General features: G+C 71.1%; 51 protein-coding genes and 1 tRNA gene. 31 read left to right on the plus strand and 21 right to left on the minus strand.

The window, feature by feature from the left end; translation table 11 throughout:
* Together K3N28_RS19965 and K3N28_RS19970 are read right to left on the minus strand one after the other, a co-directional pair.
* The coding region (locus tag K3N28_RS19965; protein ID WP_228094522.1) for a carbohydrate-binding protein at window positions 1-575 on the minus strand (575 nt) is incomplete at its 3' end.
* A 279-nt stretch (window positions 576-854) separates the two neighbouring features.
* The gene (locus K3N28_RS19970; RefSeq protein ID WP_228094523.1) at window positions 855-1613 is read right to left on the minus strand and encodes a helix-turn-helix transcriptional regulator; all 759 of its coding nucleotides are present in this window, start codon (window positions 1611-1613) and stop codon (window positions 855-857) included.
* A gap of 75 nt (window positions 1614-1688) precedes the next feature.
* On the opposite strand from K3N28_RS19970, the gene K3N28_RS19975 reads away from it, so the two are divergent.
* Window positions 1689-2846: an MFS transporter gene (locus K3N28_RS19975; RefSeq protein ID WP_228094524.1), complete on the plus strand. Its 1158-nt coding sequence runs from the start codon at window positions 1689-1691 to the stop codon at window positions 2844-2846.
* 9 nt (window positions 2847-2855) lie between these two features.
* Here the strand turns inward: K3N28_RS19975 and K3N28_RS19980 are convergent, their stop codons facing one another.
* On the minus strand, window positions 2856-3893 hold the full coding sequence (locus K3N28_RS19980; protein ID WP_228094525.1) for a LacI family DNA-binding transcriptional regulator: 1038 nt from the start codon (window positions 3891-3893) through the stop codon (window positions 2856-2858).
* Between the two features lie 445 nt (window positions 3894-4338).
* On the opposite strand from K3N28_RS19980, the gene K3N28_RS19985 reads away from it, so the two are divergent.
* The 6 genes from K3N28_RS19985 (at window position 4339) to K3N28_RS20010 (ending at window position 9261) form a co-directional block, all read left to right on the plus strand.
* Window positions 4339-5157, plus strand: a complete 819-nt coding sequence (locus K3N28_RS19985; protein WP_228094526.1) for an SGNH/GDSL hydrolase family protein — start codon at window positions 4339-4341, stop codon at window positions 5155-5157.
* A 141-nt stretch (window positions 5158-5298) separates the two neighbouring features.
* Complete coding sequence (locus K3N28_RS19990; RefSeq protein ID WP_228094527.1) at window positions 5299-6120, plus strand: SGNH/GDSL hydrolase family protein; 822 nt, start codon at window positions 5299-5301, stop codon at window positions 6118-6120.
* A 67-nt stretch (window positions 6121-6187) separates the two neighbouring features.
* Entirely contained in the window at window positions 6188-6595 is a 408-nt protein-coding gene (locus tag K3N28_RS19995; protein WP_228094528.1) for a YchJ family protein, read from the plus strand.
* Window positions 6596-6704: 109 nt separating this feature from the next.
* Entirely contained in the window at window positions 6705-7298 is a 594-nt protein-coding gene (locus K3N28_RS20000) for a TetR/AcrR family transcriptional regulator (RefSeq protein ID WP_228094529.1), read from the plus strand.
* Between the two features lie 112 nt (window positions 7299-7410).
* Entirely contained in the window at window positions 7411-7947 is a 537-nt protein-coding gene (locus tag K3N28_RS20005; RefSeq protein WP_228094530.1) for a hypothetical protein, read from the plus strand.
* A gap of 303 nt (window positions 7948-8250) precedes the next feature.
* A complete protein-coding gene (locus K3N28_RS20010) occupies window positions 8251-9261 on the plus strand; it encodes a TerC family protein (protein ID WP_255640298.1) in 1011 nt (336 codons plus the stop codon).
* Window positions 9262-9298: 37 nt separating this feature from the next.
* On the opposite strand, the gene K3N28_RS20015 is transcribed toward K3N28_RS20010, so the two are convergent.
* Entirely contained in the window at window positions 9299-10402 is a 1104-nt protein-coding gene (locus K3N28_RS20015; RefSeq protein ID WP_228094532.1) for a sugar MFS transporter, read from the minus strand.
* 192 nt (window positions 10403-10594) lie between these two features.
* On the opposite strand from K3N28_RS20015, the gene K3N28_RS20020 reads away from it, so the two are divergent.
* Entirely contained in the window at window positions 10595-11794 is a 1200-nt protein-coding gene (locus K3N28_RS20020) for an ROK family protein (protein ID WP_228094533.1), read from the plus strand.
* Between the two features lie 134 nt (window positions 11795-11928).
* Window positions 11929-12678 (plus strand): hypothetical protein, encoded by a 750-nt coding sequence (locus K3N28_RS20025; RefSeq protein WP_228094534.1) that lies wholly within the window; start codon window positions 11929-11931, stop codon window positions 12676-12678.
* Window positions 12679-12749: 71 nt separating this feature from the next.
* Here the strand turns inward: K3N28_RS20025 and K3N28_RS20030 are convergent, their stop codons facing one another.
* The 6 genes from K3N28_RS20030 to K3N28_RS20055 form a co-directional block, all read right to left on the minus strand.
* On the minus strand, window positions 12750-13982 hold the full coding sequence (locus K3N28_RS20030) for an MFS transporter (RefSeq protein WP_228094535.1): 1233 nt from the start codon (window positions 13980-13982) through the stop codon (window positions 12750-12752).
* A gap of 209 nt (window positions 13983-14191) precedes the next feature.
* The gene (locus K3N28_RS20035) at window positions 14192-15919 is read right to left on the minus strand and encodes an RICIN domain-containing protein (protein ID WP_228094536.1); all 1728 of its coding nucleotides are present in this window, start codon (window positions 15917-15919) and stop codon (window positions 14192-14194) included.
* A 359-nt stretch (window positions 15920-16278) separates the two neighbouring features.
* Complete coding sequence (locus tag K3N28_RS20040) at window positions 16279-16836, minus strand: hemerythrin domain-containing protein (RefSeq protein WP_228094537.1); 558 nt, start codon at window positions 16834-16836, stop codon at window positions 16279-16281.
* A gap of 153 nt (window positions 16837-16989) precedes the next feature.
* Window positions 16990-17060, minus strand: a tRNA-Gly gene (locus K3N28_RS20045).
* 41 nt (window positions 17061-17101) lie between these two features.
* Entirely contained in the window at window positions 17102-17713 is a 612-nt protein-coding gene (locus K3N28_RS20050) for a hypothetical protein (protein WP_228094538.1), read from the minus strand.
* Window positions 17714-17799: 86 nt separating this feature from the next.
* A complete protein-coding gene (locus tag K3N28_RS20055; protein WP_228094539.1) occupies window positions 17800-18468 on the minus strand; it encodes a ThuA domain-containing protein in 669 nt (222 codons plus the stop codon).
* Between the two features lie 253 nt (window positions 18469-18721).
* On the opposite strand from K3N28_RS20055, the gene tig reads away from it, so the two are divergent.
* Complete coding sequence (gene tig, locus K3N28_RS20060) at window positions 18722-20116, plus strand: trigger factor (protein WP_228094540.1); 1395 nt, start codon at window positions 18722-18724, stop codon at window positions 20114-20116.
* Window positions 20117-20225: 109 nt separating this feature from the next.
* Here tig and K3N28_RS20065 read toward each other — a convergent pair whose 3' ends face one another.
* Genes K3N28_RS20065 through K3N28_RS20080 form a run of 4 tightly spaced genes read right to left on the minus strand, consistent with a single transcriptional unit; the run spans window position 20226 to window position 25016 of the window.
* A complete protein-coding gene (locus tag K3N28_RS20065) occupies window positions 20226-21923 on the minus strand; it encodes a hypothetical protein (RefSeq protein WP_228094541.1) in 1698 nt (565 codons plus the stop codon).
* Window positions 21904-22815 carry a carbohydrate ABC transporter permease gene (locus K3N28_RS20070; protein ID WP_228094542.1) on the minus strand — a complete coding sequence of 304 codons (912 nt, stop codon included), beginning with the start codon at window positions 22813-22815 and terminating at the stop codon, window positions 21904-21906. Before K3N28_RS20070 ends, K3N28_RS20065 begins: the two co-directional genes overlap by 20 nt.
* Entirely contained in the window at window positions 22812-23741 is a 930-nt protein-coding gene (locus K3N28_RS20075) for a carbohydrate ABC transporter permease (protein ID WP_228094543.1), read from the minus strand. Before K3N28_RS20075 ends, K3N28_RS20070 begins: the two co-directional genes overlap by 4 nt.
* 3 nt (window positions 23742-23744) lie before the next feature.
* A complete protein-coding gene (locus K3N28_RS20080) occupies window positions 23745-25016 on the minus strand; it encodes an ABC transporter substrate-binding protein (RefSeq protein ID WP_228094544.1) in 1272 nt (423 codons plus the stop codon).
* Window positions 25017-25524: 508 nt separating this feature from the next.
* Here K3N28_RS20080 and K3N28_RS20085 point away from each other — a divergent pair.
* From K3N28_RS20085 to clpX, 3 genes are all read left to right on the plus strand, one after another.
* Window positions 25525-26091, plus strand: a complete 567-nt coding sequence (locus K3N28_RS20085; protein ID WP_228094629.1) for an ATP-dependent Clp protease proteolytic subunit — start codon at window positions 25525-25527, stop codon at window positions 26089-26091.
* Between the two features lie 19 nt (window positions 26092-26110).
* On the plus strand, window positions 26111-26773 hold the full coding sequence (locus K3N28_RS20090) for an ATP-dependent Clp protease proteolytic subunit (RefSeq protein ID WP_304608745.1): 663 nt from the start codon (window positions 26111-26113) through the stop codon (window positions 26771-26773).
* Between the two features lie 364 nt (window positions 26774-27137).
* Window positions 27138-28436 carry an ATP-dependent Clp protease ATP-binding subunit ClpX gene (gene clpX, locus K3N28_RS20095; RefSeq protein ID WP_228094545.1) on the plus strand — a complete coding sequence of 433 codons (1299 nt, stop codon included), beginning with the start codon at window positions 27138-27140 and terminating at the stop codon, window positions 28434-28436.
* On the opposite strand, the gene K3N28_RS20100 is transcribed toward clpX, so the two are convergent.
* Window positions 28437-28760 carry a PLD nuclease N-terminal domain-containing protein gene (locus K3N28_RS20100; RefSeq protein ID WP_228094546.1) on the minus strand — a complete coding sequence of 108 codons (324 nt, stop codon included), beginning with the start codon at window positions 28758-28760 and terminating at the stop codon, window positions 28437-28439.
* A 180-nt stretch (window positions 28761-28940) separates the two neighbouring features.
* Between K3N28_RS20100 and K3N28_RS20105 the strand changes: the two genes are divergently transcribed.
* The 3 genes from K3N28_RS20105 to K3N28_RS20115 all read left to right on the plus strand — a co-directional run bounded on the left by K3N28_RS20105 (window position 28941) and on the right by K3N28_RS20115 (window position 31518).
* Complete coding sequence (locus K3N28_RS20105) at window positions 28941-29717, plus strand: electron transfer flavoprotein subunit beta/FixA family protein (protein WP_228094547.1); 777 nt, start codon at window positions 28941-28943, stop codon at window positions 29715-29717.
* Window positions 29718-29726: 9 nt separating this feature from the next.
* The gene (locus K3N28_RS20110) at window positions 29727-30656 is read left to right on the plus strand and encodes an electron transfer flavoprotein subunit alpha/FixB family protein (RefSeq protein WP_228094548.1); all 930 of its coding nucleotides are present in this window, start codon (window positions 29727-29729) and stop codon (window positions 30654-30656) included.
* Between the two features lie 250 nt (window positions 30657-30906).
* Complete coding sequence (locus tag K3N28_RS20115) at window positions 30907-31518, plus strand: biotin transporter BioY (RefSeq protein WP_228094549.1); 612 nt, start codon at window positions 30907-30909, stop codon at window positions 31516-31518.
* Between the two features lie 53 nt (window positions 31519-31571).
* Here the strand turns inward: K3N28_RS20115 and K3N28_RS20120 are convergent, their stop codons facing one another.
* Window positions 31572-32483, minus strand: coding sequence for a hypothetical protein (locus K3N28_RS20120; protein WP_228094550.1), 912 nt, complete (start codon window positions 32481-32483; stop codon window positions 31572-31574).
* A gap of 262 nt (window positions 32484-32745) precedes the next feature.
* Here K3N28_RS20120 and K3N28_RS20125 point away from each other — a divergent pair, with 262 nt between their 5' ends.
* From K3N28_RS20125 to K3N28_RS20135, 3 genes are read left to right on the plus strand one after another with little or no spacing between them, the layout of a single operon-like run.
* Window positions 32746-33903, plus strand: coding sequence for a cysteine desulfurase family protein (locus tag K3N28_RS20125; RefSeq protein ID WP_228094551.1), 1158 nt, complete (start codon window positions 32746-32748; stop codon window positions 33901-33903).
* 54 nt (window positions 33904-33957) lie between these two features.
* Window positions 33958-35058: a tRNA 2-thiouridine(34) synthase MnmA gene (mnmA, locus tag K3N28_RS20130; protein ID WP_374209842.1), complete on the plus strand. Its 1101-nt coding sequence runs from the start codon at window positions 33958-33960 to the stop codon at window positions 35056-35058.
* On the plus strand, window positions 35051-36061 hold the full coding sequence (locus K3N28_RS20135) for a methionine synthase (protein ID WP_228094553.1): 1011 nt from the start codon (window positions 35051-35053) through the stop codon (window positions 36059-36061). The genes mnmA and K3N28_RS20135 overlap by 8 nt, the downstream gene beginning before the upstream one ends.
* A gap of 9 nt (window positions 36062-36070) precedes the next feature.
* Here the strand turns inward: K3N28_RS20135 and K3N28_RS20140 are convergent, their stop codons facing one another.
* Window positions 36071-36712 carry a sulfotransferase family protein gene (locus K3N28_RS20140; RefSeq protein ID WP_228094554.1) on the minus strand — a complete coding sequence of 214 codons (642 nt, stop codon included), beginning with the start codon at window positions 36710-36712 and terminating at the stop codon, window positions 36071-36073.
* Between the two features lie 176 nt (window positions 36713-36888).
* Window positions 36889-39243 (minus strand): DUF4173 domain-containing protein, encoded by a 2355-nt coding sequence (locus K3N28_RS20145; protein ID WP_228094555.1) that lies wholly within the window; start codon window positions 39241-39243, stop codon window positions 36889-36891.
* A gap of 177 nt (window positions 39244-39420) precedes the next feature.
* On the opposite strand from K3N28_RS20145, the gene K3N28_RS20150 reads away from it, so the two are divergent.
* Entirely contained in the window at window positions 39421-40161 is a 741-nt protein-coding gene (locus K3N28_RS20150; RefSeq protein ID WP_228094631.1) for a VIT family protein, read from the plus strand.
* A 109-nt stretch (window positions 40162-40270) separates the two neighbouring features.
* On the plus strand, window positions 40271-40456 hold the full coding sequence (locus K3N28_RS20155; protein ID WP_228094556.1) for a DUF1918 domain-containing protein: 186 nt from the start codon (window positions 40271-40273) through the stop codon (window positions 40454-40456).
* Between the two features lie 25 nt (window positions 40457-40481).
* Here K3N28_RS20155 and K3N28_RS20160 read toward each other — a convergent pair whose 3' ends face one another.
* Window positions 40482-41102 (minus strand): TetR/AcrR family transcriptional regulator, encoded by a 621-nt coding sequence (locus K3N28_RS20160; protein WP_228094557.1) that lies wholly within the window; start codon window positions 41100-41102, stop codon window positions 40482-40484.
* Window positions 41103-41414: 312 nt separating this feature from the next.
* Window positions 41415-42851: an alkaline phosphatase PhoX gene (locus K3N28_RS20165; RefSeq protein ID WP_228094558.1), complete on the minus strand. Its 1437-nt coding sequence runs from the start codon at window positions 42849-42851 to the stop codon at window positions 41415-41417.
* A gap of 182 nt (window positions 42852-43033) precedes the next feature.
* Here K3N28_RS20165 and ligA point away from each other — a divergent pair, with 182 nt between their 5' ends.
* The 4 genes from ligA (at window position 43034) to K3N28_RS20185 (ending at window position 49294) form a co-directional block, all read left to right on the plus strand.
* Window positions 43034-45271 carry an NAD-dependent DNA ligase LigA gene (gene ligA / locus K3N28_RS20170; RefSeq protein WP_374209843.1) on the plus strand — a complete coding sequence of 746 codons (2238 nt, stop codon included), beginning with the start codon at window positions 43034-43036 and terminating at the stop codon, window positions 45269-45271.
* 336 nt (window positions 45272-45607) lie between these two features.
* Complete coding sequence (locus K3N28_RS20175) at window positions 45608-47635, plus strand: bifunctional diguanylate cyclase/phosphodiesterase (protein WP_228094560.1); 2028 nt, start codon at window positions 45608-45610, stop codon at window positions 47633-47635.
* 105 nt (window positions 47636-47740) lie between these two features.
* Complete coding sequence (locus K3N28_RS20180; protein WP_228094561.1) at window positions 47741-48712, plus strand: sigma-70 family RNA polymerase sigma factor; 972 nt, start codon at window positions 47741-47743, stop codon at window positions 48710-48712.
* 120 nt (window positions 48713-48832) lie between these two features.
* Window positions 48833-49294: a VOC family protein gene (locus K3N28_RS20185; protein WP_228094562.1), complete on the plus strand. Its 462-nt coding sequence runs from the start codon at window positions 48833-48835 to the stop codon at window positions 49292-49294.
* 181 nt (window positions 49295-49475) lie between these two features.
* Here the strand turns inward: K3N28_RS20185 and K3N28_RS20190 are convergent, their stop codons facing one another.
* Window positions 49476-49892 (minus strand): VOC family protein, encoded by a 417-nt coding sequence (locus K3N28_RS20190; protein WP_228094563.1) that lies wholly within the window; start codon window positions 49890-49892, stop codon window positions 49476-49478.
* 293 nt (window positions 49893-50185) lie between these two features.
* Between K3N28_RS20190 and K3N28_RS20195 the strand changes: the two genes are divergently transcribed.
* The 6 genes from K3N28_RS20195 to K3N28_RS20220 all read left to right on the plus strand — a co-directional run bounded on the left by K3N28_RS20195 (window position 50186) and on the right by K3N28_RS20220 (window position 56667).
* On the plus strand, window positions 50186-50545 hold the full coding sequence (locus K3N28_RS20195) for a DUF485 domain-containing protein (protein ID WP_228094564.1): 360 nt from the start codon (window positions 50186-50188) through the stop codon (window positions 50543-50545).
* Complete coding sequence (locus tag K3N28_RS20200; RefSeq protein ID WP_228094565.1) at window positions 50542-52221, plus strand: cation acetate symporter; 1680 nt, start codon at window positions 50542-50544, stop codon at window positions 52219-52221. The genes K3N28_RS20195 and K3N28_RS20200 overlap by 4 nt, the downstream gene beginning before the upstream one ends.
* Before the next feature lie 179 nt (window positions 52222-52400).
* Window positions 52401-53378 carry a sensor histidine kinase gene (locus K3N28_RS20205; protein WP_374209844.1) on the plus strand — a complete coding sequence of 326 codons (978 nt, stop codon included), beginning with the start codon at window positions 52401-52403 and terminating at the stop codon, window positions 53376-53378.
* A gap of 151 nt (window positions 53379-53529) precedes the next feature.
* A complete protein-coding gene (locus K3N28_RS20210; RefSeq protein ID WP_228094567.1) occupies window positions 53530-54279 on the plus strand; it encodes a LytTR family DNA-binding domain-containing protein in 750 nt (249 codons plus the stop codon).
* A gap of 412 nt (window positions 54280-54691) precedes the next feature.
* Window positions 54692-55144, plus strand: coding sequence for a hypothetical protein (locus K3N28_RS20215; RefSeq protein ID WP_228094568.1), 453 nt, complete (start codon window positions 54692-54694; stop codon window positions 55142-55144).
* The gene (locus K3N28_RS20220) at window positions 55141-56667 is read left to right on the plus strand and encodes a cation acetate symporter (protein ID WP_374209845.1); all 1527 of its coding nucleotides are present in this window, start codon (window positions 55141-55143) and stop codon (window positions 56665-56667) included. Before K3N28_RS20215 ends, K3N28_RS20220 begins: the two co-directional genes overlap by 4 nt.
* Window positions 56668-56698: the final 31 nt, after the last annotated feature.

Below are 56698 nucleotides of genomic sequence, written 5' to 3' on the forward strand. Positions count from 1 at the left end.
CTCGCAGGCACCACGGTGACGCCGCGCGTCAGCGCCTCGACCTCGTACCGGCCGTCGCCCGACTGGGGCGGGATGTCGTCGGTGACCTCGACGTAGTCGATGTTCGGCAGACCGGCGGCGGCGGTCGCGGCCAGGCGGATCGTGTTGCTGCCGGCGTTGAGCGGCACGCTGACGGTCTTGGTCGACCAGGTGTTCCACGCGCCGGTGGCGTTGAACGCGCTGGCCGAGTGCACTGTGGAGCCGTTGACGACGATGTTCGCCGGTCGGGAGTCGGTGGCGCCGTGGGCGTACCGGATCGCCACGGTGGCCGTTCCCGCGCCGGCGGCGTTCACGGTGAACTGAGCTGTGGCACCGGTCGCGTTGTCGGAGTTGCAGAACCCGCTGCCGGAATACCCGGAGTGGTTCGATTCGATCGCGCCGTCGCAGGTCGCCGGGGCGTTCTCCGCCTCGTACCTGGCGGTGGCGGCGTCGGCGTCGGTCATCGCCAGCATCGTCGCCGCGGCGGCCACCAGGCCGATCACCCCCAGTGCGGGGGCTCGGAGGCGTTTCGCCCGTAGAGAGGTTGCCGTGTTCATGTTCGCTCCATGTCAGCTGTGTGAGGGAGCTCCCGCGTGCGACGGCGTCGGCGCCGCATGCCGGGAAGCCGCGCGAGGCCGTCGCGAAGGGAGTCAGGATGTGGTGCTTTTCGGGTCGCGTCCGGAGACGCGCGGCGGCACGGGGGAGAGGCGGGCGGTCGGCGCGGCGTGCCGGGTCACCGCGGTCGACCGGCTTCGGAGATATCGAAATATCGAATTGAATCGATATAATGACGAGTCCTCAGGATAGCCGGTGAGCGCTTGCTCCGCAATGGGGGCCTACATGCGAAGGTCCGGCTCCCGCCGCAGGTACTCGCCCGGCGTCACCCCGAACGAGTCGCGGAACGCGCCGATGAACGCGCTCGGGCTCGCGTACCCGCAGGCCCCCGCGATACGCGTGACCTGGTGTCCTTCCGCCAGCAGCACCAGCGCGTGGTGCAGCCGGAACTGCCCGCGCCACTGCGCGAACGTCATCCCCGCGTGCTCCCGGAAGAGCCGGCTCAAGGTCCGCTCCGAAGCCCCCACGGCCGCCCCGAGCTGCGCCAGCGTGCGCCGATCGGCCGGATCGTCCTCCAGCAGCGCCACCACCTCGCGCAGCCGCGGGTCCGGCAGCGCCGGCAGGAACCGCTGCGGCGCCTCCACCTGGCGCAGCAGGTCGAGCACGACCTGCTCCAGGCGCCTGCGCGTCCCCGCCTCCAGCGCCGCGTCGTCCGTCAGGCACGTGACGGCCTCCCGCAGCAGCGGCGTGAACGCCAGCACCGACGGATGGTCGATGTACGGCCCCGGCCCGTCGGTCGCGAACAGGATCGCCCGCATCTCGGTCGTCCCGCACGCGCGATGCGCATGTTCGGTCCCGGCGGGGATCCACACCCCCTGCGACGGCGGCACCACCCACACACCGGAGGCCGTGAACACCCGCAGCACCCCGCGCCGCGGGTAGATCAGCTGGTGGCCGTCGTGCCGGTGCCGCCCGATCCGCTCCAGGTGCGAGAGCATCCGGATCGGCGAGCTCGGAATCACTTGGCCGTCAATCGACATAACTCGGCAGAATACCGTTAGCCGGAGCCCCGAGCCACTCGGAATCCTTGGACACCACGGACAAGGAGCACCGACATGACCCACACCGCCGCCCCGCCCGCCCCCGTGCGGCAGCCCTCCCCGCTGCGCCGCATGTGGCTGTGGGGCACCGCCCACGCCGTCGACGACATGTACCAGGGGCTCGTGCCCGCGTGCGTGCCGTACTTCGTGCTCGACCGCGGCTACGGCTACGTCGCCGCCACGGGCCTCACCCTCGCCGCCGCGCTCGGCAGCTCGATCCCGCAGCCGTTCATCGGCGTCGCCGTCGACCGCCGCCGCCTCGACTGGTTCGCCCCCGCGGGCGTCGCCCTCGCGGGCATCGGTCTCGGGCTCGCGGGCCTCGCCGGGCCGTACCCGCTGGTCCTCGCGCTGATCTTCCTCTCAGGACTCGGCGTCGCCATGTTCCACCCCGCCGCCGGCAAGGGCGCCCGCGAGGCCGCCGGGGACAGCGCCGCCGCGATGAGCGTCTTCGCCGCCGGCGGCAGCGTCGGCTTCTTCCTCGCCCCGGTCCTCGCCACCCCGGCCCTCATGGCGATGGGCGTCGGCGCCACGGCGCTGTTCATCCCGCCCGCGGTGCTCATCGCATTCGTCATGCTGCGCACGCACACCCGTTCCACCGCCGCCCCGCCGAAGCCCCGCACCGGCGCCGACCGCTGGGGTCCCTTCGCGGTCCTCACCGCGATCGAAGTCGTCCGCTCGATCCTGTGGGTCGGCGTCATCACCTTCATCGAGCTCTACTGGATCCGGCACCTCGGCGCGGGACACGCGGTCGCGGGGATCGCGCTGGCCGGTTTCATGCTCGGGTCCGTGATCGGGACGCTCCTCGGCGGACGCCTCGCCGACCGCTTCGGGGCCGTGCGCACCACCCGGATCGGCGGGGTCCTCATCATCCCGCTGCTCGTCCTGCTGCGCGTCGTCCCCGGCGAGTACGTCCCGCTCGTCCTCGCGCTCGCCGTGGGCATCGCGATCAACATCCCGTTCGCGGTCCTGGTGAAGCTCGCCCAGGACTACCTGCCGACCCGGCCCGGCACCGCCGCGGGCGTCACCCTCGGCCTGGCGATGAGCGCGGGCGGCCTGTTCGCCCCCGCGTTCGGGTTGATCGCCGAACGGCACGGTCCTGAAGGCGTGTTCACGGTGCTCTGCGCCGTGCCGCTGGCCGCGGTGGTGCTGGGGGCCTTCCTGAAGCGGCCTTGAGCCGGGCGGTCATCGCCGCGGCGGCGCGGTCGACTCCCGGACGACGAGGCTCGTCGCGAGCTGCACGTGGTGCGAGTCGGGGACCTTGCCCGCCGCCAGGTCGAGCAGCGTGCGGACGGCGACCCGGCCCATCTGCCGCAGCGGCTGCTTGACGGTGGTGAGCGGCGGCTCGACCCACATCGCGTTGTAGGTGTCGTCGAAGCCGACCACGCTGAGGTCCCCGGGGACCTCCAGACCCCGCTGCCGCGCGGTCCTGATGACGCCCACCGCGATGGCGTCGCTCGCGGCGAAGACCGCGGTCGGCGGGTCGGCCAGGTCGAGCATCGTCGCGGTGAGCGCCGCGCCCGTCTCGGCGGTGAACCGGCCCGATCCAGTCAGCGCCGGGTCCAGCTCGATCCCCGCCGATTCGAGCGCCTCCCGGTATCCGTGCAGGCGCTCGCGCGCGGGCAGTGACTGCGACGGCCCGCCCGCGAAGCCGATCCTGGTGTGCCCCAGGTCGAGCAGGTGCCGCGTGGCCTGGACGCCGCCGGCCCAGTTGGTCGCCCCGAGGCTGGTGACGCGCTCGTCGAGCGGGTTCGCCGGGTCGATGACCACCAGCGGCAGGCCCAGCTGCTCGCACGCGTCCATCTCCTCGCTGGTGAGCTGCGCGGTGACCACGACCAGTCCCGCGGCCCCCTGCGCGTGGATCTCCTTGACGCGGTCGGCCCCGAGCGGGTCGTACTGCCCCGAGTTCTCGGACTCCAGGGAGCTGGTGACCACCTCGACGCCCAGTTCGCGGCCGCCGCTGATGAGTCCATCGAGGACGTACACGGCGTACATGTTGAGGATCGTGTCGAAGACGACGTGGACGGACTGGGGCGCAGGCGTTTCGCGAGGCCCGGTGGTCGGCACGTACCCGAGTTCGGCGATGGCTTCGCGGACGAGCCGCCGGGTCTCCTCGGCCACGCCGGGGCGCCCGTTGAGCACCTTGGAGGCGGTGGCCTTCGAGACGCCCGCGCGCTCGGCCACTTCGGTCAGCGTCGCGCGGTGGCGGTCCGGCTTGCTCATCTGCTTCACCTCTCGGTCAGGGGTGGCATCATTCTAACCAGAGTCAGGAAACAGTTTCAATCCGCGCCGCCGATATTCGTTCACGCTCCGGGTCTCATGGGGATCATCGTCTTGACCTGCTCGTGACGGCAGGGATCAGTTCGAAACTCCATGAAACAACAGAGAAAATCTTTCTACTGCCGTGGGTCGCTCCTCCCGCTCGTCGGGTGTTCGCCCCCGGCGGGCCCCGAGCGACCGCCCCCGATCGCCGGGCACAGCGAACCGCGGCCGATGATCGGACGACGCCCTGGCGAACAGTAGCCGAACGACCGATCGTCACGCACCGCTCCCATTGTGACACAAGGGACTTGCCTGCCTATAATGACGCGGTCCTCCGGCGGGCGGACCGATGATGCTCCCACCGGAGCGGACCGTCCGCGGGCCCTGTCGACAACAAGGAGACCCTGTGTCCCTCAAGGAAGGCAAGACGCGCCGCGTCCTCGCCCGCGTGGCCGCCGTCGCCGCGGCCGCCGGCCTCGGCGTCACCGCCCTGGCCGGTTCCGCCTCGGCCGACATCACGATCCAGCAGTACGTGGCGCTCGGCGACTCCTACGCCTCCGGCGTCGGCGCCGGCGACTACCTCGCCGACGACGGCTGCTACCGCTCCGCCAACGCCTACCCGCGCGAGGCCGCCGCGGCGCTCGGCGAGCGCCTCTGGTTCGAGGCCTGTTCGGGCGCACGGGTCGAAGACGTGATCGCGAACCAGCTCGACCACCTCTACCGGGTCAACACCGAGCACGTCACCATCGGCGTCGGCGGCAACGACGCCGGGTTCTCGTCGGTCCTCGGCGCCTGCGCCGGGACCGACACCGCCCTGTGCGAGGCCGCGATCGCCAACGCGCGCGACATCATCACCACCTCGCTCCCGGACGAGCTGGACGACCTCTACACCCGAGTGAGGAACCGCGCCTTCTCCGCCGAGATCGTCGTCGTCGGCAACCCGCGCCTGTTCAACGAGACCAGCTGCTCGGGCACCCTGGCGATCACCCCCGCCGAGCAGGCGCTCCTGAACGACACCGCCGACCTCCTCGCCGAGACCACCGCGGCGGTCGCCGCCGACCACGGCTTCGACTTCGCCGACCCGCGTGAGGCCTTCACCGGTCACGAGGTCTGCTCCGCCGACCCGTGGATCCTCGGCTACGTCGGGACCCTGGAGTCCTTCCACCCGAACGCCGCCGGGCAGGCCGCCTACGCCGACGTCGTCATTCCCCACCTCGACTACTAGGCCGTCACCGAACCCGGCCCGCGTGAGCACCCCTCACGCGGGCCGGTTCCGTTCCCCGCGAATTGGACGGCCCCGCATACAATGCCGTGACCCTCTGGGGACGGGCCTCCCGGGCCGGTCCCCGCCACGACAAGGAGACCTATGTCCGCACACACCCGCAAACGCGGCGTCGTCGTCCGCGCCCTCGCGGCCGCCGCGGCCGCCGGCATCGGCGCCGCGATGCTCGCCGGACCCGCCTCGGCCGGTCCCACCACCTGGCAACCGCAGTACGTGGCCCTCGGCGACTCGTACGTCTCGGGCGTCGGCGCCGGCGACTACCTCGCCGACGACGGCTGCTACCGCTCCGCCAACGCCTACCCGGTGCTCGCCGCCGAGGCGGTCGGCGCGAAGCTCTCGTTCGACGCGTGCTCCGGCGCTCGCGTCGAGGACGTGGTCGCGAACCAGCTCGACAACCTGTCCTGGCGCACGCGCGAGGTCACGATCGGCGTCGGCGGCAACGACGCCGGGTTCTCGTCGGTCCTCGGCGCCTGCGCCGGGACCGACACCGCCCTGTGCGAAGGGGCGATCGCGAACGCGCAGGCGGTCATCACCGACTCGCTCCCGGCCGAACTCGACGACCTCTACACGCAGGTCGAGGACCGGGCGTGGTTCGCCGACGTCACCGTCGTCGGCAACCCGCGCCTGTTCAACGAGACCAGCTGCTCCGGCACCCTGGCGATCACGCCCGCGGAGCAGGCGCTGCTGAACGAGACGGCCGACCTCCTCGCGGAGACGACCGCCGAGGTCGCCGCGGACCACGGCTTCGACTTCGCCGACGTCCGCGACGCCTTCGTGGGCCACGAGGTCTGCTCCTCGGACCCGTGGATCCTCGGTTACGTCGGCACACTGGAGTCGTTCCACGCGAACGCCGCCGGTTACGCCGCCTACGCCGAGGTCGTCACCCCCTACCTCGAACGCTGCTAGTTCGGATCGCACCGGCCCGCGGGGGACACCCTGCGGGCCGGTTTCGCGTCTCCGGGACAATCCCGGCATGTCCAGACGCTCACGCAAGGCCCGCGCGACGACCTGCCCATGCGGCTCCGGCGCCGCCTTCACCGCGTGCTGCGGTCCCCTCCACGCCGGGACCGCGAAAGCCGCCACCGCCGAAACCCTGATGCGCTCGCGCTACAGCGCCTTCGCGCTCGGCGACGAGGCCCACCTCCTGCGCACCTGGCATCCGGCGACTCGCCCGGACCGGCTCGACCTCGACGGCGACCGCACCTGGACCGGTCTGGAGATCCTCGAGACCACCGGCGGCTCCCCCCTCCACACCCAGGGCACCGTCCGCTTCCGCGCGAGTTACACCGACGGCGACGGGCCCGGCGCCCAGACCGAGGACAGCGCGTTCGAACGCGTCGGCGCCGACTGGTACTACGTCGACGCGCTCGACTTCGCATGAACGCGACCCTTCACCCAGCGCAAATCATCGAATACTTGTCGATTCATTGACACGTGTCTAACCTCGTCAGGTGAGTCTCGAGCCACCGACACCCGCCAAAGACCGCCGGGTGCGACGAACCCGCGCCGCCCTGCTGAGCGCCGCTGTGACGCTCGTCAGCGCGCGCGGCACCGCGAACGTCCCGGTCTCCGACATCGCCGACGCCGCCGGAGTGAGCCGCCAGCTCGTATACCTCCACTTCGGCGACCGCGACAGCCTCCTGCTGGAGGCCGCCCTCGACCTCACCCGGCGCGAACTCGCCGAACCCTGGAAGCAGGCCCCCGCGAACGCCGCGGTCCGGGACCACGCGCTGGCGGTCGCCCGCCACTTCGCCGACCACCGCGACTTCTACCGCGCGATGTTCAACAGCGCCAGCGCCTTCGCGCTCAGCCGGGCCGTCAGCCGCCTGCTCTCCCCGCTGCGCCGCCACTCCCTTGAGGCCCGCTTCGGGGAGCTGCTGTCGCCGCGGCTCGCCGAGGACCTGGGAGCGTTCATCAACGGCGGCAGCGCCGCGCTCGTCCACGCCTGGGTCACCGAGACGGACGGACCGCTCGACCCCGAGGCGATGGCCGATCGCCTCCTGGCCGTGGGCCAGGTCCTGAGGGCGGCCCTCGAAGCGCTGGAACGCCCGGCCGACATCCCGACGCAGCCCACCGGCGACTGACGACGGCTCCACGCCGCCGGGCGGCACCGGCCCATGGCCGTCCGAGCTGTGTTCACCGGCCACTCCCGCCGCATCGGTACGATGAGGAGCGAGGGCACATGTAGGAGCGCAGATGGACGAAGCCGGACTCAAGTCGATCGCCATGCTCCTGCGCCAGCGCAACGAGATCGACGCCCGCATCGCCGACATCGTCGGCAGGCCCGTCGCCCACGGCCACCTCTCCGACTGGATCGCCGCGCAGATCTTCGACATCGAGCTCGAACCGGCCGCCAACAGGGCGATCGACGGCTGGTTCCGCAGCGGACCGCTCGCCGGGCGGACGGTCAACATCAAGCACTACACCCGCAATGAGGGCCTGCTCGACATGAGCGACACCGACGACCTCGACTACTACCTCGTCATGACCGGCCCGCGCCGCGGCGCCGCCCGATCCGGCGGCCACCGGCCCTGGACCATCGACCACGTCCACCTCTTCGACGCCCTGGCCCTGGCGGACACCCTCCGCAACTCCATGCGCCGCATCGGCGTCGCCACCAGCGTCCGCGCCGAGTACTGGAAGGCCGCCGAGATCCACCCCGATCCCGTGCAGCCGCTCCTGCGGCTCACCGCCGGTCAGATCGCGGCCCTCGACGGATTCAGGTCCGCATAGCCGCGAAGCGCGGGGTTCCCGTGGGAGCGTTCGGGAGCCTATGATGAATGCGCGCAATACAGGGAGCTATGGAGCATTCGCCCATGCGCGTCTTCAGCCGACTCCTCGCCGCTCGCGCCATGCTCGCCCGCCTCGTGACCGGTTCGCCGATTCGCCTTGCGCCCGGACCCGGCCGTGCTTTGGTCGAGGTCTCGCTTTGAGGGGGAGTCGTGACTGACGGAAACGGAGCCCGTTAGTATGCGGAGCAACTGAGGGTGATGTCAGCCCTGCAGTCTCGGTGATGGCAATCTGACGGAGGAAGCGTTGCTGGATATCACTCCACTCACATGGGCCGTGACCATCGGTCTCATCGTCGTGCTGCTCGCGGTGGACCTGTTCATGTCGGCGATCCGCCCGCACCACGTCGGGTTCAAGGAGGCCACCGCCTGGTCCGTGTTCTACATCGCCGTGGCGATCGTGTTCGGCATCTGGTTCGGCATGCAGTACGGGAACACGGCCGGAACCGAGTACTTCGCGGGCTACATCATCGAGAAGAGCCTGTCGGTCGACAACCTCTTCGTCTTCGTCATCATCATGAGCACGTTCGCGGTGCCGGACTTCCACCAGCACAAGGTCCTCACCTTCGGCATCGTGCTCGCGCTCATCATGCGCGCGATCTTCATCGCCCTCGGCGCGGCGCTCATCAGCACCTTCTCGTTCATGTTCCTGGTCTTCGGGCTGCTGCTCGTCTACACGGCGATCCAGCTGTTCCGCCACCGCAACGAGGACCCCGACATCGAGTCGAACGTCATGGTGCGCGGCGCGCGGCGCTTCCTGCCCGTCAGCGCCGACTACATCGGCGGGCGGCTCTTCGCGAAGGAGGGCGGCCGCCGCGTCGTCACCCCGCTGTTCATCGTCCTCATCGCCATCGGCAGCGTCGACCTGCTGTTCGCGCTCGACTCGATCCCCGCGGTCTTCGGCGTCACCCAGGAGGCGTACATCGTCTTCACCGCCAACGCCTTCGCGCTCCTGGGCCTGCGCGCCCTGTTCTTCCTCGTGAAGGGTCTGCTCGACCGGCTCGTGTACCTCTCCGCCGGTCTCGCGATCATCCTGCTGTTCATCGGCTTCAAGCTGCTCCTGCACTGGGCCCACGTCGACATCGACACCTCGATCCCCGAGATCCCGACGCCGCTCAGCCTCGGCGTGGTCATCGGCGTCCTCATCGTGGTCACGGTCGCGAGTCTCATCAAGACCCGCGTCAGCCCGGAGGCGAAGGCTCACGCCGGGGCGCTCACGGCCACCAAGTCCAAGCAGAAGGACGAGACGCCGCAGTAACCGCAGCGAGGCCCCGGAATCCTCCGGGGCCTCCGCGCTATCGGCGGCGCGCCAAGAGCAGGAGCACCAGGATCAGCGGGATCGGCAGCAGGAACGCCTCCCGCAGCCCGATCTGCGTGTCCAGCCAGCCGAGCGCGGCGGGCGCCGACAGGATCGCCGTGCCCGACGCGAGCGACCCGATCGACGCCGAATGCCGGTCGGACAGGTTGGGGACCGACACGAGCCGTCCCAGCATGATCGGGTACAGCGGCGCGATGCCCACGCTCGCGACCACGATCCCCGCGGTCACCGCGGACGCGTCCTGCCCCAGATAGACGATCGCCGTCCCGGCCATCGTCAGGCCCCCCGCCGCCTGCACCGCCCACGGCCGGTCCACGAACCGCGGCCCGACCAATCGGCCCACCGCCATGCCGACGCCGAAGCCGGCGCCCAGCGCCGACGCCGTCCCGAGCGGCACCCCCGTGTCGACCAGCCTCGCGACGCCCCACACCACGAAGCAGAACTCGCACGCCACGCTCAGCACGATCCCGAGCCAGCCCACCGTCGCCGGTCCGACCGGGATCCGGATCCGCACCGCCGGGCCGTCTCCCGGGCCGCGCACCGTGCGGTGCACGACCGCCGCCAGCAGCACCGGAACCGGCAGGAGGATCGCCCACCGACCCGGCATGCCCAGCGTCTCCAACGCCCCGAACGCCAGCGGCGCGCACACCCCCGAGGCGCTCGCGACCCCGACCGCCACCACGATCCGCTTCGCCGCCCCGGGCCCGCGCAGCAGCGACGGCGTCGCGAGCGCGATCGCCGCGCAGCCCAGGCCGACCAGGATCGATCCGGTTCCGGCCGGCGCCAGGTGCGGCGACAGCGCCATGCCGACCGCGCCGAGGGCGATCATGGCGCACGCGGCGCGCAGCACCCGGCCCGCGCCCGTGCGAAGGACCGCGGGGCCCGTGACCGCCGTGAGGACCAGGCCCGCGCCGAACGTCATGGTGAGCCAGACCAGTTCGCCGCGCGGCCGGTCGAGCTCGACCGAGATGCCCGCGAGGTACGGCCCGAAGCTCGCCACGAGGTAGCCGAGGCCGGCCTGCGCGAGGCCGACCACCCGGAGCACGCCGCGATCCGTGGTCTCCTGCGTCTCAACGGCCATCGGGCACCCGGCGGCTCTCCGTCGTCATGCCCGCGAACCGACCGGGATCGGCGAGTCGGACGTCCGCGTCGGAATCGACCGATGTGCCGTCCGTGTCCGGTAGGACGGCTTCGGGGTTGCTGTAGCTTCGCATGAAGCCCTCCGGGGTAGAAATAAACTCGTAAGCCGAGGATAATTCGTGGAGGACTCCGCTTGCAACCTGAAACCCCTGCTTCGCCCGACGACTCGACCGACCGGCCCGCGAAGGTCGGCCGGGCCGAGGCCGCCCGCTGGAGCGGCGCCCTCGACCTGCTGAAACTCGTACGCGCCCGTCCCGGCATCACGCGCGCCGAAGCCGCCCGCGCCCTGCACGTCGGCAGCGGCACCGCCACCGAGATCTCCGCCCGGCTCCGCGCCCTCGACCTGATCGCCGAACGCCCAGCGCCGCCGTCCGGGCGCGGCCGGCCGACTTCCACCCTGCACGCCCATCCGGACGGCCCCCTGGCCGCCGTGGTCGACCTCCGGCACGCGGACTGGCGCGTGGCCGTCGCCGACCTTGAAGGCTCCCTTGCGGACACGGCCACCGGACGGCACGCTGCGAAGGCTCCCGAGCGGGTGTTCGCCGACATCCGGGAGGCCGTGCGCGCGCTGGCCGAGCGGCACGGCGGCCGAGTGCGGGCCGTCTCGATCGCCACGGCGGGCACGGTCCGGCGCAGCACGATCGTCCAGGCGAGCGTCCTGGGCTGGCGCGACGTCGAGGTCGAACCGCTGCTTCCCGGTGTGCCGCAGGCCCTCGGCAACGACGCGACCTTGGCCGGCCTGGCCGAAGCCCGCCTCTCGCATCCGGGGAAGACCGTCCTGTACCTGACGATCGAAGTCGGCATCGGCGGGATCTTCGTCGACGAGGGACGAGCGGTCACCGGCGCGACCGGCGCGGGCGGCGAGTTCGGGCACCTGCCCTTCGGCGACTTGGCCGTTCCCTGCCCCTGCGGTGCGCGCGGCTGCTGGGACGTGGCCGTGGACGGCCGCGCGGCGGCGCGTCTGCTCGGCGAACCGGAACCGGAGGACCCGCGCACCTATCTCATGGAGGCGCTCGTCGACCCCGACGCGCGAGCGGCCGTCGAGGAGTGCGCCGAAGTCCTCGGCCGCGGTGCCGCAGGCATGGTCAACGCCCTCGACCCTGAGGTGGTCTCCCTCGGGGGACTCGCACCGGAACTGCGCCGCGCAGCGCCCGCGTCCTTTGCGGAGGCGTTCGGAACGGGCCTGATGGGGTTCCACCGAGAATCGCCGCCGCCGCTGCTGGCCTCGGCGCTCGGCCCGGACGCGCCGCTGCTCGGCGCGGCCGAGGCCGCGTTCGACATGATCCTGACCGAGAACGGCGTCGCCGCTTGGACTGAGGAGCGCGTCTCTTAGAAGGAACGGCTGCCTGCCCGCGCCGCTTCCATTGCGGCGGTCGAGAACACGACCAGCGGCCCCTTCGCGGTCGAGCGGGGGCGGCTCGAAGACTGTCCTCAAAGCAGTGACGGACGCGAGTACCGTCGGTGAGTATGACCGAAGCCGCTCCCATGTCCTTCGAAGAGTTCACCCGCGAGGCTCGGGCCGACCCCGCCGTCGTCGGGCTCGTCCTCATCGGCTCCCAGGCCCACGACGGCCTCGTCACCGAACATTCGGACCACGACCTCTGGGTGGTCCTCGCCGACGGCGCCACCAGCGACCTGCAACGCCTCCACGGCCACCGGGACGCCCAGCTCGACCTGGTGGTGATCTCGCTGAGCCAGTTCAGGGCCGCCGGCATGCCCGGGTTCGCCCGGTACGCCGTGGCGCGCGGCCGGGTCGTCCTCGACCGGCTCGACGGCGAGATCGCCGCGATCATCGCCGCCAAGCAGCGTCTGGGGGAGCAGGAGGCGCACGACCTCGCCGCCGGACGCCTCGACGATTACGTGAACCTGCTGTACCGGTCGCTGAAGAACCACCGCGACGGCCACCGGCTCGCGTCCCGGCTCGACGCGGCCGACAGCCTCGGGAGCGCGCTCGACCTGCTGTTCGCGATGGACCGGCGACCGCGCCCCTACAACAAGTACCTGGAGTGGGAACTCGCCGAGTACCCGCTGCCGGGCTGGGACACCGAGGCGCTGCTGGAGACCGTCGGCGCCGTCGTCGCCACCGGCGACCCGGTGCCCCAGCGCCGCCTGTTCGCGCAGATCGAGGCGAAGGCCCGCGCCTTCGGCATCGGTTCCGTTCTCGACGCTTGGGGCGAGGACTTGGCGCCCTTGCACCCCGCAACGGCCGAGGAGTGACCGTCCCGGAGCACCGAGCGGCGGCGCCCGCTGTTCGACCTGCGTTGCGACCCTGGCGAAGAGCGGGACGGTCAGGCCGAGGCGGACTCACGCGCTCGCCGCGCCGGGTCGTACGCCGGCACCCATTTGGCGAGCCAGGCCGCGCCGACCCAGGTGATCAGACCGAGTGCGACGGCCGCGGCGGCCAGCGGGAACGCCAGGGCCACCAGGCTGATGAGGCCCGGACCGGCGACGCTGCCGAGGTCGCCGCACAGGCGCCAGCCGCCGAGGAACTGGCGGCGTCCGTCCGCCGGGGCGACGTCGGCCCCGAGCGTGAGCACGATCCCCGAGGAGATCCCGTTGCCCAGCCCCATGAAGCAGGCGACCAGGCCGATGGCGACGGCCGTGCCCGACAGCGGCAGCAGGAGGAACCCGGCGCCCATCACGAGCATCGCGGGCAGGGCCACCCACATCCGCCCGAAGCGGTCCATGATCGCGCCGCCCGGGTAGAACAGCAGCATGTCGCAGGCGGCCGCGACACCGAAGATGAGGCTCGTGGTGGTGGCGTCGAGGCCTTGGAACTCCGCCCAGAGCGGGATGATCGCCTGTCGGGAGGCGCGGGCGATCATGATGAGGAAGACGCCGACGCCGAGGGTGTACAGGACGTTCCGATGCTCGGCCAGTACCGTCCACATGCTCCGGCGCTGCGGCGGCTCGGCCGCGGCCGCTGCGGCGGCGGAGGGCAGCTCGGGCAGGGCCAGGCACAGCAGCCCTCCAGTGAGGCTGGTGGCCGCAGCGAACACGTAGGTCGCTCCGAACGAGTGCTGCTCGATGAGGAGCGCGCCCGCGAACGGGCCGATGAACGAGCCGATCCGGAAGGTCCCGCCGAGCGTCGACAGCGCCCGGGCCCGGAAGCCGATCGCGACGGCTTCGGAGAGGTACGCGTGGCGGGCCAGCCCGAACACCGCGGAGGACAGCCCCATCGCGAACACCGCGGTGGCCAGCACCGCGAGCGAGCCGGTGCGCGAGGCGGTGAGGAGCGCGGCCGCCTCGAGGAGGCACGCGGCGAGCAGGACCCGCTTCTCGCCGAACCGCTGCGCGAGCGCCCCCGCGGGCAGGTCGCCGACGAGCTGCCCGAAGCCCATGAGTCCCACGATGATCGCGGCCTGCGTGACGGTCGCGCCGAGGTCGAGGGCGGAGAGGGCGATGAGCGGGACGACCGCGCCCATGCCGATCGAGATGAGGATGGTCGGCCCGTAGATCGGCAGTGCCAGCCGCCGCAGGCTGATCGAAGGCGGCTGGGTCGTCGAAGGAGGGCCGGACACGCTCGCGAACGTATCAAGGGCCGCCGATGAGCACTCGCATCGCGGGAGCGGCCTTGTGACGCATTCGGGCCGGGGCGCGTCGGCGTCCCGGCCTTCGGCCTCAGTCGGGCGTGCACGTCACCGCCGCACCGAGCGCCCCGTGCCGTCCGGCAGCGTCCAGTCGAAGTCCGCCGCCCCCGTGGTGCGGGGGACGGCGGACTCCTCATCCGTCAGACACGGAGCCACTGCTGGTTGTTCCTGCCGTGGCAGGCGTAGACCTGCACGGGTGCGCCGTTGGAGGAGCTGTAGACGTCGAGACAGGCGTTGGTGTACTGGGCGTTGCGGATCGTCCCGTCGGACCCGAACGTCCATTTCTGGTTGTCGCCGCCGTGGCAGGCGTAGATCTGCACCTGGGTGCCGTTGCTCCCCGAGTAGGTGTCGAGGCACTTGCCCCGGACCCGCAGTTCGCGGTCGGCGGTGTAGGTGAACTGCTGGCTGGGGTCTTCGGCGCAGGTGTAGAGCTGGACCTTGGTCCCGTCGGCGGTGTTGCCGTTGGGCAGGTTGACGCACTTGCCGGTGGAGACGCTCTGGAGCAGGTCCGTGGATCCGGTCGGCGGGGGCGTGGTCGTCGGCGGGTCGGTCGTCGGCTCGGTGGGAGTCTCGGTCTCACCGGGGCCGCCGGTCAGCGTCGGCGTCGTCCAGCTCCGCCACTGCGAGAGGTTCCCGGACTTGTTCGGGTGGGCGTTGATCGTCCCGGGCGGATTCCCGTTGTCGTGGAGGAACGCCTGGATGCTCTGGCGCAGCGGGGTCTGCCACTCGCTCCTCGTGGCGCAGTGGGTGCCGTTGGAGGTGTTCGACAGATAGGAGATGTTGCTGCCCGCGCCGAGGGCCTTGTAGATCTCCGCGCCGCCGAGGGCCGCCACGTGGCCCGATCGCGCGCCGAGCCATTCGACGTGCGGGTTCTCCATGATGAACAGGCCGCGGGGGGCGATCATCCCGACGATCTGGTGGGTGTCGACCGGCAGCCCGTTCGGGTTGCCCGTGTACGAGTTGAACGCGTCGCCCAGCCACGGCTGCTCGCCGTAGGCGCTGCTGAGGCCCTGCGAACCGCTCTCCTGCGCGATCGAGCGCATGGCGGGGACGCCGCCGGTGCCCGACTCGATCGGCATCGTCAGGTCGACGCGCTGGTCGAAGGCCCCGGCCACGAACGCGCCCTTGCCGTATCGCGAGCACCCGGTGACGCCGGTGGAGTTGTTCAGGATGTCGCCGCCGGACCGCTCGATGACGTCGATGAGGCGGCTGACGCCCCACGCCTGGGCCATGAGGATGCCGGTGCTGCTCGACGCGCCGTACAGGCTGTAGAACGCGCCCTGCTTGTTGTTCCGCGAGGTGCCCTCGGCCCCGACCGTGCCGGGGTCGTAGTTGATCACCGCGGTGCCGGTGGACAGGATGGTGTCGGTGTCGGCGCCGAAGCCGCCGTAGACGATCACGGCCGGGAACGGGCCGCTGCCGCTGGGGAGCTGCACCGTGGCCGAGAAGCTGGTGCTGCGGCCCTGGTCCGAGACGTTCACGGTGATCCGCGACGAGGTCACCGTGCCGGTGACGCTGGAGGGCGGGGCGGGCTTGTCGCCGTAGATCGTGCGCTCGGCGAGCTCCTTGATCTCGGCACGGCGGCACTCCCACTGGCTTCTCGTGGTGATGCGGGTGCCGTCGATCCTGGTGAAGGGATCGGGCAGCCGCGAGTTCGAGGCCCAGGTGCCGGGGATCTGGACGTTGCAGTTCGCTCCGTCGAACTCCGCTGACGCCTGCACCTGCGCCTCGGCGCCCATCCGCGGAGCGAGGGCGACGGCGACGGCGATGGCGAAGCACGCGAGCGTGACGAGGGCGAATCTGAATCGGGAGCGCCCGCGGAGGCGGGCGGGGTCGGGTGCGAGACGGGGTCCGTTCGATGGTGACATGGCTGCTTCCTTGTGTGACCAGAGGCGACAGTCCAACATCGACGGTGAGGGAGGCGACGGCTCAGGGGAGCGGGCCGGCGTCAATGGTGAGACCACTCGTTCCGAAACTTCCAGTAAAACTTTCGCAACGGTCTCAACAGGGTACATCGACATACTTCGATTCGCAACGGCCGGTGGGAAACGTCCTCCGACGAGTCCGGCCGCAGCGGCCGGGCGGGCATGCCGTCGCCGTGTGCGCCCTCGCCGCGCGTCCGGCGGCGTGTCCGCAGTGGAGCACCGGCGCGGTCCCGAGACCGAACGACAGAGCGGCGGGGCCCCGAAGGGCCCCGCCGCTCCCGGCGTTCGGACGACCGTGTCGGTCAGAGGGAGGCCCTGGCCTTCAGCTCCTTCTCGAGCTCCGCCTTGTCCATGGTCGAGGCTCCGGCCAGGCCCATGTTGTGGGCCTGCCACTGCAGCTCCTCCTTGGTGGCCTCGCCCGGCATCTCGCCGAGGTGCCGCGTGCGGCTCTCGACGAACGCCTTCCCCAGCTGCATGCGCCGCTGCTCGTCGAAGGCCTCCTTGAGGTCGGGGAGCACCTTCGACTCCTCCTCCTCGACGTGGTGGGAGATGGCCTCTTCGAGTTCGGTCAGCAGCTGCCCGTACTGGTCCGACTCCGGGTCGGCCTCGACGAGCCGCTTGAGCATCTGCTCGGCCTTGGCGTGCTCCTCCTGGCTGTGCGCCACGTCTTCGACGTCGCCCGCCTCGTCCTTCGCGGCCGGGTACACCTCGGCCTCCTCGGCCCGGCTGTGCGCGACCAGCAGCGCCGCCAGCACGGGCGTGAGGAGCGGACGCGTCTCGGGGGAGTTCTTCAGCTGGTCGAACAGCCGTTCGACCTCGCGGTGGTCCTGCATGATCAATTCCACGACATCGGCGCTCATGAGTGTTCTCCTCGCATCGGGTCGCCCCCCGTCGGGCGAGCCCCACGGAGATACCCTCCCGCGACGATTTTCATGCACCTGCGGGTCCCGCGCCGTACGCTCCGCACCGGACGCGACGAAAGCCCCCGGCCGCCGGCCGAGGGCTTCTCCTAGAGCGGGTGACGGGAATCGAACCCGCGCAATCAGTTTGGAAGACTGAGACTCTACCATTGAGCTACACCCGCGCGGTCCGCGTGAGCGGACGCAGACGAGTGTAGCGCATCGATCAGAAGTCGGCGGCAAGGACCGTTCTGAGGCTGTCCGGCGACGCGAACGTGTGGACCTGCCAGCCGCGCGACGCGGCCCGGGCGGTGTTCTCGCGGTCGTCGTCGATGAAGAGCAGGTCCCGCGGGGCCGCGTCGACGGCCGATCGCAGCCGGCGTTCCACCTCGGCGAACGCCGCCTCCTCCGGTTTGCGGACCCGCAGGCGGCACGCGAAGTAGCGGTGGCGGAACCACCGGGCCGCCTCGGGGAAGCGCTCGTCGAAGCCGTCGGCGAACAGCGGGCCGTTGTTCGAGAAGACCGCCAGCGGCAGGCCGTTCCCCGTGAGCGCGTCCAGGACCTCCCGGTTCAGGCGGAACGCCGAGGTCCACAGCCCGATGAGCTCGTCGAGGCCCCCGTCGAAGCCCGTGAGCCGCTCGACCTCGTCGCGGATCTCGGCGGCGGTGAACTCGCCCGCCTCGCATCGCGTCTCGAACCCGGACGCGAACAAGCGCCGGTCCAGTTCCTCCGGAGCCAGCCCCGTCCGGGTCGACAGCAGGTCGAGGCGGCGGGCCGGGTCGAAGTCGAACAGGACCGAGCCCAGGTCGGTGACGAGGACGCGCGCCGCGATGGCCATGGACCGCCTCCCGGGGTTCGGATGCCTGAGCCCTCCAGCCTACGAGTCCCGATCGAGGCGGGCGGCGGGGCGTTGGGGAGGCGTCCTCATTCGGCGGGGAGGACGCTGAGCAGGCCGCCCCTGAGGTGCGCGAGGAACACCGGGTCGGCGTAGGCCTCCTCGGCGTGGCCCAGCGCGGTGTAGAAGCACCGGCCCGCTTCGAGCCGGCGGTGCCAGGCGATCGGGTGCGGGCGGCCCATCGCGAGGTCGGCGGTGTCGTAGGTGCTCTCGTCGGCCTCCAGGAGGACCTCGACGCCCTCGGGGCGTGCGTCGAAGCTGTACCACTCGTCCGTCCACGACCAGCGCTTCGGCAGGTGCGCGGTGGACGGGTGCGCCGCGTCCTTGACGTCGATCTCCCCGGGCGTGCAGCCCGGCGGGTGGCCGATGAAGCGGGCGCCCACGAGTTCGCGGAAGAACGGCCAGGAGCGCTCCGCGGTCGAGGCCGCGTGGATCCCGCACCAGCCGCCGCCGCCCGTCACGTAGTCGGCGAGTGCGGCGCGTTCGAGTTCGCCCAGGACGTCGCCGGAGGGGGAGAGCCAGACGACGGCCGCGAACCGGGCGAGGTCGACCGGGTTGTGGACCGCCGCGTCCTCGGTGTGCTCGGACTCGTACCCGAGGTCGGCCGCCAGGCGCTCGACGGCCGCGGCGCCGGCGGGGATCGAATCGTGCCGGAAACCGGTCGTCTTGGTGAAGACGAGTATGGCGGGGGTGGGCATAGCGGCTCCTCGGAGAACGATTGCTCGGCGTAGTCTAGGCGATCCGGGCGCTGTCCGGACGGCCCGGTCGCGCTCCCCGCAGCGGGTGACGAGCGGCGATATCGACCACACCCGCCGGGGCCGCCCTGGTGCGGCGGCCTAGACTCGTTCGGAGCGGGGGTCGATGCTGCGCTGCCGGCGGACCGATGCAGACGGGCGGCCCACCGCGCCCGACGTAAGGCAATCAAGCGAAATCTGATCTAGGAGTACGTCTGTGAAGAGCACTGTCGAGACCCTGAGCCCGACCAGGGTGCGGCTGTCGGTCGAGGTGCCGTTCGAGGAGCTGGCGCCGTTCATCAACGAGGCGTACAAGACCGTCGGGCAGCAGATCCGCGTCCCCGGGTTCCGCCCCGGCAAGGCGCCCCGCCAGGTGATCGACCAGCGTGTCGGCCGCGAGTCGGTCTTCGCGCAGGCGATGGACCCCGCGGTGCAGGCCAACCTGAACAAGGCCGTCACCGAGAACGACGTGAACGCGCTGGGCCGCCCGGAGCTGACCGAGGTCAAGCCGATCGAAGAGGGCAAGCCGTTCGAGTTCGTGGTCGAGACCGACGTGACCCCCGCGTTCGAGCTCCCCGACTTCTCCTCGCTGAAGGTCACCGTCGAGGCCGGCGACGTCACCGAGGAGGACGTGGACAAGGACCTGGAGTCGCAGCGTCTGCGCTTCTCGTCGCTGAAGACCGTCGAGCGCGCCGCGGCCGAGGGCGACTTCGTCGTGCTCGACCTGCGCGCCACCCAGAACGGCGAAGAGGTCGAGGGCGGCTCCGTCACCGGCATGAGCCACGAGGTCGGCTCCGGCAACCTGCTCGACGGCCTGGACGAGGCCCTCATCGGCATGTCCGCCGGCGACGAGAAGACCATCCAGTCCACCCTCGCGGGTGAGCAGGAAGGCCAGACCGCCGACGTCGAGGTCAAGGTCACCCAGGTCAAGGAGCGCGAGCTTCCCGAGCTGGACGACGACTTCGCCGAGATGGCCAGCCAGTTCGACACCCTCGCGGAGCTGCGCGAGGCCACCCGCGAGCGCCTGGAGACCCAGGGCCGCACCGGCAAGGCCAACGAGGCCCGCGCCAAGACCCTCGAGGCCCTCCTCGAGGCCGTCGACCTGCCGCTGCCGGAGAAGACCGTCGAGGCCGAGATCGAGCACACCCGCGGCCACCTTCAGGAGCAGGTCGTGCAGCTCGCCGGCAGCTTCGAGGAGTACCTCACCGCGGTCGGCAAGACCCCCGAGGAGTTCGACGCCGAGCTGCGGAACGACGTCGAGTCGAACCTGAGCCAGTCGATCATCCTCGGCCGCATCGCCACCGAGCGCGAGCTCGAGGTCTCGGGCGAGCTCATGACCGCCGAGGTCGTGCGCCAGGCCCAGCAGCGCGGCGTCCCGCAGGACCAGTTCCAGAAGTTCGTGGACGAGCTGCGCACGAACGGCGGCCTCCAGCAGATCGCCGTCTCGCTGCGCCAGCAGCTGGCCCTCGAAGAGGTCGTCAAGGAGGCCTCGATCGTGGACGCCTCCGGCAAGGAGCTCACCGAAGAGGACCTCTTCCCGGGCCGCAAGGCCGCCGAGGCCGACGGCGACGCCGTGGTCGACGCCGACTCGGAGGAGAAGACCGAGGAGTGATCCTCGAACGGACGTACCGGGGGCCCACCGCGCACGCGGTGGGCCCCCGTTCGTCCTGCGGTGCTCGGCTCTGTCGTCTGAAGGCGCCGCATCGGACGGCGGCCGCTGCTCAACCGGCTTGCGCGCGCTCCGCTCGCAGCGTCACCGTCGCGCGTCCGCTCTCGGGCAGCGACACGTAGAGCTTCGCGCCTTCGCCCGCATCCGTGCCGCTCAGGTGCGTGTAGTCCTCGCCCGGGTGGTAGAACGGCCGACGAGTGGGCGCGCCTTCGGGCCGGACCTCGATCGCGAGACGGTCCGCGCCGCACCGGTACGAGCAGCGCCCGCCGATCGGCTCGACGCCTCCGGGCGCCTCTCGCACGCCCTCGAAGGCCCCGCCGGGACGGAACGACAGTTCGAGGACCTCGCCGACCCGGCCGGGCTCCGCTGCCACGTCGAAGCGCACTTCCCTTGCGGCCGTGTGGATCCGGACCGTGATCTCGGTGTACAGCTCCACGGACTCGGCCGGCCGGTGCGCGAAGTCCATCGAGGCCGAGAACCGACCCTCGTCGGTGAGGGCGTACACCCCGTCCGCGTTGCGGTGCTCCGGCGGCAGCGGCTGGTAGTACGCCGCGCTCGACCGCTCCCGCAGCACGAACGCGCCGTCCTCGACCGCGAGGCCGTCGGCCCGGAACGGGCCGAGGCCGAAGAAGTCCCGCGACAACCGCACCGAGTCCAGCACCGCCGCACCGGAGACCACCCGCAGGAACGTCGGGTTCGAGGCCAGGCCCGAGCGGATCCGCCCGTGCCCGGCGTAGTCGGAGCCGCCGTAGACCGCCGCATAGAAGTCCCCGTCGCGGGCCACCGCGAGCCCCGACGACGGGAACACCGCCGCCACCGCCTTCGGCTCCTCGGGCTCCGGCAGCGGCCCGGCCAGCGCCGGTTCGAGCAGGATCTCCGCCAGCGCGTCCGTGGGGAACGCCGGCGGCGCCTCCAGGATCCGCTCCGCCACCGCGGCGAAGTCACCGCGGCGGCGAGCGATCGCGAACCGCCGGAACTGCATGAGGAACGGCGCGAGCGTGATCGTGCCGCGCTGGTCCTGCCGTCGCGAGTGGACGGTCTCGACCGTGCCGTCCGGCAGGGCGGTCGCCGCGATCGCCTCCAGGTTCAGGCACACCGCGTCCAGCAGCTCCGGCCGGTCCAGCGAGACGCCGAGGGCCGTCAGGGACGGGTTCGAGACGTGCAGCGCGTAGTTGGCGCTCCGCTCCGAGTACATCCCGTCCGGCGCGATGTCGACGCCCTCGGCGAGCCACTGGTCCACGCGTTCGACCAGGCGGGGGTCGGGCCAGTGCCGGTTCAGGCGCGCCAGCGCCGCGCTCAGCTCCCAGCGGTGGTTCGGCGTGTGGACGCCGCCGAGCCGCAGCGGCTCCGCCGCCTTGAGCGCGATCCGCTCCAACTCCGGCGCCAACGGCCGCCACGGCCCCGGCGCATCGGCCAGCAGTGCGTACGTGTCGCACAGGTCGTTGACCGTGAACGCCGTGTCCGGCGGCGAGCTGAGGTTCTCGCCGTCGAACAGGCCGTCCTCGCCCTGCATCCCGGCCAGGTACGCGATCAGCCGCGTCGCCGCCCGCGCCGCCTCCTCCGAGGCGAAGTGGACCGAGCCGGGGTGGACTCCGCAGGCCGCGAGGGCCTTCGCGGCGGCCATGACCGCCCGGTGGTGCGGCGTGCCGTCGAGCAGTCCGTCGACGCCGTCGAGGACCGCCCGGGCGCGCTCGTCGGCCGCCGCGGTCACGGCGGCCGCGAAGCGCTCGTCAGTCTTTGAGTCCTGCATTGATGTCCTCGTTCATGACGTACTTCTGGAACACGATGAAGATCAGCACCAGCGGCAGGATCGACATCACCGACGCGGCCAGCAGCAGCGGCCAGTCGATGTTCTCGGCGCCCACGATCGAGCGCAGCGCGATCTGGAGCGTGAACTTCCGTTCGTCGCCGACGACGATGAGCGGCCAGATGTAGTCGTTCCAGCGCCACTGGAACGAGAAGATCGCCAGCGTCATGATGATCGGCCGCGACATCGGCAGCATGATCCGGAAGAAGATCCCCACCTCGCGCGCGCCGTCGATGCGGGCGGCCTCGATGATGTCGTCCGGGATCGAGATGAAGAACTGCCGGAACATGAACACGCCCGTGGCCGTCAGGATCGAGGGCACGACCAGGCCCGCCATGGTGTCGTACATGCCCAGGTCGCGGATCACGATGAACGTGGGCGAGAGGATGACCTCGGTCGGCAGCATCGTGGTGGCGAGGATGCAGACGAAGAAGACCCGGATCCAGCGCGAGTCCTGGTACTTCGCCAGCGCGTAGCCGCACATGGCGCTGGCGAAGACCGTCAGGACGGTGGTCGTCACGGCCACGGCGAGCGTGTTGGAGAAGTACAGGAAGAAGTCGAACCGGTCCCAGGCCTTCTCGAAGCCGCCGACCGTCGGGCTCTCGGGGAGGAACGTGAGCGGGTATTGGAACAGCTCGCTGCCGGGCTTGAACGCGCTCAGGAGGAACCAGACGAGCGGAAACGCGTACAGCACCGCCAGGAGCCACATGAACGTCGACATCGGGATGACGCTGCCGAGTTCCCGGGCCTGGCGGGGCCGGCGTCTCGCGGGCTTCGCGCCGCTGCGGCGCGGGGCCGGCGCGGTCGTGTCGGGTTTCGCGGTCGTGATGCTCATGCGGCGCGCCTCCGGTTGACCCACATCTGGAGCAGGGCGATGGTGAGCAGGATGGCCAGCAGGATCATGGAGACCGCGCTGGCGTAGCCGACGTCGGCGCGCTGAAAGCCGGTCTCGTAGATGTACTGGATGATGAAGGTGTTCGAGGTGCCCGGTCCGCCGCCGTTGAGGGCCTGGACCATGGCGAACTCCTTCATGGCCCCGAGCGAGGACAGCAGGATCACCAGGAACGAGGTGGGCGCGATCGAGGGCAGCGTGATGTGGCGGAACCGCTGCCACGAGTTCGCGCCGTCGATCTCGGCGGCCTCGTAGTAGGCGCGCGGGACGTTCTTGAGCGCGGCGATGAAGATGAGCATGTTGAACGCCGTGCCGCCCCAGGTGCCGGCCATGACGACGACCATCAGGGCGAGGTCGGGGTCGGTCTGCCAGGCGAGCGGGTCCGCGCCGAGCTCGCTGACGACGTAGTTGACGAAGCCGAAGCTCTCGCCGAACATCCACCGCCAGATGACGCCCGCGACGATGGGGGAGATGAGCCACGGGAAGAAGAAGATGATCTTCGCCGCGGCTTTGCCCCTGGTGTAGTTGCTGACCAGGAGCGCGGCGATGCTCAGGGAGACGACGTACATGAGCGGGACGCTCAGGGCCGCGAACAGGAGGGTCCGGGTCAGGGCCCGGTAGAAGGTCGGGTCGCCGAACAGCTGCTCGTAGTTGTCCAGGCCGATGAACTCGAAGGTCCCGATCCCGGTGTAGTCGGTGAAGGAGTAGATCAGGCCCAGGCTGCCGGGCCAGACGAAGAACAGGCCGAACAGGACGATGTTGAGTCCGGCGAGCGCCAGGGGAGCGAACCGGTACTGGACGCGGCGCGCCCGGCCGGGCCGCTGGCGCGGCCCGGCGAGGCGCTCGGTGTCGATGGCGGTGGCCGTCAAGGGTTACTCGCAGGTGATGTTCTCGTTGAGCGAAGCGATGATGTTCGCGATGGTGGTGGCGACGTCCTGTTCGCCGTTGGCGAGCTTGACGGCCTCGTCCTTGAGCGGGTCGGCGTCGCCGCCGGCGCTCTGGCCCGCGTACGCCATCTCCAGCTGGGAGGTGATCTGGTGGCCGGAGATCGGGTCGGAGGCGGCGATCTCCTCGTTGTAGAGGTCGAAGCTCGCCTGGGAGGGCCCGTAGTCGATGGTGAGGCCCTGGGTGACCGGCAGGAACCCGGAGATCTCGGAGATCTCGGTGTAGTTCTCGGCGCTGTAGAGCCAGTCGACGAAGTCGAGCGCGGTCCGGGACTTCTCGCCCTTGTAGACGACCATGAGGCCGCCGCCGACGTTGGTGGCGCGGCGCGGCTGGGCCGGCATGAGCGCGGAGGCCCACTCGAAGTCGGCGATGTTCGCCTGGAAGTCGGCGACCTGCCAGGAACCGGAGTAGTAGGCCGCGACCTGGCCGCTCTTGAAGAGGGCGTTCGGGTCGTCGCCGGAGACCCACACCGAGCGGGGCATGACGTCGTCGTCGTTGACGGCCGCGAAGAACTCGAGGGCGGCGGTGGTGGCCGCCTCGTCGGTGGAGTAGGTGCAGTCCTCGCCGAGGACGAAGCCGTCGCCGCCGAACTGGTACATGAAGGAGCGCAGGCGGTGCGAGGAGGGGTCCATGACGAGGCCGTAGCGCGCTCCGGTGGCGGCCTTGACCTCCTTGACCGCGGCGATGAACTCGTCCCACGTCCACAGCCCGTCGGGCGCGGTCGGGTAGGCCACCCCGGCTTCGTCGAAGAGGGACTTGTTGACGTAGAGGCCGACGGCGGTGAGGTCGGTGGGGATGGTCGGGACCGCGCCGTCGGCGTTCTCCACGATGAGGTTCTCCATGACCCCGTGCGCGCTCGCGATGTCCGAGAGGTCCTCGAGCTGATGCATCCAGATCGGGTCGACCGCGGTGACGCGGGCGAGGTCGGGGAGGCCGTCGGCCTGGGCGGCGTTCCGCAGCCGGGTGTTGAAGTCGTCGTAGGGGATGTCGTCGATGTCGACGGTGACGCCGGTTTCCTCGTGGTATTTCTCGGCCATCTTCTGGAATCCGCCGCCCTGGTTGGCGTCGCCGGAGAGCCAGAACTTGACGGTCTTGGCGTCGCCCTCGTCGTCACCGCCGCCGCCGATGAAGCCGCAGGCGCTGAGGGGCAGGGCCGCCGCGCCGGCGGTGCCGGCGCTCAAAATGAGTCTTCTCTTCATTGAGCTCTCTCTTCGGGGAACGGGGTCGGCCCCGGATGCCGGCCGGGAGACCGCTGGTTCGCTCCGCGCGGGGATGCGCGTGCGCGGTGCGCCCCCACGTGTGCCAAGTCACCTGTGAAGCGCTTGCCCGACGATAGCAGAAGTCACCTGTCGCGCGACAGTAGCGCGCGACAGCTGGTATTGAACTGCAACTTTTCACCATCGCCCGCGTCCCGTCCCGGCGGCGTCCCCTCCCGGATGCCCGCCCTCGACCCCGGCCGCGGCGGCCGATGCCCCATGGCGGACGGCGGATCGCGGCGCGCTCCGCTCGCAGCGAACACGGCCCCCAGGCGCGTCCGATCGTCGTCCCGACGGGCTAAGGTCTGCATTGGTAACCGCAAAGCCGAGTGCATATCGCCGAGACAGAATGAAGGTGCAAGACATGGAGCATTCGAATCCATTCTCCTCGCAGCTGGAGAAGGACGTCGTCAGCGCGGTCGCCCGTCGCGGCAGTGGCGACCCCTCCTCGATGGGCCTGGACAGCATGGTCTTCGACCGCCTGCTCAAGGAGCACATCCTGTTCCTGGGTTCGGACGTCAACTCGGAGATCGCCAACCGTCTGTGCGCCCAGCTGCTCCTGCTCGAGGCCGAGGACGACCAGCGCGACATCAAGCTCTACATCAACTCGCCCGGCGGCTCGGTCTACGACGGCATGGCCATCTACGACACCATGCAGTACATCAAGAACGACGTCGCCACCGTCGGCATGGGCATGGCCGCCTCCATGGGCCAGCTGCTCCTGTGCGCCGGCACCGCGGGCAAGCGCTACGCCCTCCCGCACGCGCGCATCATGATGCACCAGCCCTCCGGCGGCATCGGCGGCACCGCGTCCGACGTGGCGATCCTCGCCGAGCAGATGCTCTACACCAAGCAGATGTTCCAGGAGCGCGTCGCCGAGCACACCGGCCGCACGGTCGAGGAGATCGAGCGCGACTCGGACCGCGACCGCTGGTTCACCGCCGCCGAGGCGAAGGACTACGGCTTCATCGACCACGTCGTCAAGCGGGTGGCCGACGTCCCCGCCGAGGCCAACTAGTAAGGAAGAGGGGAACCAGATGATGGACATCAACGCCCAATCCGGCGGCTTCGGCCCGCAGGCCCGCTACATCGTCCCGTCGTTCACCGAGAAGACCTCGTACGGGGTCAAGGAGATGAACCCGTACAACAAGATGTTCGAAGACCGGATCATCTTCCTCGGGTCCCCGGTCGACGACACCTCGGCCAACGACATCATGAGCCAGCTGATCGTCCTCGAGGGCAACGACCCCGAGCGCGACATCATCATGTACATCAACTCGCCCGGCGGCTCGCTCACCGCGCTGATGGCCATCTACGACACGATGCAGTACGTGCGCCCGGACATCCAGACCGTGTGCATGGGCCAGGCCGCGTCGGCCGCGGCCGTGCTGCTCGCGGCCGGGACCCCCGGCAAGCGCACCGCGCTGCCGAACTCCCGCGTGATCGTCCACCAGCCGGCCACCGAGGGCACCTTCGGCCAGGCCTCCGACATGGAGATCCAGGCCCGCGAGATCATGCGCATGCGCGACCAGCTGGAGAACATCCTCTCCCGCCACACCGGTCAGCCGGTCGAGAAGGTCCGCCGCGACATCGAGCGCGACAAGATCTTCACCGCCGAGGAGGCCGTCGAGTACGGCATCGTCGACAACGTCCTGACCTACCGCAAGAAGAACGCGCTGCCGGCCGAGGCCACCGCGTAGCGCCGGGAACTCCCGCGGGATGCGGCGAGCCCGGCTCGCCGCATCCCGCCACCCGGCTCCGGCAGCTCGCCCCTGGGCGGGGAGCTCAGACGACAGTGCTGTAATACGACGGGGCCTCGCCTCTGATCGATCGCCCCCTTGTGTCGGCCGGCCGCGATACCGTGGCGCTGGCGCCGGCCGCGCCCGGGACACCCGTCCCGCGGCGCGTCCAGGGAGGCGGCGGTTCGCGAGTCGCGCCGAGGGTGGCGTCCTGGCCGCAAATGCGAAATACTGATTCGGAGACACCGGTTCGTCCTGAATCAACGGAGCAAGCACGCACGCTTGGTGCAGCCCACGGGCTTCGCCGGGGGAGGGAGTTACCGCGATGGCACCACGCCTGGGTGACAGCGAGATCTTGAAGTGCTCGTTCTGCTCGAAGTCGCAGCGCCAGGTGCGCAAGCTCATCGCCGGGCCGAACAACGTCTACATCTGCGACGAGTGCATCGACCTGTGCAACGAGATCATCGAAGAGGAGTTCGCCGAGGAAGCCGAAGTGGCCTGGGAAGATCTGCCCAAGCCCAAGGAGATCGTCGAGTTCCTCGACCAGTGGGTCATCGGACAGGACCACGCGAAGCGCTCGCTGGCCGTCGCGGTCTACAACCACTACAAGCGGGTCCAGCTCGACGAGCTCGGCTCGAACCGGGGCGACCACGTGGAGCTCCAGAAGTCGAACATCCTCATGGTCGGACCCACCGGCTCCGGAAAGACCCACCTGGCGCAGACCCTCGCCCGGATGCTGGACGTGCCGTTCGCGATCGCCGACGCCACCGCCCTCACCGAGGCCGGTTATGTGGGCGACGACGTCGAGAACATCCTCCTGAAGCTCATCCAGGCCGCCGACTTCGACGTCAAGCGCGCCGAGACCGGCATCATCTACATCGACGAGATCGACAAGGCCGGACGCAAGGCCGACAACCCCTCGATCACCCGCGACGTCTCCGGCGAAGGCGTGCAGCAGGCGCTCCTGAAGATCCTCGAAGGCACCCTCGCGTCGGTGCCGCCGCAGGGCGGGCGCAAGCACCCGCACCAGGAGCACATCCAGATCGACACCACGAACATCCTCTTCGTCTGCGGCGGCGCGTTCGCCGGGATCGAGGAGATCATCAAGAACCGGATCGGCAAGCGCACGGTGGGCTTCACCGCCCCGCTGCACGAGGCCGGCGACGCGGCGGACGACGCGATCGTCTCCCAGATCATGCCCGACGACCTGCTGAAGTACGGCCTCATCCCCGAGATGGTCGGGCGCCTCCCCATTCTGACCACTGTGGATCACCTGGACAAGGCGGCGCTGCTGCGCATCCTCACCGAGCCGAAGAACGCGCTCGTGAAGCAGTACCAGCGCCTGCTCGAACTCGACGGGGTCGAGCTGGTGTTCACCGAGGACGCGCTGGAGCCCATCGTGGAGTCGGCGCTGCTGCGCGGCACCGGCGCGCGCGGGCTCCGGGCCATCATGGAAGAGGTCCTGCAGCCGGTGATGTTCGAGATCCCCTCGCGCGCCGACGAGGTCGCGAAGGTCGAGATCACCGCCGACGTGGTGCGCCGCAACGTGAATCCGACGCTGGTGCCGAGAACGAAGGCCACCCCGCGCCGGGCGATCCGCCCGAGGCGCGAGAAGTCGGCCTAGCTAATCCTCTTTGTTCTCGTCGCGGAGGCGTCGGTCGATGTCCCGGAGGAAGTCCGGGTCGTCGTCCGGCGCGACCGGCCCCTGCGGGCGGCGCGGGCCGCCGGCGCTGCCGCCGCGCCCGGGACCCGGTTGCGGGCGAGGGGGCCTGGCGCGTCCGACGGTGAACCAGAGGATCCCGCCGACGATCGGAACGAGCACGATGATGAGCACCCACCAGGCGCGCGAGAGCTTCCTGGGGGCGTGTTCACCGCCGAGGCAGTCCGCTACCGCTGCGATGACCAGCGCCAGGTGTGCCAGGACCAGGAAGACGAACGCGCGGATCATGGTCCAATCATGCCTGTCCCGAGCGCCGGGTACAACAACGGCACGGGTGGTTACTCGAAAGTAACTTCGTAGGATATAGTTTCAGTCCAGGACTCCTGGACCGATTGCACGGCTCGCGAGCGGTTCTGTGAAGCTCGCGGGCAGGAGCCGGCAGCGGCAAAACGACCTCGGAGGTTGTCGATGAACATCGTGGTTCTGGTCAAGCAGGTCCCTGATTCGGGACTCGCAAGACAGCTGGACGACCAGTTGCGGGTCGACCGCAACGGCGCCAACAACGTCATGGGAGAGCTCGACGAGTACGCCGTCGAGGCCGCCCTCCAGCTCAAGGAGGCCCACGGCGGCGAGGTCACCGTCCTCACGCTCGGTCCGAGCCAGGCCACGGAGACCGTGCGCAAGACCCTCGCGATGGGCGCCGACAAGGCGCTCCACATCGAAGACGACGCCGTCGGCGGCTCCGACGCGCTCGCCACGTCCAAGATCCTCGCGGCGGCCCTCGGCCGCCTCGAATGGGACCTCGTCATCGCCGGTGCCGAGTCCACCGACTCGGGCATGGGGATCATGCCCCAGATGCTCGCCGCGCGCACCGGCGTCCCCGCCCTCACCGGCGCCCGCAAGATCGACACCGACGGCACCGCGATCACCGTCGAGCACCAGCGTGCCAACGGCTACGACGTGCTCACCGCGAGCCTTCCGGCGATCGTCTCCGTCTGGGACACCATCAACACGCCGCGCTACCCGTCGCTCAAGGGCATCATGGCGGCCAAGCGCAAGCCCGTCGAGACGCTCGCCCTGTCCGACCTCGGCGTCGACGCCGCCGAAGTCGGGCCTTCCGGTGCCAACAACGAGGTGCTCAGCGCCGCCGAGCGGCCGCCGCGCACCGCCGGCCAGATCGTCACCGACGAAGGCCAGGGCGGCACCGCGCTCGCCGAATTCCTCGCCGCTGAGAAGTTCATCTAGGAGACCGCCATGACCGACATCCTCGTGTACGTACCGAACTCCAGCAAGCACGCCGCCGAGGTCCTCACCCTGGCGCGTTCGCTCGGCGACGTCGCGGCGATCGCCTTCGACGACGCCGCGGCCTCGCTCGCGGGCGAATACGGCGCCGCCAAGGTCCACAAGGTCGAGGCCGCGGGCGTCGACGACTACTTCGTGGACCCGAAGGCGACCGTCCTCATCGACCTGGTGCGCCAGAGCACGCCGGGCTTCTTCCTCCTGCCGAGCACCGACGAGGGCAAGGCCCTGGCCGCCCGCGTGGCGGTGGCGCTCGAGACCGGGCTGCTCACCGACGTCTCGGGCCTGGAGGCCGACGGGACCGCGACGCAGGACGCCTTCGCCGGCGCGACCGTGGTGAAGTCGAAGGCCACCAAGGGCTTCACGCTCGCCACGGTGAAGCAGGGCGCGCTCGATCCGGCCCCGGCCCCGGGCTCGCCCGCGGTCGAGACCGTGACCGCGAACGTCGCCGAGAGCGACCAGCGCGTGCGGGTCGCCGAGCGGGTGGACGAGCCCGCGGGGGACCGGCCGAACCTGGCCGAGGCGCGCATCGTCGTCTCGGGCGGCCGCGGCGTGGGCTCCTCGGAGGACTTCGCGCTCGTCGAGCGCGTGGCCGACGCCCTGGGCGGCGCGGTCGGCGCTTCGCGCGCGGCCACGGACGCCGGCTACTACCCGCACAAGTTCCAGGTCGGGCAGACCGGTACGACGGTGAGCCCGCAGCTGTACCTGGCGGTGGGCATCTCCGGCGCGATCCAGCACCGGGCGGGCATGCAGACCTCGCGGACGATCGTGGCGGTGAACAAGGACGCGGACGCCCCGATCTTCGGCATGGCCGACTTCGGCGTCGTGGGCGACCTCTTCGAGATCCTGCCGCAGGCGCTCGAAGCGATCGAGAAGCGGAAGTAAGCGCAGACGCGTAGCGGCCCGGTGCCCGCCCGAGAGGGCGGCACCGGGCCGTGACGCCGTACGGGCCCGGGCGGGGCGCGGCCGCGGAGCCTGCGCGAGCGAGTCCAGCCGGCTCACGGCGGTTCGAGACGATCACCGATCGCCGACGCCGGTTCGGCGGGGGCTTCATATCGTCGCAACAACGGTGCGTTACGCTTCGTGGCAGCCTCTCGTTATATGGAACCTACAGATGATGTTGGAGGAATCCGCCATGGCCGCCCCAGCTGCCGCGATTGCCGCGCCCCGCGTTCTCGCCGACCTCCTGCCGGCGCACTCGCGCGCCGCCGCCGTCGCCCGCGACGCCGTGCTCGTGCTCGGCGGCGCCGCCGCCGTCGGCGCGTCGGCGCAGATCGCGTTCACCATCCCGCAGATCAGCCCGGTCCCGTTCGTGCTCACCACGTTCACCGTGCTCCTCCTGGGCACCGCCTACGGGCCGCTCCGCGCGGGCCTGACCCTCGCGCTCTACCTCGCCGCCGGCGCGGCCGGCGTCCCCTGGTTCACCGAGGGCGCCTCCGGCTACGCCATGCCGACCTTCGGCTACATCATCGGCTTCCTCGCCGCCTCGATCGCGGTCGGCTTCCTCGCCCAGCGCGGCGGCGACCGCACGATCCTCAAGACCGCCGGCCTCATGGTCGTCGGCAACGTCCTCATGTACGCGTGCGGCGTGCCCTATCTCGCCTACGCCCTCGACATGAGCGCCGGCGAGGCCGTCGGCGCCGGCATGGTCCCGTTCCTCGCCGGCGACGCCATGAAGCTCTTCCTCGCCGCCATGCTGCTTCCGGGCACCTGGTGGGCCGTCGACAAGTTCCGCAACGCGCGGTAACCGAGAGGCGAAACGCAGGGCCCCACCCGAACCGGTGGGGCCCTGTCGTCGTCCTACTCGATCTCCCAGCCGATGCCCAGCGCGCCCGGCCTCGGCACCGGCTCCGCCAAGGCGACCGTCCGGCTCGGGCCCAACTGCAGGTCCCCGGTCTCGCGCTTCTCCCGCTGCAGGCTCGACTGCGCGAAGCGGTACACCCGCTTCGGGATCGCGTCCGGCGCGAACCGCACCTGGAGCGAGTACTGGTCCACCGGGTACCGGAACGCGTTCCCGTGCCCGCTGGAGACCCCGCCGTTGCCCTGCACGACGATCTCGAACAAGTGCGTCGCGCCCTTCGGCAGCGGCGTGTCGAAGACGATCTCCGCCAGCGCCACCGGCGCGTCCGGGTGCCGCAGCACGTTCGGCACCGTGCAGTCGCGCACCGGCTTGAACTCGATGTCGTCGATCTCGCAGCCTTCGTCGCCGCGGTACAGCAGGATGTAGCGGTCCACGTCGTCCCGCCTCGCGCGCACCAGCATGGACAGCTCGAAGACCGATTCCTGCCACCCGGAGTCCACGTGGACGATGACTTGCTGGCTCAGAATGTCGAGCGTGTGCTCCCGCGAGGCGGGCACCTGGTCGCACAGTTCGCGCACCGCGTCCCCGCCGAGCACCGCGTCGGGCCGGGGGAGCTGGCCGCGGATCGACCGGGGCCCGCGGGCCCGCTTGGGGCCCAGGAGCACGCGCAGCGATCCGGCGGGCAGTTCGAGGAGGTCTTCGAGGGCGGTGACGGCGGCCAGCGACTCGGCGCGCTCGGGGCGGGACCGGCCCGACTGCCAGTAGCTGAGGCTCGTCGTGGAGACGGTGATGCCGCGCATGGCGAGGCGGTGGCGGATGCGGTCGAGACCGAGCCCGCTGGTCTGGATGGCGACGCGCAGGGCAGTGTGGAACGGCCCTGTGCGAAGCGCTTCGGCGAGCTCGGGCGTCATCGGCACACACTTTCTCTCGACTCGGCCTCCGAAGAGTCCGGTCTCTTCGGCACCCGGCCTCGGGGCGGCGACTCCCCACCACCCGGAAAGGTAGGAGGATTCGACAGATTCTATCGCGCGACTACCCGCGCGTAATACGCCTACTTGTGCGAAAGTCCCAGGCCCGCGAATCCCAGTCCCCGGGACGGTCCGGGCGTCGACGTCACGTGCGCCGTCGCGGCCCGCAGGAGTGAGCCGCGCCGCGCCGTAGACTGGAGAGGCCATGGCCTATCTCGATCACGCCGCGACCACGCCGATGCTCCCCCAGGCGCTCGACGCTTACGTGCGCACCGCACGAGCGCTCGGCAACGCCTCATCCCTCCACGGATCCGGGCGCGCCGCCCGCCGCACCGTCGAGGAGGCCCGCGAGCGCATCGCCGAGGCCCTGGGCGCCAAACCCGGCGAGGTCATCTTCACCGGCTCGGGCACCGAGGCCGACAACCTCGCCGTCAAGGGCGTCCACTGGGCCCGCCGCACCGCCGACCGCAACCGCGTGGTGACCACCGCGATCGAGCACCACGCCGTCGCCGACGCCGTCGCCTGGCTCGGCGACCACGAGCGGGCCGACGTCACCGAGCTCCCGGTCGACAAGCTCGGCCGCGTCGAGACCGCCGTCCTGGCCGAGCTCCTCGCCGAGCACTGCAAAGAGATCACCGTCCTCACCTGCATGTGGGCCAACAACGAGGTCGGCACCCTCCAGCCGATCAGCGAGATCGCCGCCCTCGCCGAACCCCACGGCATCCCCGTCCACACCGACGCGGTCCAGGCCGTCGGCCACGTCCCGGTCGACTTCGCCGCCTCCGGCGCCGCCGCGCTCACCCTGTCCGGGCACAAGCTCGGCGGCCCCACCGGCACCGGCGCGCTCATCCTGCGCCGCGACGTCAAGGCCGTGCCGCTGCTGCACGGCGGCGGCCAGGAGCGCGAGATCCGGTCCGGCACGCTCGACGTGCCCGGCATCGCCGCGCTGGCCGAAGCGGTCGCGCACGCCGTGCGGCACCAGGAATCGGAGTTCCAGCGGCTCGCACTGCTGCGCGACGACCTCGTGGCGCGCCTGCGCGAGGCCGTCCCCGAAGCGGTCTACAACGGCGACCCCGAGTCGCGCCTCCCCGGCAACGCGCACTTCTCGTTCCCCGGCTGCGAAGGCGACGCGCTCCTGATGCTCCTCGACGCCGCCGGTGTCGAATGCGCCACAGGCTCGGCCTGCTCGGCCGGGATCGCCCAGCCCTCCCACGTGCTGCTCGCCATGGGCGCCGACGCCGACGACGCGCGGTCCTCCCTGCGCTTCACCCTCGGCTGGTCCACCACGCGAGCCGACGTCGACGCGCTCGTCGCCGCCCTCCCGGAGGCCGTGCGCCGCGCGAAGTCCGCCGGGCTCTCCTGAGCGCGCAGCGCCCGAACGCCGAGAAGGAACGCGGTTATGGTTGAAGGCGTGAAACTGCGAGTACTGGCCGCCATGAGCGGCGGAGTCGACTCGGCCGTCGCCGCCGCGCGGGCCGTCGAGGCCGGGCACGACGTCACCGGCGTCCACCTGGCGCTGTCCAAGAACCCCCAGACCTACCGCACCGGGGCCCGCGGCTGCTGCACCGTCGAGGACTCCCGCGACGCCCGCCGCGCCGCCGACGTCATCGGCATCCCCTTCTACATCTGGGACATGGCCGAGCGCTTCCACGAGGACGTCGTCGAGGACTTCTACGCCGAGTACGCGGCCGGGCGCACCCCGAACCCGTGCCTGCGCTGCAACGAGAAGATCAAGTTCGCCGCGGTCCTCGACCGCGCGATGGCCCTCGGCTTCGACGCCGTGGTCACCGGCCACTACGCCCGCAAGGGCGAGGACGGCCTCCTGCGCCGCGCGGTCGACCCCGGCAAGGACCAGTCGTACGTGCTCGCCGTGCTCACCCCGGCCCAGCTCGCGCACTCGATGTTCCCCCTCGGCGACACGCCGAAGGACCAGGTGCGCGTCGAGGCCGAGACCCGCGGGCTCGCCGTGGCCCGCAAGCCCGACAGCCACGACATCTGCTTCATCGCCGACGGCGACACCTCCGGCTTCCTCAAGAACCGGCTCGGCGCCAAGGAAGGCGAGATCGTCGACGCCGCCTCGGGCGAGGTCCTCGGCAGCCACGACGGCTCCCACCAGTTCACCATCGGCCAGCGCCACGGCCTCGGCCTCAAGCGGCCCGCCGCCGACGGCAGGCCCCGCTACGTCCTCTCGATCACGCCCGTCGACAACCGCGTCCAGGTCGGGCCCCGCGAGGCCCTGCGCGTCGACCGCATCCGCACCGGCGCGCCCGTGTGGCTCGCCGACGAGCGCCGCGGCCCCTTCGAGGCCGAGATCCAGCTGCGCGCCCACGGCGAGGTCTACCCGGCCACGGTCACCCCCGAAGGGGACGGCCTCCACGCGCGGCTGCACCGGCCCGCGTACGGCGTCGCCGCCGGACAGGCCCTCGTCGTCTACGGCCCCGACGCGGCCCGGGGCGACACGGTGCTCGCCTCCGGCACCATCGACGCGACCGAATCCGTCGAGGCGGCCAGTGTCTGATCCCGTGCACGACCCGGCCCTGCCCTCAGGCGTCGCCACCGGCATCGGCTCCCTCCCCGGGACCGACATCGCCGAGGCCGTCAACATCGTCTTCGGCGAACTCCCCGAATGGCCGTACCTCCCCGAGCTGCCCGACCGGGGCCTCGGCGCCGACATGATCGGCCGCGGCGCGGCCCTCCTCGAAGGGCTCCCCGTCCAATGGTGGGCCTTCCGCTGGGAACTCGCCGACCTGCGCGGCATCGACGCCCGCCGCGCCGCCGACTTCCTCGAACGCGACCTCGACGCCCTCCACGAAGTCACCGCCACAGGGCCGGTCCGGCTCACCGCGGTCGGCCCGTTCACGCTCGCCGCGAACCTGTGGCGGCGCACCGGCGGCGCGATGATCGCCGACCCCGGCGCGGTCGCCGACCTCGCGGGCTCCCTCGCCGAGGGCCTGCGGAACTTCGTCGCCGCCGCCCAGGCGCGGCTGCCGAAGGCCGCCTTGTCGATCCAGCTCGACGAACCGAGCCTGTCGGCCGCGCTGGCGGGCCGCGTGAACACCGAGTCGGGCCTGGACTTCTACCGGCGCGTGCCCGTTGAGGTCGCCCGCGAGCGGCTCCGGGAGGTGTGCGAGTCGGTCGGCGTCCCAGTGGTCGTGCACTCCTGCGCCGCCGACATGCCGGTGAAGCTGCTGGCGGAGGCCGGCGTCAAGGCGCTCGCGATCGACTTGACGCTGCTCGACCTCGACGACGTGCCGAAGCTCGACGCCTTGGGGGAGTACCTCGACGGCGGCGGCCGGCTCATCGCCGGGGTCGTCCCGTCCCTCGGGCAGCCGCAACCGGAGCTCGACAAGGCGGCGGCCGACCGGGTCCATGCGTTCTGGAACCGGCTGGGGTTCAGCCCCGAGCAGCTGCCGCGCCAGGTCGGCGTCGCCACCACGTGCGGCATGGCCGGGGCGAGTCCGGAGTACGCCCGCTTCGCGATGGAGACGAGCCGCGAAGCCGCCAGGCGGCTCCGCGGCTGACCGGTCCGGTCACTCCGGGGCCTTCCCGGTGACGATCTGCTCGATCTGGGCGTGGAAGTCCTTGGTGGAGTTCAGGTGCGGGAACGGCTGGTCGGGGATCGGCAGGCCGAGGGCCGTGCACAGCGGCTCCCATCCGGCGCCGGTGCCGAACTCGACGAGGCGGTCGGCGGGGACGGTCGCACGGACCTTGTCGTGATAGCGGTGGTAGGCGGCCTCGACCGCCGCCTTGTCCGCTCGCTCGGCGCCTTCGAAGGCGTAGTCCCAGACCTTCTCGACCATCGCCAGCCACGGACCGCCGCTCGGGTCCTCGATCTCGTTGAACTTCTTGAAGACGGTGTTGTTCGCGCTCGTCCACCATGCCTCGAAGCTGTCGCGCCTCGAGAGCACGACGACGGCGTCGGGGTACCGCTCGGCGAGTTCGGCGTAGAACGCCGAGGCCGGCCAGTCGACGGCAGCGGCGTAGCCCTTGAAGACCTCGTCCCAGTCGGGAAAGTCGCCCTCGGCGGCGGCGCTGAAGGCCGGGGCGTCGGTCTCGACGCGGCCGAAGACCTCGGCCATGTGGTGGCAGGGCGCGCCGAGGAGGGTTTCGAGGGCGTTCTTCAGGGTCATGGTCCCGGTACGCGGGAGTCCCGCGCCGATCACTCTCAGCATGGCCTGAACCTATGCGGACGCAAGGAAACCGGCAAGTGACCGTCCACTTCTGTCCAGTCCATGTGTGCGAAACGCCGGTGGGGCGGCAGGTCGGCGGCCCGCCGCCGCGCACCGGCGATTTCGGACGTACGGTCAGGCGGGTCCGCGGCGGCGCGCCGCCGAGCGGCCGCACCCGGTCACGAGAACTCCAGGTAACGCTCGTACGTCTGGTCCGCGAGGTCCGCGCCGACTGCGGCGGCGCTCGCGTCGACGGCCGACTCCATCAGCCGCACCACGATCTCGAGCTCCTCGTAGGCGACGACGTAGTAGTGGGTCCGGGGTGACTCGTACCAGGCGGTGAATCCCTCCACGGTCTCGCTGCCGAGGTCGTCGATCGCCTCGGCGCCGCCGCTTGCCTCGTAGGAGGCCCGCCGGTCCCTGACCGAGTCGACCGCGACGGTCGCCGATTCCCACTGAGTGACCTCGACCAGCAGATACCGGCCGCCCGGCCCGTAGTAGCCGCACTGGAGGTACCACCCGTCGGCGTAGTCGGGGCTCGGCGAGTTCACGAACTGGGACGAGTCGTCGGCCTCCAGGCCGTAGTCACCGGTCGCCGAGGTGCCGAACAGTTCGGCCGCCGAGGTGAGGTCGTAGGCATCGCAGCTCTCCACGGTGAAGAACTCCTCCGATGCCGAAGGCTCCGCCGTGCCCGAGGGACGGTCCTCTTCATGTCCGTCGAGCCCGAGGTCGGAGGAGTGGGAGCGGCAGGAGGCGCCGTCGGCGTCCTCGGCGGCCTCCATCGCCCGCTGGACGCCCCAGTTCCAGGCGAGCGGTTCCCGGTCCTTCCAGCGATACTCCATGCCGGCGACCGCGCACGCGTGATCGTCGGACAGCTCCGGCACGGCGTCGGCCGAGAGCCCTTCGAGGTAGTCCAGGTCCAGCTTGCGATCGTGCTCGAGGTTGTACCGCGCGATGAGCGCGTCGGGGTTGACCGCGGCCAGCCCCAGCAGCGTCAACCCGCCCGAGGCGAGGACGGCGCGCGGCAGCCAGGTGGCCCGGAGCTTCCAGCAGCAGACGATGACCAGCGCGAACAGGATCGCGAGCCAGATCTCGACCGTGAAGACCCAGATGCGCATCCGGGTGAGTCCGAACGCCTCGAAGTAGGTGTGCATGCGCAGCAGGGCGGAGGCGCTCACGACCATCGAGAGGACGCAGAGCATGCCCAGCAGGACGCGCGCCGTCCACCGGTCGGCCTTGGCGCGCTTGGGCGCGAGCCAGGCCGCGATCGCGATGACCGCGAGGGACAGCACCGCGACGACGCTCAGCTGCCAGAAGCCCTGGCGGGCGTATTCGGCGAAGGTGAGGCCGACGGTCTCCCTGACGTAGCCCTCGCCGCCGAGGTAGACGCGCAGCTGCACCGCGATGAACGCCGCGAACAGGAGGTTGAGCGCGCCCAGGGGCACGGCCAGTTCGAACCGTGAGACCGTCCGGCCCGGGCCGGACGTTTCGGAGTCGAAGCTCGGTTTGGCCACCGCCGTGTACGTCCACAGCAGCACCAGCGGGAACAGGACGGCGGCGAGCAGGAGCCGCAGGAAGAACTCGAGCGGGTCCACCTCGGGGAGCAGCCGCGCGATGAGGTCGGCGAAGGTGCTGTCGGCGGCGGCGAAGAGCCCGCCGAAGACCAGCAGCAGCACCGCGGTGACGAGCGCGACCCACAGGTTCCGCACGGTGGCCGGGTCGCGGCCGTCCTTGTCGCGGCGGTGGCGCCTGGCCCATTTGAACGTCTCGGCGAGCCCTTCGAGCCAGCCCGCGAGCAGTGTGAGCAGGGTGCCGCCGAAGCGGCGCTGCGGCGCGAGCACCAGTGGCGTCAGCAGGAACGCCGCTGCCGAGCACAGGATCACGACCCACCCGGCGTCGCGGATCGCGGCGACCGACCACAGGGCCGCCACGAGGGCCGCGCCGGGCAGTCGCGGCACGAGGTCGCTCCGGTCGCCCGCGGCGAGCGGCAGCGCGACCATGGCGATGCCGGTGAGCGCCAAGCCGATGCCGACGCCGTCGGAGTGGAGCGCGGTCCACGCGCCGAACGCCGCGACGACGAACGCCATGAGCACGACGGCCTGCTTCGGGACCGAATCGGGCCGGTGCCAGCGCGGGTTCGGCGGCAGTAGGACCGGAGGCGCGGCCGCTTGCCGGTAGTAGGCGGCCTGCTGCGCCTGCTGATACGGCGGCCGCTGCGGATACCGGTGCTGCGGAGACGCGGCCTGCGCGGACGGCGACGCGCCCGCCGCCAGTGCCGGTTCGGGCTGGCTCGGCTCGGCTCGGGCCGGTTCAGGCTGCGATTGCTCGGCTCGGGCCGGTTCGGGCTCAGCCCGGGCCGGTTCCTCCCGGACCGGCTCGGCCGGCGCTGGAGCGGAAGGCTCCTCGGCCGCCTCGGGCCTGGAGTCCTCCATCGGCGTCTCGGGCCGGGGCGGTTCGGGTGGCGCCTCGCCGGAGGCCGCTCGGCCTTCGGCGTCCTCTGATCGCGGCGCGGGGGAGTCGGCGGGATCGCTCATGGGAGAGCCCCTTCTCATCGGAGGGAGTGCCGACGATAGCGGCCCTCGTCGATGTTGGGAAGCCTCCACTTCAGAGCGTCACGCCGCGCTGCCGGGAATAACGCCCACATCGGGGCGATTCCATGCCTTCTGTGAGAACACCCACCGGCTGCAACCCTGTGGTTCACTGGATCCGTGATGACGCAAGGCGGCCACGAGGGGCACCGGCACGACGGCGGGGCGCACGAGAGCGACGGGCCCGGTTCGATCGGTCAGCGGCTCAACTGGCTCCGCGCGGGCGTGCTCGGCGCGAACGACGGCATCGTCTCGGTCGCCGGCATCGTCATCGGCGTCGCCGGGGCCACCGACGACCGCTCGACCATCCTCGTCTCCGGCCTCGCGGGCCTGGTGGCCGGGGCGCTTTCGATGGCCGGCGGCGAGTACGCCTCCGTCTCGACCCAGCGCGACACCGAGTCGACCCTCGTCGAGACCGAGCGGCGCGTCCTCGCCGAGCACCCCGCCGAGGCCGAGTCCGCGCTGGCCGCGAGCCTCCAGGAGCGCGGCCTGTCCGAGACGACCGCCCGCGACGCGGCGCGCGAGCTGTCCGCGGGCGACCCGCTGCGCGCTCACGCCGCCGTCGAGTACGGGCTCGACCCCGACGAGCTGACGAACCCGTGGCAGGCCGCGATCTCCTCCTTCCTCAGCTTCACGCTCGGCGCGCTGCTGCCGCTCCTGGCGATCACCCTGCTGCCCGAGGGCGTCCGCGTCATCGGCTGCGCGGTGGCCGTCGTGGCGGCGCTGGCATTGACGGGCTGGAGCTCCGCCGCGCTCGGCCGTGCGCCCCGCGTCCGCGCGACGGTGCGCGTCATGGGCGTGGGCGCGGCGACGATGGCGGTGACCTACGGCCTCGGCACGGCCTTCGGCGTGGCGACCGCGTAAGGCCCCGTTCCGGCGCCGAAGCGGGTTCGAGACCGCCGCGAGGTGTCTACGCTGGAATGGCGATCCCCGTGACGATGAAGACTCCGTTCCCGAGAGGGTGGTGATCAGCGTGCAGGTGAAGGAAGGCGACCGACTGCGGTTCCGCGGGCGCCGGGTCGGCATGAAGGAGCACGTCGCCGAAGTGGAGGCGGTGCTCGGCCAGGACGGCGGGCCGCCGTACCGCGTCCGGTACGAGGACGGTCACGAGGCCGTCGTCGTCCCCGAGTCCGACTGCGTCGTGGAGCCGCGCGGCTGAACGGGCGCGGCACCGCGGCCCTGACTCAACGGCGGTCGACCAGGTGCTCGACGGGCATCGTCAGGTACCGGTCGATCGTCGGCCCGATCGTCTCGGCCAGTTCCGCTTCGCCCAGCGAGGCGATCGGCTCCAGTTTCAGGATGTACCGGGTCACCACGAGGCCGAAGATCTGCGAGCCGATGAAGTTGGCGCGCACCGGGACGTGGTCGACCCGGTCGCCGATCGCCTCTTCCACGGTCTTGACGATCCGGTGCTCGAACATCTGGCGCAGCACGAACGACATGGCCGGCTTCGAGAGGCTCGTGCGGACCACGGCGAGCAGCTTCTCCTGGTGCGGGCCGTCCCAGATGGTGACGAACGCGTGCATGAGCCGCTCGCCCACACCCTCGATCTCGCCTCCCTCGAGGACGGCCGCCACCTCGGGGGCCGGGTCGAGCGGCAGCTCGATCGCCGCCAGGAAGAGGTCGTTCTTCGAGCCGAAGTAGTGGTGGATCAGCGAGGGGTCCACCCCGGCCTCGGAGGCGATGCGCCGCATGGAGACCGACTCGAAGCCCTCTTCGGCGAAGAGCCGCCGGGCGGCGGCCAGGATCTCCGCCTTGGTGTCGGGGTTGCCTGAACGCCGTCCGGCGCGCTTGCTTCTGGCCACGGAGACGACCCTAGTTCGTGCGCCGCCGGAGTGTCGCGGCTCCGAGCGCCGTTGCGACGAGGACCGCACCGCACGCGACGCCGGGACGGCATGGGGGCGGCCTCCGGATGGGCGACCGCGCGGACGAAGACGGCCGTGCCGAGCCGGAGGAACCGAGCGGCCGGCGGGGATCGCGTCTGACGACAAGGAAGCCGCCGGCGAGCCTCAAGGCCGGGGAGCGGTCGCTCCGGGCGCTCGAACCGACCGAGACGAAACCGGCCGCGCAGCGGGGACGATTGCTGCGCGGCCGGCCTCTACTCGGGAAGGTGAGTCTCAGAGGACGCCCTTGTTCCAGGGCCCCCAGATGGCGACCGTGCGTCCCGGTTCGAGGGCCGGGTCGCCCAGGTCGCCGCGCGTGGCGCCCTGCATGTTCGCGAACAGGACCTTGCCGTCGGGCGAGAACGTCGCGCCGCACCACTCGGTGCGGCCTTCGTGGTAGACCAGCGGGAAGATCTCCCCGTCCTGCGTCAGGCCCCGCATCGCCGGCAGGTCGCGGCTCGTGTCCTCGCACAGGATCAGGTTCCCGCCCGGGGAGACCGTGATGTTGTCCGGATACGACAGCAGCTCCGCGTCGGGGGACTCGAACACCAGCTTCAGCGTCCCGCCCTTGCGCCCGCGCGGCCGGTACTCCCACAGCTGGCCCTCGCCCTCGTCGCCGCCCGAAGTGGACGCGATGTAGACGGCGCCGTCGCCGTAGAAGCAGCCCTCGAGCCGTCCGAAGACCGCCGCGCCCCGCGCCCAGCCCTGGTTGAACACCGCGAGCGGGTCCTCCTCGGCGCCGGCCGGGTCCGGGTCGTCGATGTCGACCCACTCGACGTACAGGCCCTTCCCGGCGCGCTGGCCGGTGCGGGTGTCGTAGTTCCACTTGTCGGCGATCTTGAGCATCTGGAGCTGCCCGCCCTCGGCGAGGTCGCCCGGGACGTTCGGCAGGAACCGGTAGAACCCGGCGGTGTTCTGGTCCTCGGTCTCGTAGACCACGCCGGAGCGCGGGTCCACGGCCACGGCCTCGTGCACGAAGCGGCCCATGGCCTTGAGCGGCACCGGGGTCGCCTCGGACTCCTCGGCCGAGGACACCTCGAAGACGTAGCCGTGCTCGGCCTCCCAGCCCGCCGCGGTCCCGGCGGTGGTCTCCTCGCACGAGAGCCACGAGCCCCACGGGGTGGGCCCGCCCGCGCAGTTGACGATGGTGCCCGACAGGGACTGCCAGGCGTCCTCGAAGTGCGGCTCGCCGGCCTTCCAGCGGACGTTCAGCGTCGTGGTCCCGCCGCCGCCGAGCGCGTCGTAGCGGTGCTCGGCGCTGCCCGCGGGCGTGCCGGTTCCCGGCTCGTTGCGCTCCTCGTGGTTGCGCACGAGCCGCCATTCGCCGCGGCGGCCGGTGGGGAAGCAGGCCATGCCGTCGTGGGCGAGCGGCGTGAGGTTGCCGTCCCGCATCGGGGAGCCGGCCACCGAGAACACCTTGAAGTCGAAGCCCTCGGGCAGCCACAGGGTCTGGGAGAACCCGGACTCGGGGTCGGTGCGGGTCAGCTCCCGCAGCTCGCCGTAACCGCCGTTGTCGGGGCTGGTCCGGTCCTTCTCACCGTCCTTCGCGTTGGCGGCGCGGATCGACAGGCCCTCCATCGCGGCGATCGCGAAGAGGCTCCCGCCGGCCGCGGCGGCGCCGCGGCGCAGGAAGCTGCGGCGGTTCGAGCCGCCGATCGTGAGGGTCGCCAATGCCTGACTCCTTTGACGGGGCAGCGGGGGTGCGGGCAGTACGCAGCCGATCCTCCCGGGCCCCGGGGAGAGTCAGGCAAGCAAAACGTGAACGCAAGGTGACCGCTTGCATAAGGCTTCGGCCTCCCCGAAACGTCGGACCCAGCTGACACAATGGGGCCGTGAGCACGACTGACACCGGCCTGGACGGTACCGCACCCGAACGTTCGAACGACGCTGATTTCGAGCGCGCCCGCGAGCGCCACGAAACGCTGGCCGCGGAGATCACCGAGCACCGGCGGCGCTACTACCTCGCCGAGCCCACGATCTCGGACAGTCAGTTCGACGAGCTCTTCCACGAGCTGATCGACATCGAGACGGCCCATCCCGAGCTCCAGAGCAACGACTCGCCCACGCAGCAGGTCGGCACCTTCTCCGAGGCGTTCACGCCCGTCGCGCACCTGGAGAAGATGCTCAGCCTCCAGGACGTGTTCAGCCTCGAAGAGGTCCAGGCCTGGGCCGACCGGATCACCGCCGAGGTCCCCGGCGAGCCGTACCTGTGCGAGGTCAAGATCGACGGGCTCGCCGTCGACCTCGTCTACGAGCACGGCCGCCTCGCCCGCGCGGCCACCCGCGGCGACGGGACCACCGGCGAGGACGTCTCCGCGAACGTCGCCACCATCGACGCCGTCCCGCAGCGCCTCAAGGCCGCCGAGGGCTTCGACGTGCCCGAGTTGCTGGAGGTCCGCGGCGAGGTCTACTTCCCGACCGACGAGTTCGACCGGCTCAACGAATCCCAGGTCGCCGCCGGCAAGGCCCCGTTCGCCAACCCGCGCAACGCCGCCGCCGGGTCGCTGCGGCAGAAGGACCCCTCCAAGACCGCCGAGCGGCCCCTGAGCTTCATCGCCCACGGCCTCGGCGCGCTCAAGGGCTTCGAGCCGCAGTCGCAGTCCCACTCCTACGCCGCGCTCGAGGCCTGGGGCCTGCCGACGAGCCCGTACTGGCGCGTCGTCGACACCATCGACGAGGTCTTCGCCTACATCCACGAGTTCGGCGAGCAGCGCCACTCGCTCGTCCACGAGATCGACGGCGTCGTCGTGAAGATCGATCGGCTCGGGACGCAGCGCCGCCTCGGCGCGACCTCCCGCGTGCCCCGCTGGGCCGTGGCCTACAAGTTCGCGCCCGAGGAGGTCAACACCGAGCTCCTCGACATCAAGGTCTCCATCGGACGCACCGGCCGCGCCACGCCCTACGCGGTGCTCGAACCCGTGCGCGTCGCCGGCTCCGAAGTCGAGTTCGCGACCCTCCACAACGCCGACCAGGTCAAGGCCAAGGGTGTCAAGATCGGCGACACCGTCGTCGTCCGCAAGGCCGGAGACGTCATCCCCGAGGTCGTCGCGCCGGTCGCCGCCGCCCGCGACGGCTCCGAGACCGACTTCGTCATGCCCGAGCGCTGCCCCGAATGCGACAGCGTGCTCGCGCCCGCCTCCGAAGGCGACGTCGACCTGCGCTGCCCCAACGCCCGCTCCTGCCCCGGGCAGCTGCGCGAGCGCCTCGCCTACCTCTCGGGACGTTCCTGCTTCGACGTCGACCGCATGGGCTACATCGCCTGCTCGGCGCTCGTCGAACCGCTCGACACCGACCCGGTCCTGGTGGACGAGGGCGGCGTCTTCGATCTCAGGATCGAGGACCTGCTGCCCATCAAGGTGGTCGTCCGCGACCCGGACTCGGGCCTCCCCAAGATCGTCGAGGCGACCGGCGAGCCGAAGGTCGTCACGCCGTTCGCCAAGCAGCCCGACAAGAAGACCGGTGAGATCCTCCCGCGCAAGAACGCCGAGGAGATGCTCGAGAACCTCGAGAAGGCCAAGCGGCAGCCGCTGTGGCGCGTGATCAACGCGCTCTCCATCCGCCACGTCGGACCCGTCGCGGCCCAGGCCCTCGCCGAGCACTTCGGCGACCTCGACCGCATCGCCGAGGCCGACGAGTCGGCGATCGCCGCCGTCGACGGCGTCGGCCCGACCATCGCGGCCGCCGTCAAGGACTGGTTCGCCGTCGACTGGCACCGCGCGATCGTCGAGCGCTGGCGCGCGGCCGGCGTGCGCATGCAGGACGACGCGCCCGACCCGTCCGAGCTCCCGCCGCAGACCCTCGAAGGCCTCACCGTCGTGATCACCGGCGGCATCCCCGGCTACACCCGCGAGGGCGCGGCCGCGGCCGTGAAGGCCCGCGGCGGTAAGACCACGTCCTCGGTCTCGAAGAAGACCGGCGCGGTCGTCGCGGGGGACAAGCCCGGATCGAAGTACGACAAGGCCCTGACGCTCGGGGTCCCGATCGTCCGCGGCGAGGATTTCGAGCGGTTCCTCGCCGACGGCCTCCCCCCGGCCGAACCCGAGGCCGAGTCCGATTCGGAGGCCTCCAGTGTCGGGAGCGAACCGGAATGATCACAAAACGGTAACGATCCGTATTCCGAGGCGGGGGGCCCCTCGTTAGATCAAGGCAGAGTCAACACGTGGAACTTGCCCTTCGTCGTGCCCGTCTCCCGTCCGCGTTCGCCCGAACGGGGCACCGGGTCCGGAAACGACCGCGGGCGACCCTGTTGCCGGGGAGTGGACAGCGGTTTCTGTTACGAGCATGTCGCGCCTGGTCACAACTGTGCCGCATGTGCTCCCGGCGTTGTCTGGGAGCGGAATTCGCGATATGACAGAGGAGTCGGCCACGACCGGCACTCGGTGATTCTGGCGCGTCATCGAGGACGGAGTGGCAGTGGGAGGAGCGATATGGCCACGACGCTCATGCGCAACACTGCGCCCAAAGAGCATCCGGGCCGGTATTACGGCTTTCAGGCCGCGGTCTCCGCGTGCGCGGTGATCGGGGCGGCCGTCGTGTGCGTCGTAGGCGGCACGGCCGCCACCGGCACGTTCGACGTGCCCTTCGCCTTCTGGCTCACCGCCGGTCTCGCCCTCGTCGCCGAGCTGCGGCCCACTCGCTGGGGCGGGTTGTGGATGTCGCCGATCGCGTCGATCTACCTCGTCTACGTCCTCGCCACCATGGTCACCTGGGGCTTCCTCCCCGCGATCATCGTCCAGAGCGCGGCGATCGCGCTGCTGTGCGCGCAGATCCGGGCCACCGCGTGGCGGACGGTCTTCAACGCCTCCCAGCAGGGCCTCGCGCTGGTCCTCGCCTGGTTCGTCTGGAACGCCGTCGCCGACGGCGCCGTCTGGACCGGCGGCGCGGCGCAGATGCTCACCATCTTCGCCGCCGGCACCGTGTGGACCTTGACGAGCTTCGCGCTGGTGGCCGGCCGCCAGAGCCTGCGCACCGGCGCCGGCTGGCCGGGACTGTTCTGGCAGTGGTTCAAGAGCGAATGGGCCCTGCGCGCGACCCAGGTCGCGATCGCGCCCATCCTCGCGACCGCGGCCATGGCCTCCTGGTGGCTGGTGGCGGCCTCGGCGATCCCCATCTTCGCCGTGTACCGCATCCTCCAGACCGCCGCCGACCGCGAGCGCCAGGCCGACCGCGACCCGCTCACGGGCCTGCTCAACCGCAAGGGCTTCCAGCAGGTCGTCGACGCCAAGATCACCGACGCGACCGAGACGGGCACGACCGTGGCCGTCCTCATCCTGGACCTCGACCGCTTCGCCGACGTCAACTCCGCGCTGGGCCACGAGGTGGGCGACCAGCTCCTCGTCGAGCTCGCGCAGCGGTTCCGCGCCGACAAGCCCCCCGGCAAGGCCATCGCGCACCTCGGCGGCGACGAGTTCGCGTTCACGTGGTCGGAGCTCGACGGCATGACCGACCCGTTGGAGTGCGCCCGCGAGATCCGCGCCCGCCTGGACGCCCCGATCGTCCTGGGCGACGCGAGCGTCGAAGTGGACGGCTCGGTGGGCATCGCGGTCTTCCCCGACGACGGCCCGGACTTCCAGACCCTGTTCCGCCACGCGGACATCGCGATGTACGAGTCGAAGCAGCGCGCCTCCTCGTTCGCCCGCTACGCGCCCGAGTTCGACCACCACTCGCCCGAGCGGCTGCTGCTCCTGGGCGACCTGCGGCGCGCCCTCGACCACCCGGACGCGCCCGGTGTGAACCTCTTCTACCAGCCGCAGGTGCGCATCGTGGACGGCGAGGTCATCGGGGCCGAGGCCCTGCTGCGCTACAGCCACCCGGAGCGCGGCGTGGTGAACCCGGCCGAGATCATCGAGACCGCCGAGCACTCCTCGGTGATGCGGATGCTCACCGAACGGGTCGTCGACATCGCGCTGCGCCAGCTCCGCTCCTGGAACGAGGCGGGCTACGACCTGCGCATGGCCGTGAACGTCTCGGTGCGCGACCTCCAGTCGCCGGAGTTCACCGACTTCCTGACCGGCCGCATCGACGCGTACGGCGTGGACGCCGCGAAGCTCCAGCTGGAGATCACCGAGTCGGCGCTCATGGCCGACCCGCGGCGCGTGGTCGTCAACGTGCAGCGCCTCTCGGACCTCGGCGTGGGCATCAGCCTGGACGACTTCGGCACCGGGTTCTCCTCGATGCAGCACCTGCGACGGCTCCCGGTCACCGAGATCAAGATCGACAAGTCGTTCGTGACCACGCTGATCGACGACCCGGACAACGCCGCGATCGTGTCGACCACCATCGACCTGGGCCGGGCGCTCGACGTGGAGGTCGTCGCCGAGGGCGTGGAGGACGAGAAGGTCCGCAAGCAGCTCGAAGGCTGGGGCTGCCACGCCGGCCAAGGCTGGCATTTCGCCAAGCCCATGAGCGCGGACGCGTTCGAGCGCTGGATGGCCGACCACCGCCGGGAGCAGTAGCGTTCTCCCTGCCCCATAAGGGAGTCTTCGCGAGCGCCCTGTCCAGCGCGATCGAGTTCCCGAACCGTCCTCGCGAATGTCGGTGGGCTGTGCAAGGCTGTGCTCATGAACGGAACGATCGAAGACGACGTCCTCGCCGAGTTCGAGCCGCATCGGCGCGAGCTCTGCGCCTACGCCTACCGCATGCTCGGCTCCTCGTTCGAGGCCGAGGACGCCGTGCAGGAGGCGTTCACGCGCGCGTGGAAGTCGCACGGCTCCTTCGAGGGCCGTTCCTCACTCCGCTCGTGGCTCTACAAGATCACCACGAACGTGTGCCTGGACATGATCAAGGGCCCGCAGCGCCGGGCCCGGCCGATGGACCTGGCGCCGGCCTCGGACGCGGGATCGCCCCTGCCCGCACCCGAACCCGACTACCTGTGGGTCGAGCCGATCCCCGACTCGATGGCGTTCGGGGCCGACCCGGCGGCGGCGGCCGAGGCCAAGGACACGCTGCGGCTCGCGTTCGTCGCGGCCGTGCAGCACCTGCCCGCGAAGCAGCGCGCGGTGATGCTCATGCGCGAGGTCCTGCGCTTCTCGGCCGCCGAGACGGCCGAGATGCTGCAGCTCAGCCCGGCGAGCGTCAACAGCGCCCTGCAGCGTGCGAAGGCCACGATGGAGAAGGTCCACGAGGCCCCCGAGAGCGCCTACGACGTCGACGACGAGACGCTCCGGAAGCTCGTCGACGGGTACGTGAGCGCCTTCGAGGCCTACGACATGGACGCGCTGACGGCCCTGTGCACGAAGGACGTGGCCCTCTCCATGCCGCCGATCCCGCTGTGGGTCCAGGGCCGCGCGAGCGTCGCCGAGTTCATGCTCACCACCGGTTCGGAGTGCCGCGACTCGAAGCTCGTCCCGGTCAGCGCCAACGGCCTCCCGGCCTTCGGCCACTACAAGCCCAGCGGCGAGCCGGGCCTGTGGCTGCCGTGGTCGATCACCGTCCTCGAACTCGAAGGCGGCCAGATCGCGGGCCTGAACTACTTCCTGGACACGCCGAAGCTGTTCCCGCTGTTCGGCCTCCCGGCCGAGTACCGCGAGTAGCCTGCAGCGCCATCGGACGGCCCCCCGCACCGCGGGGGGCCGTCCGTCGTCTCGAACGGACAGTGCATGCGGGAACGCTGTTCCGAACCCGTCGTCGTACCCGCGATATAGCCTCGCCGTATGCCAGTGCACTTCAAAATCTGCGTCGACTGCGCCGACCCCCACCGGCTGGCGGCCTTCTGGGCCGAGGCCATGGGCTACGAGGTCGAGGACCATTCGCAGCTCATCGAGAACCTCCTTGCGCAGGGCGTCATCACCGAAGACCAGGGCCTCCTCGTGGAGGTCGACGGCCGCAAGGCCTGGAAGACCGCCGCGGCGGTCCGGAGCCCCGACGATCCGGCGAACCCCGAAACCGGGATGGGCAAGGGGATGCGGATCCTCTTCCAGACCGTGCCCGAGCCCAAGACCGTCAAGAACCGCATCCACCTCGACCTCCACGTGGGCCTCGACAGGATCGAGTCCGAAGCGGCACGCCTCGAGGCCCTCGGAGGGAAGCGCCTGACCGACGTCATCAGCGAAGGCGGCGCCACCTGGATCGTCATGGGCGACCCCGAAGGCAACGAATTCTGCGTCCACTCATAGAGAGCACCGGCCGCTGCAGCGCCACCGTCGCCGCCGGGGGACGCGCCGACCGATCCTCAGCAGCGGAGCTGATCGTCCGAGCGCGCCGAAGACCGCCACGTAATGCGTGGCGGTCTTCGGCATGCGTTGCCGCGACTGGACGGCCGCACGTGAACGGACGCCGTTCTCGCTTCAGCGGGCGCTAGGCGCCGTACGGCATGTAGAACGGCTCCCACTGGTGGCCGTCCAGGTCGAGGAAGGTCCGGCCGTGCATGCCCACCTCGGCCTCCTGGGCCCGCCGGTCCTGCTTGGCGGTCTCCTCCGTGCCCCCGGCCTTGACCGCCGCCTCGGTGAGCTCGTCCACGGCCTCCTTGGTCGGCAGCGCCAGCGCGTACGCCGCCGCCGAATAGGTCGCCGTGTCGGCGATCGGCCGCTCCGCGAACGTCGTGTAGAACGCCTTCGTCAGCAGCATCAGGCAGATGTTGTCGTCCACCACCACGCACGCGGCGTTCTCGTCGGTGAAGTCCGGGTTGATGCTCCAGCCGAGGTTCTCGTAGAACTCCTTGGCGCGGGGCAGGTCGGCCACGGGCAGGTTCAGGAAGATCATCTTGTTCGCCATCGGTTGCGTCCTTTCGGTGTTCCAGTGCCTTCCCTATCCAGACGAGACCGACGCGCGGAATTCATCGTCCGCGAGCACGGCTTTCGCGATGACCGCTCGCCGACCGTTCATCGACCGCTCGTCGGCGTCCCGTCGCCTCCTCGCCGCAGGATGCGGGCCCCTGGGCGACCCACGTCACAGCGATGCTTTTCTCGATCGCCCGCAGCTCATAGGTTGCTGGTAAACCCGTCACCGCGTCGACATGCGCCAGCTGCCCTTTCGACACGGTTAGCCCTTCAAGGAGGAACGGCCCGATGGCTACGACCCCCACCCGCGACGGACCACCGCCGGACACCACCGACGAGCAGCTCGCGGCGATGCACGACGATCCCCGCTTCGTCGAACTCAAGCGCCGCCTGTTCCGCTTCATCGTCCCGGCCACGATCGGGTTCCTCGCCTGGTACCTCCTCTACGTGCTCCTCTCCGCCTACGCCCGCGACTTCATGGGCACGGTCGTGTTCGGCAACATCAACGTGGCCCTGCTCCTCGGCCTCGGACAGTTCGTCTCGACCTTCGGCATCGCCTGGGCCTACTCCCGCTACACCGCCCGCAATTACGACCCCCGCGCCGAAGAGCTCCACGACGCCATCCACTACGGGGAGACGAGCCGATGAACCTCCTCGCACAGCAGACCGAAGCCGGTCGCACGCTCACGTTCGCGCTGTTCCTGCTCATGGTGGCCGGCACCGTCGCCATCACCGTCTGGGCCGGCAAGCGCACCCGCAACGCCACCGACTTCCACTCCGGCGGTCGCGGGTTCAAGCCGTGGCAGAACGGCTTCGCCATCGCCTCGGACTACATGTCCGCGGCGTCCTTCCTCGGCATCGCCGGCATCATCGCCCTCTCCGGCTACGACGGCTTCCTGTACTCGATCGGGTTCCTCGTGGCCTGGCTCGTCGCGCTGCTCCTCGTGGCCGAGCTGCTGCGCAACTCCGGCCGGTTCACGATGGCCGACGTCCTGTCGTTCCGGATGCGCCAGCGCCCGGTCCGCACGGCGGCCGCGGTCTCGACCATGAGCGTCTCGATCTTCTACCTGCTCGCACAGATGGTCGGCGCGGGGGCGCTCATCGCGCTCCTGCTCGGCATCAAGGAAGGCGAGACGTTCCTGGGCATGAACGCCGAGGTCGCCGCCAACATGGGCATCGTCCTCGTCGGACTGCTCATGATCCTGTACGTCGCGCTCGGCGGCATGAAGGGCACCACCTGGGTCCAGATCGTCCAAGCCGTCATGCTCCTCGGCGGCGCGGCGCTCCTGGCCGTGCTGGTCCTGGCGGAGTACGGGTTCAACATCTCGAACCTGCTCGGCGACGCGGCCAGCTCGTCCGGTCTCGGCTCGGCGTTCCTCGAACCCGGGCAGCGCTACGGCGTCGAGATCCCCGGCGACCCCACGCAGACGATGTGGAACAAGCTGGACCTCATCAGCCTCGGTCTGGCCCTGGTCCTCGGCACCGCCGGTCTGCCGCACATCCTCATCCGCTTCTACACGGTCCCGGACGCCAAGTCGGCCCGCAAGTCCGTCAACTGGGGCATCGGGCTCATCGGCAGCTTCTACCTGCTGACCCTGGTGCTCGGGTTCGGCGCGGCCGCGATGGTCGGCGCCGAGGCCATCACCGCCCAGAACCCGGCCGGCAACACCGCCGCGCCGCAACTGGCGCAGGAGGCGGGCGAAGCGTTCGGCGGCTCGACGATGGGCGCGGTCCTGCTGGCGGTGATCGCCTCCGCCGCGTTCGCCGCGATCCTGTCCACGGTGGCCGGTCTGGTGATCGCCTCGTCCTCGTCGCTCGCCCACGACCTGTACAACAGCGTCATCCGGCGGGGGGCCGCCACCGACCGCGAAGAGGTCGTGGTCGCCAAGATCGCCGCCATCGGGGTCGGCGTCGTCGCGATCGTCCTGGCGATCTTCGCCCAGACGCTCAACGTGGCCTTCCTGGTGGCGCTGGCCTTCGCGGTCGCCGCCTCCGCCAACCTGCCGACGCTGCTGCTCAGCCTGTTCTGGAAGCGGTTCAACACCGCGGGCGCGGTCGCCGGCATCTACGGCGGTCTCATCGCCGCCGTCGGACTGGTGGTCTTCTCGCCGGTCTTCTCCGGAACCGAACGCTCGCTGCTCGGCGAGGGGGTCGACATCGCCTGGTTCCCGATGTCGAACCCCGGCTTGGTGTCCATCCCGCTCGGACTCATCTGCGCTGTGGTCGGCACGCTGATGTCCTCCGAGTCCCGTCCCGACCGGTTCGCGACCCTCCAGGTGAGGGCGCTGACCGGAGCGGGCTCGGAGCGGGCCGTGAGTCACTGAGCCCCCCAGGGGGCGGGGAGGGCCGGTCGGCCCTCCCCGCCTGACCATGTGGGCCACGTTACAGTGGTGAAGTGATTCCCGGCCGTCTCTACGATTCGATCCGCGCCTCGCGGCTCGCCCCCGCGCGCCGACGCGTCGCGGGCGCCGGGACCCTCGCCGCCCTCCGGCTCTCCCGCCAGATCGGCGAGTCCCTCGCCGACGGCCTCGCGGGCAAGGGCGCCTCGATCGCCGCCCGCCGGCTGGCCCGGCTCCTCGCGGCCGACGCGGTCGCGCTGGCCGACTGCGACCGGATCATCGCCGTCACCGGCGACCTCGACCCGGTCGCGGCGCAGAGCCTGCTCGTGGAGACCCTGGACGTGCTGGAGCCGGTCACCGCGCCGCCGCTGCGGGCCTCGCCGCTGGTCGTCTCGGGGGACCTGGCCGGGTGCCTGCTCGTCGCGGGGGACGTGAGCGACGCCGAGGTCGCCGAGGCCGCCCACCTCGTGGCCACCGCGCTCGACCACGCCGACCTCGACCGCGCCCGTGAGCGGATCGCCGCCGCGGACCTGCGGACCCTCCGCGCGCAGATCTCGCCGCACTTCATGCACAACGCCCTCGCGGCGATCAGCGCCCACACCCGCACCGACCCCGAACGGGCCCGTGAACTGCTCACCGACTTCTCGGACTACCTGCGCTACTCGTTCGCCAACACCGGGGACTACGCGACCGTGGCCGACGAGCTGCAAGCCGTCCAGACGTACCTCGAACTCCAGCGGGCCCGCTTCGACGACCGGCTCGACATCACCGTGCGCATCGCCCCGGAGGTCCTGCCCGTGCCGATCCCGTTCCTGGTGGTCCAGCCGCTCGTCGAGAACGCGGTCCGCCACGGCTTCGAGGCGAAGCCCGGCACCGGGCACATCGCCGTGCGGGGCTTCTCCGAGGGCGCGCTGTGCGTCATCGAGATCGAGGACGACGGTGCGGGCATGGAACCCGAGGTCGCCAAGGCGATCCTCACCGGCAGCCGTCAAGGGGCCGGTCGGATCGGCCTGGCGAACGTGGACCGCCGCCTGCGGGCGGTCTACGGACCCGAGTACGGTCTGTGGCTCGACACCGCCCCCGGCTCGGGGACCAAGGCGACCGTGCGGATCCCGCGGTACGCGAGAGGTGTCCACGCATGACCGGCAATGAGCAGACCCCTAGGAGCACCAGCATGACCGCCCACCCCCCGGCGCGCCCGCCCCTCGCCCGCCCGACGCCGGGGGCGCCTCGCGCCCCCCTCGCCGGCCCGGCCCGCTTCCCCCGCCCGACCGCGGACGGGGGCGGGCGCCGATGAACCTGCTGCGCGTGCTCGTCGTCGAAGACGAGCCGTCCACCCGCACCGAGCTCGCGACGCAGCTCGCCGAGCAGCCCAGCGTCGGCGAGGTCGTGTCCGCCGCGGGAGGCGACGAGGCGGTGCGCCTCCTCGGCTCCGGTTCGTTCGACGCGGCGTTCCTCGACATCGCGATGCCGGGCCTGACGGGCATGGACGTCGCCCGCATCCTCAAGCGCCTGTCCGACCCGCCCGAGATCGTGTTCGTCACCGCGTACGACAACCACGCCGTGGAGGCCTTCGGGCTCGGCGCGGCGGACTACCTGCTCAAGCCGTTCCGGCCCGAACGCCTCGCCGAGGCGGTGGCCCGCATCGGCGGGCGCCGCTCGGGCCCGGTGGTGGGGGACAAGGCCGACGACCTCGCGGTGGTCCAGGTCGAGCTCGCCGGGCGGACGGTGTTCGTGCGCCGCGACGACATCGCCTACGCCGAGGCCCACGGCGACTACGTGCGCCTCCACTCCAGCCAGGGCTCGCACCTGCTCCGGCAGTCGCTCACCTACCTCGAACAGGTCTGGGACGCGGCGGGCTTCGTGCGCGCGCACCGGTCGTTCCTCATCAACCTCGCCGCGGTCACGGAGCTGCGGGTGACCTCGACGGCCGGACTCGTGGCGGTCACCGAGGCGGGCGAGGTCCCGGTCAGCCGCAGGCACTCGCGACTGCTCCGCGAGCGGCTCCTGCAGGCGGCGAGGGAAGGCGGGGCGGGGCGGTGAGGCACGCGGGTCCGCGAGCGGCGGCGCGACGCGTGAGCGCCGAACGCGGGGAGGCCCCGCGGCTGCTCGCCTTGGGCGGTCCCGCGGCGATCTCGTCGGTGCCGGCACGCGCGCACGAGCGTCCCCGAGCGGCGGCTGCGCGGCGAAGCCGCGCGCCGCAGGCGTGCAGCGCGCGCGGCTTCGGGGCGGTCGCCCCGGCTGCCGTTCACCGTCGGGAGGCGGTGCGAGGACGATCGCCGAGCGCCGACCGCACGAATTCGGCGCCGGCGCTCGACGGTCGGTCGACAGTGGTGCCGAGCACCGTACAAGCGGACGCCGCCCATCGGCACCGGGCAAGTGCTGCGGCGCTTCGCGTCCGCACCACTGCAGCGCTCGATCGCCTCACGTTCGGTCCCTTCTGGAGCGACCGGCCGTGAACCAGCGTGTCCGCGTCACCAGTCCGCAGACCCGACTCGCGCAGCGGCGCGGCTCGGACGCCAAAGGGCGCCTCAGCCGGCTCTCCGGGCGACCGCCGCTCTCCAGCCTCACCGCCATCGACCTCGACGCGGCCGAGCGCGCCCTCCACCGCCAGCGCGGCCTCGCCGTCCGCACCGCCGCCACGCTCGCGATCGCCTTGGGCGTCCTGCTCACCGCCGCCGTCCTCACCCCCGGCCGCCTCAGCTGGGCCGTCCTCTTCTTCGCGCCCTACCCGGTCCTGCTCACGCTCGCCGTGCTCCACGTGCGCCGCGCCGAGCAGATCGAAGCCGAGCACAACGACCCCGCCCGCAACGACCGCGCCCCCCTCGACGGCGCCTCCCGCGACGACCCCGCCCCTCCCGAGAGCGCCTCCCGGGACGATCCCCTCCAAGGCAGCGGCGGCCCCTGATGCTCGGCCTCGCCTCCATCAGCCTCGTCCTCGCCTCCAGCGTCCTCATCGGCGTCTGGGGCGTGCGCGCCGCACGCTCCACACCGGACTTCCTGGTCGCCTCCCGCAGCATCGTCCCCGGCTGGAACGCCCTCGCCATCGCCGGCGAGTACGTCTCGGCCGCCTCCGTGCTCGGCCTCGCCGGACTCCTGGTCAAGAACGGCGTCGGCGCGATGTGGTACGCCGTGGGCTTCACCGCCGGGTACGTGCTCGTCGCCGCGCTCGTCGCCGGGCCCATGCGCCGCAGCGGCGCCTACACCGTCCCCGACTTCGCCGAATACCGCCTCGGCTCCCCGCGCATCCGCCGCATGTGCGGCCTCGTCGTGCTCGTCATCATGCTGCTGTACCTGCTGCCGCAGTTCAAGGCCGCCGGAGTCGTGCTCGAACTCGTCTCCGGCATCCCCTACTGGATCGGCGTGGTCGGCGCGGGCCTCGTCGTCTCCTCGACCATCGCCGTCGGCGGGATGCGCTCGGCCACCTACGTGCAGGCCTTCCACTACATGGTCAAACTCGCGTTCATCGCCGGCCCCGCGCTCTTCCTCATCGCGCTGGCGGGGCCCCAGACCCGCGCGGCGGCCCTCAACCCCGTCGCCGGCTCCGACTGGGCCCGCCCCCTCCTCGACCTCGACGGCTCCGGCCACCCGCTGCTCGCGACGATCTCCGTCCTGGTCGCGACCACCTTGGGCGCCATGGGCCTTCCGCACGTCGTGATGCGCTTCCACACCGTCGCGGGCGCCCGCGCGGCCCGCCGGGTCGCCGTCAGCGTCATCGTCCTGCTCGGCCTGTTCTACCTGTTCCCGGTCGTGTACGGCCTCCTCGGCCGCGTCACCACCCCCGATCCCGAGGAGACCGACGTCGTGCCGCTCCTCGTGCCCGGCGCGATCGCCCCCGGCACGGTCGGCGCGGTGCTGACCGCGCTCGTCGCGGCGGGCGCGTTCGCGGCGTTCCTGTCGACCTCTTCGGGGCTGCTCCTCGCGCTCGCCGGAGGCCTCTCGCACGACCTGTTCGGCGGTTCGCTCTCGCGGCTGCGGCTGGGCGTCCTGGTCGGCACGGCCCTGGCGGTGGTCCTGTCGCTCCCGGCGTCGGACGTGGACATCAACGTCCTGGTCGGCTGGGCCTTCGCGGTCGCGGCCTCCACGTTCTGCCCGCTGCTGACCCTCGGCATCTGGTGGCGCGGGCTCACCGCGACCGGCGCGACCGCGGGCCTCCTCGTCGGCGCGTGCTCGTCCACGGGCGCGGCCCTCGCCTCGGTGGTCCTGGAACTGGATCCGGGGATCGTCTCGGTCCTGATCGCCCAGCCCGCGCTGTGGACGGTGCCGCTCGCGTTCGCCGTCATGTGGGGCGCGTCCCGCCCCGGCGCGGTGCCCGACTGGGCCAGCGAGGCGGTCCTGCGCCTGCACGTGCCGGGCCGCTACAGCACCGGCGACACCGGTCCGATCGCGCGGCGGGAGAACCGGGTGGACGCCTCGGGCGACGCCGGTTAATCTCAGGGGCATGTACGGGTCTCCAGGGCTG

It is taken from the genome of Glycomyces sp. TRM65418 (assembly GCF_019710475.1).
In the GTDB taxonomy this organism is placed as follows: Bacteria; Actinomycetota; Actinomycetes; order Mycobacteriales; family Micromonosporaceae; genus Glycomyces.

What these genes read in the sequence shown, in the direction of transcription:
- K3N28_RS20005 (WP_228094530.1), top strand. Translation starts at nt 7,411, where the DNA reads ATGGACGAAGCCGGACTCAAGTCGATCGCCATGCTCCTGCGCCAGCGC.
- K3N28_RS20120 (WP_228094550.1), bottom strand. Translation starts at nt 32,483, where the DNA reads ATGACGCCCGAGCTCGCCGAAGCGCTTCGCACAGGGCCGTTCCACACT.
- K3N28_RS20185 (WP_228094562.1), top strand. Translation starts at nt 48,833, where the DNA reads ATGCCAGTGCACTTCAAAATCTGCGTCGACTGCGCCGACCCCCACCGG.
- K3N28_RS19980 (WP_228094525.1), bottom strand. Translation starts at nt 3,893, where the DNA reads ATGAGCAAGCCGGACCGCCACCGCGCGACGCTGACCGAAGTGGCCGAG.
- K3N28_RS20140 (WP_228094554.1), bottom strand. Translation starts at nt 36,712, where the DNA reads ATGCTGAGAGTGATCGGCGCGGGACTCCCGCGTACCGGGACCATGACC.
- K3N28_RS19970 (WP_228094523.1), bottom strand. Translation starts at nt 1,613, where the DNA reads ATGTCGATTGACGGCCAAGTGATTCCGAGCTCGCCGATCCGGATGCTC.
- K3N28_RS20150 (WP_228094631.1), top strand. Translation starts at nt 39,421, where the DNA reads ATGACGCAAGGCGGCCACGAGGGGCACCGGCACGACGGCGGGGCGCAC.
- K3N28_RS20200 (WP_228094565.1), top strand. Translation starts at nt 50,542, where the DNA reads ATGAACCTCCTCGCACAGCAGACCGAAGCCGGTCGCACGCTCACGTTC.
- K3N28_RS20210 (WP_228094567.1), top strand. Translation starts at nt 53,530, where the DNA reads ATGAACCTGCTGCGCGTGCTCGTCGTCGAAGACGAGCCGTCCACCCGC.
- K3N28_RS20085 (WP_228094629.1), top strand. Translation starts at nt 25,525, where the DNA reads ATGGGCCTGGACAGCATGGTCTTCGACCGCCTGCTCAAGGAGCACATC.
- K3N28_RS19990 (WP_228094527.1), top strand. Translation starts at nt 5,299, where the DNA reads ATGTCCGCACACACCCGCAAACGCGGCGTCGTCGTCCGCGCCCTCGCG.
- K3N28_RS20115 (WP_228094549.1), top strand. Translation starts at nt 30,907, where the DNA reads ATGGCCGCCCCAGCTGCCGCGATTGCCGCGCCCCGCGTTCTCGCCGAC.
- K3N28_RS20175 (WP_228094560.1), top strand. Translation starts at nt 45,608, where the DNA reads ATGGCCACGACGCTCATGCGCAACACTGCGCCCAAAGAGCATCCGGGC.
- K3N28_RS20105 (WP_228094547.1), top strand. Translation starts at nt 28,941, where the DNA reads ATGAACATCGTGGTTCTGGTCAAGCAGGTCCCTGATTCGGGACTCGCA.
- K3N28_RS20180 (WP_228094561.1), top strand. Translation starts at nt 47,741, where the DNA reads ATGAACGGAACGATCGAAGACGACGTCCTCGCCGAGTTCGAGCCGCAT.
- K3N28_RS20035 (WP_228094536.1), bottom strand. Translation starts at nt 15,919, where the DNA reads ATGTCACCATCGAACGGACCCCGTCTCGCACCCGACCCCGCCCGCCTC.
- K3N28_RS20125 (WP_228094551.1), top strand. Translation starts at nt 32,746, where the DNA reads ATGGCCTATCTCGATCACGCCGCGACCACGCCGATGCTCCCCCAGGCG.
- K3N28_RS20055 (WP_228094539.1), bottom strand. Translation starts at nt 18,468, where the DNA reads ATGCCCACCCCCGCCATACTCGTCTTCACCAAGACGACCGGTTTCCGG.
- K3N28_RS20040 (WP_228094537.1), bottom strand. Translation starts at nt 16,836, where the DNA reads ATGAGCGCCGATGTCGTGGAATTGATCATGCAGGACCACCGCGAGGTC.
- K3N28_RS20090 (WP_304608745.1), top strand. Translation starts at nt 26,111, where the DNA reads ATGATGGACATCAACGCCCAATCCGGCGGCTTCGGCCCGCAGGCCCGC.
- K3N28_RS20080 (WP_228094544.1), bottom strand. Translation starts at nt 25,016, where the DNA reads ATGAAGAGAAGACTCATTTTGAGCGCCGGCACCGCCGGCGCGGCGGCC.
- K3N28_RS20070 (WP_228094542.1), bottom strand. Translation starts at nt 22,815, where the DNA reads ATGAGCATCACGACCGCGAAACCCGACACGACCGCGCCGGCCCCGCGC.
- K3N28_RS20190 (WP_228094563.1), bottom strand. Translation starts at nt 49,892, where the DNA reads ATGGCGAACAAGATGATCTTCCTGAACCTGCCCGTGGCCGACCTGCCC.
- clpX (WP_228094545.1), top strand. Translation starts at nt 27,138, where the DNA reads ATGGCACCACGCCTGGGTGACAGCGAGATCTTGAAGTGCTCGTTCTGC.
- K3N28_RS20050 (WP_228094538.1), bottom strand. Translation starts at nt 17,713, where the DNA reads ATGGCCATCGCGGCGCGCGTCCTCGTCACCGACCTGGGCTCGGTCCTG.
- K3N28_RS20195 (WP_228094564.1), top strand. Translation starts at nt 50,186, where the DNA reads ATGGCTACGACCCCCACCCGCGACGGACCACCGCCGGACACCACCGAC.
- K3N28_RS20065 (WP_228094541.1), bottom strand. Translation starts at nt 21,923, where the DNA reads ATGCAGGACTCAAAGACTGACGAGCGCTTCGCGGCCGCCGTGACCGCG.
- K3N28_RS19975 (WP_228094524.1), top strand. Translation starts at nt 1,689, where the DNA reads ATGACCCACACCGCCGCCCCGCCCGCCCCCGTGCGGCAGCCCTCCCCG.
- K3N28_RS20100 (WP_228094546.1), bottom strand. Translation starts at nt 28,760, where the DNA reads ATGATCCGCGCGTTCGTCTTCCTGGTCCTGGCACACCTGGCGCTGGTC.
- K3N28_RS20110 (WP_228094548.1), top strand. Translation starts at nt 29,727, where the DNA reads ATGACCGACATCCTCGTGTACGTACCGAACTCCAGCAAGCACGCCGCC.
- K3N28_RS20015 (WP_228094532.1), bottom strand. Translation starts at nt 10,402, where the DNA reads ATGGCCGTTGAGACGCAGGAGACCACGGATCGCGGCGTGCTCCGGGTG.
- K3N28_RS20145 (WP_228094555.1), bottom strand. Translation starts at nt 39,243, where the DNA reads ATGAGCGATCCCGCCGACTCCCCCGCGCCGCGATCAGAGGACGCCGAA.
- K3N28_RS20025 (WP_228094534.1), top strand. Translation starts at nt 11,929, where the DNA reads ATGACCGAAGCCGCTCCCATGTCCTTCGAAGAGTTCACCCGCGAGGCT.
- K3N28_RS19995 (WP_228094528.1), top strand. Translation starts at nt 6,188, where the DNA reads ATGTCCAGACGCTCACGCAAGGCCCGCGCGACGACCTGCCCATGCGGC.